General features: G+C 72.3%; 58 protein-coding genes (1 of these 58 cut by a window edge). 25 read left to right on the top strand and 33 right to left on the bottom strand.

The features are described from left to right. On the bottom strand, positions 1-358 hold the 5' end (the start) of the coding sequence (locus ACNAVT_RS06215; protein WP_416293693.1) for an FAD-dependent monooxygenase. Its footprint begins 818 nt before the window's first position; the window shows 358 of its 1,176 coding nt (coding positions 1-358); it begins with the start codon at positions 356-358; the stop codon falls past the left edge of the window. 76 nt (positions 359-434) lie between these two features. Here ACNAVT_RS06215 and ACNAVT_RS06210 point away from each other — a divergent pair, with 76 nt between their 5' ends. After that, positions 435-1,049, top strand: a complete 615-nt coding sequence (locus tag ACNAVT_RS06210) for a TetR/AcrR family transcriptional regulator (protein ID WP_416293692.1) — start codon at positions 435-437, stop codon at positions 1,047-1,049. A 10-nt stretch (positions 1,050-1,059) separates the two neighbouring features. Here the strand turns inward: ACNAVT_RS06210 and ACNAVT_RS06205 are convergent, their stop codons facing one another. After that, positions 1,060-2,133, bottom strand: coding sequence for a DUF4037 domain-containing protein (locus ACNAVT_RS06205; protein WP_416293690.1), 1,074 nt, complete (start codon positions 2,131-2,133; stop codon positions 1,060-1,062). 98 nt (positions 2,134-2,231) lie between these two features. Here ACNAVT_RS06205 and ACNAVT_RS06200 point away from each other — a divergent pair, with 98 nt between their 5' ends. Continuing rightward, a complete protein-coding gene (locus ACNAVT_RS06200; RefSeq protein WP_416293688.1) occupies positions 2,232-2,459 on the top strand; it encodes a hypothetical protein in 228 nt (75 codons plus the stop codon). An 81-nt stretch (positions 2,460-2,540) separates the two neighbouring features. Then, positions 2,541-3,461: a 5'-3' exonuclease gene (locus ACNAVT_RS06195; protein WP_416293686.1), complete on the top strand. Its 921-nt coding sequence runs from the start codon at positions 2,541-2,543 to the stop codon at positions 3,459-3,461. 13 nt (positions 3,462-3,474) lie between these two features. On the opposite strand, the gene ACNAVT_RS06190 is transcribed toward ACNAVT_RS06195, so the two are convergent. Continuing rightward, positions 3,475-6,273, bottom strand: coding sequence for a DEAD/DEAH box helicase (locus ACNAVT_RS06190; protein ID WP_416293685.1), 2,799 nt, complete (start codon positions 6,271-6,273; stop codon positions 3,475-3,477). Positions 6,274-6,359: 86 nt separating this feature from the next. On the opposite strand from ACNAVT_RS06190, the gene ACNAVT_RS06185 reads away from it, so the two are divergent. Next, positions 6,360-7,127, top strand: a complete 768-nt coding sequence (locus tag ACNAVT_RS06185) for an HAD family hydrolase (RefSeq protein WP_416293683.1) — start codon at positions 6,360-6,362, stop codon at positions 7,125-7,127. Between the two features lie 54 nt (positions 7,128-7,181). On the opposite strand, the gene ACNAVT_RS06180 is transcribed toward ACNAVT_RS06185, so the two are convergent. Further along, a complete protein-coding gene (locus tag ACNAVT_RS06180) occupies positions 7,182-8,108 on the bottom strand; it encodes a diacylglycerol kinase (protein ID WP_416293681.1) in 927 nt (308 codons plus the stop codon). Between the two features lie 185 nt (positions 8,109-8,293). Here ACNAVT_RS06180 and ACNAVT_RS06175 point away from each other — a divergent pair, with 185 nt between their 5' ends. Then, positions 8,294-9,082, top strand: coding sequence for an RNA ligase family protein (locus tag ACNAVT_RS06175; protein WP_416293679.1), 789 nt, complete (start codon positions 8,294-8,296; stop codon positions 9,080-9,082). Between the two features lie 141 nt (positions 9,083-9,223). Beyond that, entirely contained in the window at positions 9,224-10,486 is a 1,263-nt protein-coding gene (gene kynU, locus ACNAVT_RS06170) for a kynureninase (protein ID WP_416293678.1), read from the top strand. 25 nt (positions 10,487-10,511) lie between these two features. Here the strand turns inward: kynU and ACNAVT_RS06165 are convergent, their stop codons facing one another. Together ACNAVT_RS06165 and ACNAVT_RS06160 are read right to left on the bottom strand one after the other, a co-directional pair. Next, a complete protein-coding gene (locus tag ACNAVT_RS06165) occupies positions 10,512-11,555 on the bottom strand; it encodes a zinc-dependent alcohol dehydrogenase family protein (protein WP_416293676.1) in 1,044 nt (347 codons plus the stop codon). Between the two features lie 42 nt (positions 11,556-11,597). Next, positions 11,598-12,296, bottom strand: a complete 699-nt coding sequence (locus ACNAVT_RS06160) for a cupredoxin domain-containing protein (RefSeq protein WP_416293674.1) — start codon at positions 12,294-12,296, stop codon at positions 11,598-11,600. Positions 12,297-12,474: 178 nt separating this feature from the next. Here ACNAVT_RS06160 and ACNAVT_RS06155 point away from each other — a divergent pair, with 178 nt between their 5' ends. Next, a complete protein-coding gene (locus tag ACNAVT_RS06155) occupies positions 12,475-13,047 on the top strand; it encodes a GNAT family N-acetyltransferase (protein WP_416293672.1) in 573 nt (190 codons plus the stop codon). 64 nt (positions 13,048-13,111) lie between these two features. Here the strand turns inward: ACNAVT_RS06155 and tatC are convergent, their stop codons facing one another. From tatC to ACNAVT_RS06130, 5 genes are all read right to left on the bottom strand, one after another. After that, entirely contained in the window at positions 13,112-14,065 is a 954-nt protein-coding gene (gene tatC / locus ACNAVT_RS06150; RefSeq protein ID WP_416293671.1) for a twin-arginine translocase subunit TatC, read from the bottom strand. 17 nt (positions 14,066-14,082) lie between these two features. Beyond that, positions 14,083-14,376 carry a Sec-independent protein translocase subunit TatA gene (gene tatA / locus ACNAVT_RS06145; protein ID WP_416293669.1) on the bottom strand — a complete coding sequence of 98 codons (294 nt, stop codon included), beginning with the start codon at positions 14,374-14,376 and terminating at the stop codon, positions 14,083-14,085. A 219-nt stretch (positions 14,377-14,595) separates the two neighbouring features. Beyond that, complete coding sequence (locus tag ACNAVT_RS06140) at positions 14,596-14,844, bottom strand: hypothetical protein (protein ID WP_416293667.1); 249 nt, start codon at positions 14,842-14,844, stop codon at positions 14,596-14,598. A gap of 10 nt (positions 14,845-14,854) precedes the next feature. Beyond that, on the bottom strand, positions 14,855-15,862 hold the full coding sequence (locus tag ACNAVT_RS06135; RefSeq protein WP_416293665.1) for a helix-turn-helix transcriptional regulator: 1,008 nt from the start codon (positions 15,860-15,862) through the stop codon (positions 14,855-14,857). Next, positions 15,859-16,857, bottom strand: coding sequence for a helix-turn-helix transcriptional regulator (locus ACNAVT_RS06130; protein WP_416293663.1), 999 nt, complete (start codon positions 16,855-16,857; stop codon positions 15,859-15,861). The genes ACNAVT_RS06135 and ACNAVT_RS06130 overlap by 4 nt, the downstream gene beginning before the upstream one ends. 148 nt (positions 16,858-17,005) lie before the next feature. Between ACNAVT_RS06130 and ACNAVT_RS06125 the strand changes: the two genes are divergently transcribed. Together ACNAVT_RS06125 and ACNAVT_RS06120 are read left to right on the top strand one after the other, a co-directional pair. Further along, complete coding sequence (locus ACNAVT_RS06125) at positions 17,006-17,986, top strand: cation diffusion facilitator family transporter (RefSeq protein WP_416293661.1); 981 nt, start codon at positions 17,006-17,008, stop codon at positions 17,984-17,986. Positions 17,987-18,069: 83 nt separating this feature from the next. Next, positions 18,070-19,155, top strand: a complete 1,086-nt coding sequence (locus tag ACNAVT_RS06120) for a DUF3866 family protein (RefSeq protein ID WP_416293659.1) — start codon at positions 18,070-18,072, stop codon at positions 19,153-19,155. 78 nt (positions 19,156-19,233) lie between these two features. Here ACNAVT_RS06120 and ACNAVT_RS06115 read toward each other — a convergent pair whose 3' ends face one another. The 8 genes from ACNAVT_RS06115 to arc form a co-directional block, all read right to left on the bottom strand. Further along, a complete protein-coding gene (locus tag ACNAVT_RS06115; RefSeq protein ID WP_416293657.1) occupies positions 19,234-19,428 on the bottom strand; it encodes a hypothetical protein in 195 nt (64 codons plus the stop codon). Between the two features lie 67 nt (positions 19,429-19,495). Further along, complete coding sequence (gene pafA / locus ACNAVT_RS06110; RefSeq protein ID WP_416293656.1) at positions 19,496-20,854, bottom strand: Pup--protein ligase; 1,359 nt, start codon at positions 20,852-20,854, stop codon at positions 19,496-19,498. A gap of 340 nt (positions 20,855-21,194) precedes the next feature. Then, positions 21,195-22,028: a proteasome subunit alpha gene (gene prcA, locus ACNAVT_RS06105; RefSeq protein ID WP_416293654.1), complete on the bottom strand. Its 834-nt coding sequence runs from the start codon at positions 22,026-22,028 to the stop codon at positions 21,195-21,197. Positions 22,029-22,090: 62 nt separating this feature from the next. Next, positions 22,091-22,930 carry a proteasome subunit beta gene (gene prcB / locus ACNAVT_RS06100; RefSeq protein ID WP_416293653.1) on the bottom strand — a complete coding sequence of 280 codons (840 nt, stop codon included), beginning with the start codon at positions 22,928-22,930 and terminating at the stop codon, positions 22,091-22,093. Next, a complete protein-coding gene (locus tag ACNAVT_RS06095) occupies positions 22,849-23,346 on the bottom strand; it encodes an endonuclease VII domain-containing protein (RefSeq protein WP_416293651.1) in 498 nt (165 codons plus the stop codon). The genes prcB and ACNAVT_RS06095 overlap by 82 nt, the downstream gene beginning before the upstream one ends. A gap of 211 nt (positions 23,347-23,557) precedes the next feature. Continuing rightward, entirely contained in the window at positions 23,558-23,764 is a 207-nt protein-coding gene (locus ACNAVT_RS06090) for a ubiquitin-like protein Pup (RefSeq protein ID WP_416293649.1), read from the bottom strand. Between the two features lie 106 nt (positions 23,765-23,870). Continuing rightward, positions 23,871-25,388, bottom strand: a complete 1,518-nt coding sequence (dop, locus tag ACNAVT_RS06085; protein WP_416293647.1) for a depupylase/deamidase Dop — start codon at positions 25,386-25,388, stop codon at positions 23,871-23,873. A gap of 182 nt (positions 25,389-25,570) precedes the next feature. Next, complete coding sequence (arc, locus tag ACNAVT_RS06080; protein WP_416293646.1) at positions 25,571-27,352, bottom strand: proteasome ATPase; 1,782 nt, start codon at positions 27,350-27,352, stop codon at positions 25,571-25,573. Positions 27,353-27,530: 178 nt separating this feature from the next. On the opposite strand from arc, the gene ACNAVT_RS06075 reads away from it, so the two are divergent. Further along, entirely contained in the window at positions 27,531-27,827 is a 297-nt protein-coding gene (locus ACNAVT_RS06075) for a ferredoxin (protein ID WP_416293645.1), read from the top strand. A gap of 55 nt (positions 27,828-27,882) precedes the next feature. Here ACNAVT_RS06075 and ACNAVT_RS06070 read toward each other — a convergent pair whose 3' ends face one another. Genes ACNAVT_RS06070 through ACNAVT_RS06055 form a run of 4 tightly spaced genes read right to left on the bottom strand, consistent with a single transcriptional unit; the run spans position 27,883 to position 30,704 of the window. After that, positions 27,883-28,455, bottom strand: coding sequence for a hypothetical protein (locus ACNAVT_RS06070; protein WP_416293644.1), 573 nt, complete (start codon positions 28,453-28,455; stop codon positions 27,883-27,885). Next, positions 28,452-28,577 carry a hypothetical protein gene (locus ACNAVT_RS06065; protein ID WP_416293642.1) on the bottom strand — a complete coding sequence of 42 codons (126 nt, stop codon included), beginning with the start codon at positions 28,575-28,577 and terminating at the stop codon, positions 28,452-28,454. Before ACNAVT_RS06065 ends, ACNAVT_RS06070 begins: the two co-directional genes overlap by 4 nt. A 46-nt stretch (positions 28,578-28,623) precedes the next feature. Beyond that, on the bottom strand, positions 28,624-29,616 hold the full coding sequence (locus ACNAVT_RS06060; RefSeq protein ID WP_416293640.1) for a tRNA (adenine-N1)-methyltransferase: 993 nt from the start codon (positions 29,614-29,616) through the stop codon (positions 28,624-28,626). Further along, a complete protein-coding gene (locus ACNAVT_RS06055) occupies positions 29,613-30,704 on the bottom strand; it encodes a M50 family metallopeptidase (protein WP_416294180.1) in 1,092 nt (363 codons plus the stop codon). Before ACNAVT_RS06055 ends, ACNAVT_RS06060 begins: the two co-directional genes overlap by 4 nt. Positions 30,705-30,836: 132 nt before the next feature. Here ACNAVT_RS06055 and ACNAVT_RS06050 point away from each other — a divergent pair, with 132 nt between their 5' ends. From ACNAVT_RS06050 to ACNAVT_RS06030, 5 genes are all read left to right on the top strand, one after another. After that, positions 30,837-31,751, top strand: coding sequence for a PD-(D/E)XK nuclease family protein (locus tag ACNAVT_RS06050; protein WP_416293638.1), 915 nt, complete (start codon positions 30,837-30,839; stop codon positions 31,749-31,751). A gap of 76 nt (positions 31,752-31,827) precedes the next feature. After that, positions 31,828-33,021: a sensor histidine kinase gene (locus ACNAVT_RS06045; protein WP_416293636.1), complete on the top strand. Its 1,194-nt coding sequence runs from the start codon at positions 31,828-31,830 to the stop codon at positions 33,019-33,021. 37 nt (positions 33,022-33,058) lie between these two features. Continuing rightward, complete coding sequence (locus ACNAVT_RS06040) at positions 33,059-33,745, top strand: response regulator (RefSeq protein WP_416293634.1); 687 nt, start codon at positions 33,059-33,061, stop codon at positions 33,743-33,745. 275 nt (positions 33,746-34,020) lie between these two features. Continuing rightward, entirely contained in the window at positions 34,021-34,788 is a 768-nt protein-coding gene (locus ACNAVT_RS06035; protein WP_416293632.1) for an ABC transporter ATP-binding protein, read from the top strand. After that, complete coding sequence (locus ACNAVT_RS06030) at positions 34,788-37,340, top strand: ABC transporter permease (protein WP_416293630.1); 2,553 nt, start codon at positions 34,788-34,790, stop codon at positions 37,338-37,340. Before ACNAVT_RS06035 ends, ACNAVT_RS06030 begins: the two co-directional genes overlap by 1 nt. A 69-nt stretch (positions 37,341-37,409) precedes the next feature. Here ACNAVT_RS06030 and ACNAVT_RS06025 read toward each other — a convergent pair whose 3' ends face one another. Both ACNAVT_RS06025 and ACNAVT_RS06020 read right to left on the bottom strand, forming a co-directional pair. Next, complete coding sequence (locus ACNAVT_RS06025) at positions 37,410-38,057, bottom strand: HAD family hydrolase (RefSeq protein WP_416294177.1); 648 nt, start codon at positions 38,055-38,057, stop codon at positions 37,410-37,412. Between the two features lie 109 nt (positions 38,058-38,166). Further along, the gene (locus tag ACNAVT_RS06020) at positions 38,167-38,451 is read right to left on the bottom strand and encodes a hypothetical protein (protein WP_416293628.1); all 285 of its coding nucleotides are present in this window, start codon (positions 38,449-38,451) and stop codon (positions 38,167-38,169) included. Between ACNAVT_RS06020 and ACNAVT_RS06015 the strand changes: the two genes are divergently transcribed. The 4 genes from ACNAVT_RS06015 to ACNAVT_RS06000 all read left to right on the top strand — a co-directional run bounded on the left by ACNAVT_RS06015 (position 38,450) and on the right by ACNAVT_RS06000 (position 41,486). Continuing rightward, positions 38,450-39,331, top strand: a complete 882-nt coding sequence (locus ACNAVT_RS06015) for a class I SAM-dependent methyltransferase (protein WP_416293627.1) — start codon at positions 38,450-38,452, stop codon at positions 39,329-39,331. The two genes, ACNAVT_RS06020 and ACNAVT_RS06015, sit on opposite strands and share 2 nt — an antisense overlap. A gap of 88 nt (positions 39,332-39,419) precedes the next feature. After that, a complete protein-coding gene (locus tag ACNAVT_RS06010) occupies positions 39,420-39,821 on the top strand; it encodes a YciI family protein (RefSeq protein ID WP_416293625.1) in 402 nt (133 codons plus the stop codon). 3 nt (positions 39,822-39,824) lie between these two features. Then, positions 39,825-41,057: an RNA polymerase sigma factor gene (locus tag ACNAVT_RS06005; protein WP_416293623.1), complete on the top strand. Its 1,233-nt coding sequence runs from the start codon at positions 39,825-39,827 to the stop codon at positions 41,055-41,057. A 129-nt stretch (positions 41,058-41,186) separates the two neighbouring features. Next, on the top strand, positions 41,187-41,486 hold the full coding sequence (locus ACNAVT_RS06000) for a DUF2695 domain-containing protein (protein WP_416293621.1): 300 nt from the start codon (positions 41,187-41,189) through the stop codon (positions 41,484-41,486). 39 nt (positions 41,487-41,525) lie between these two features. On the opposite strand, the gene ACNAVT_RS05995 is transcribed toward ACNAVT_RS06000, so the two are convergent. Next, positions 41,526-42,020: a DinB family protein gene (locus ACNAVT_RS05995; RefSeq protein ID WP_416293619.1), complete on the bottom strand. Its 495-nt coding sequence runs from the start codon at positions 42,018-42,020 to the stop codon at positions 41,526-41,528. A gap of 196 nt (positions 42,021-42,216) precedes the next feature. On the opposite strand from ACNAVT_RS05995, the gene ACNAVT_RS05990 reads away from it, so the two are divergent. Next, positions 42,217-43,416, top strand: coding sequence for a low temperature requirement protein A (locus ACNAVT_RS05990; RefSeq protein WP_416293617.1), 1,200 nt, complete (start codon positions 42,217-42,219; stop codon positions 43,414-43,416). 306 nt (positions 43,417-43,722) lie between these two features. Here ACNAVT_RS05990 and ACNAVT_RS05985 read toward each other — a convergent pair whose 3' ends face one another. Further along, the gene (locus ACNAVT_RS05985) at positions 43,723-43,944 is read right to left on the bottom strand and encodes a hypothetical protein (protein ID WP_416293615.1); all 222 of its coding nucleotides are present in this window, start codon (positions 43,942-43,944) and stop codon (positions 43,723-43,725) included. Positions 43,945-44,213: 269 nt separating this feature from the next. Between ACNAVT_RS05985 and ACNAVT_RS05980 the strand changes: the two genes are divergently transcribed. Then, complete coding sequence (locus ACNAVT_RS05980) at positions 44,214-44,867, top strand: HAD family hydrolase (RefSeq protein WP_416293613.1); 654 nt, start codon at positions 44,214-44,216, stop codon at positions 44,865-44,867. A 35-nt stretch (positions 44,868-44,902) separates the two neighbouring features. Then, entirely contained in the window at positions 44,903-45,148 is a 246-nt protein-coding gene (locus ACNAVT_RS05975; RefSeq protein WP_089015480.1) for a VOC family protein, read from the top strand. A gap of 196 nt (positions 45,149-45,344) precedes the next feature. Here the strand turns inward: ACNAVT_RS05975 and ACNAVT_RS05970 are convergent, their stop codons facing one another. Next, a complete protein-coding gene (locus ACNAVT_RS05970) occupies positions 45,345-45,806 on the bottom strand; it encodes a hypothetical protein (RefSeq protein WP_416293611.1) in 462 nt (153 codons plus the stop codon). 441 nt (positions 45,807-46,247) lie between these two features. Here ACNAVT_RS05970 and ACNAVT_RS05965 point away from each other — a divergent pair, with 441 nt between their 5' ends. Beyond that, positions 46,248-47,180 (top strand): tyrosine-type recombinase/integrase, encoded by a 933-nt coding sequence (locus ACNAVT_RS05965; protein WP_416293609.1) that lies wholly within the window; start codon positions 46,248-46,250, stop codon positions 47,178-47,180. A gap of 57 nt (positions 47,181-47,237) precedes the next feature. Here the strand turns inward: ACNAVT_RS05965 and metH are convergent, their stop codons facing one another. Then, complete coding sequence (gene metH, locus ACNAVT_RS05960) at positions 47,238-50,753, bottom strand: methionine synthase (protein ID WP_416293607.1); 3,516 nt, start codon at positions 50,751-50,753, stop codon at positions 47,238-47,240. Between the two features lie 261 nt (positions 50,754-51,014). Between metH and ACNAVT_RS05955 the strand changes: the two genes are divergently transcribed. After that, a complete protein-coding gene (locus tag ACNAVT_RS05955) occupies positions 51,015-51,884 on the top strand; it encodes a PAC2 family protein (protein ID WP_416293605.1) in 870 nt (289 codons plus the stop codon). A 119-nt stretch (positions 51,885-52,003) separates the two neighbouring features. Next, a complete protein-coding gene (locus tag ACNAVT_RS05950; protein ID WP_416293603.1) occupies positions 52,004-52,795 on the top strand; it encodes a GntR family transcriptional regulator in 792 nt (263 codons plus the stop codon). Between the two features lie 36 nt (positions 52,796-52,831). Here ACNAVT_RS05950 and mshC read toward each other — a convergent pair whose 3' ends face one another. The 4 genes from mshC to ACNAVT_RS05930 all read right to left on the bottom strand — a co-directional run bounded on the left by mshC (position 52,832) and on the right by ACNAVT_RS05930 (position 56,407). Continuing rightward, a complete protein-coding gene (gene mshC / locus ACNAVT_RS05945) occupies positions 52,832-54,070 on the bottom strand; it encodes a cysteine--1-D-myo-inosityl 2-amino-2-deoxy-alpha-D-glucopyranoside ligase (protein ID WP_416293601.1) in 1,239 nt (412 codons plus the stop codon). A gap of 67 nt (positions 54,071-54,137) precedes the next feature. After that, positions 54,138-54,956, bottom strand: a complete 819-nt coding sequence (locus ACNAVT_RS05940) for an SCO1664 family protein (protein ID WP_416293600.1) — start codon at positions 54,954-54,956, stop codon at positions 54,138-54,140. Then, on the bottom strand, positions 54,953-55,531 hold the full coding sequence (locus ACNAVT_RS05935; RefSeq protein ID WP_416293599.1) for a DUF3090 domain-containing protein: 579 nt from the start codon (positions 55,529-55,531) through the stop codon (positions 54,953-54,955). The genes ACNAVT_RS05940 and ACNAVT_RS05935 overlap by 4 nt, the downstream gene beginning before the upstream one ends. A 171-nt stretch (positions 55,532-55,702) precedes the next feature. Then, positions 55,703-56,407: a histidine phosphatase family protein gene (locus tag ACNAVT_RS05930; RefSeq protein ID WP_416293597.1), complete on the bottom strand. Its 705-nt coding sequence runs from the start codon at positions 56,405-56,407 to the stop codon at positions 55,703-55,705. Positions 56,408-56,521: the final 114 nt, after the last annotated feature.

Below are 56,521 nucleotides of genomic sequence, written 5' to 3'. Positions count from 1 at the left end.
GGAACTCGACCTCGTCGGCGGCGGCCCGGTGCAGGATCGCGGCCAGGTCGGCGCGGGGGATCTCCAGCTCGGTGCGGCCGGCGGGGCGGTTGCCGCCCATCGGGAACCGGGCGACGGTCGCCCCGGCGGCGTTCACCAACCGCGCGCCGGTCACCGAGGTGGTGGCCGCGCGTAGGCGCTTCAGCAGCCCCATCGCCTCGACCACCGGGAGGGCGGGTCCGCGCACGTCGACCGGCGCGCCGCTGGACCGTTGACCGGCGGCGCGTTCCACGACGGTCGGTCGGAATCCGTGCCGGGCGAGCCACCAGGCGAGCGTGTTGCCCGCGATGCCGCCACCGGAGATGAGCACCGTCCGCATGCGAACGACGCTACTGGCATTCACTGCCACTTTGCAATGACTGCCATTCGGCTTTCAGTGCCGTATCATCGCCGGCATGTCGTCGCTACGTGACCGGAAGCGGGCCCGGACCCGGCAGGCGCTCATCGACGCCGCCGTCGACCTCTTCGAACGGCACGGCTACGACCGCACCAGCGTCGCCGACATCGCCGCGGCCGCCGAGGTCGGCACCCGGACCTTCTTCCGGTACTTCCCTAGCAAGGAGGCGCTGCTCTTCCCCGAGAGCGACGACCGCATCCGGGCTGCCGTCGAGGCGATCGCCGGTCGCGGGCCGGACGAGGGGCCGGCCGAGGTGCTGCTGCGGGCGCTGCGCACCGTGACCGCCGACAGCGAGGAGCTGGGCAGCCGGCTCGCCGCACTGCGGCTGCGCCTGATCCGCGAGGTGCCGGTCGTACGCGGGCGTGCCCTGCAGCTCCAACTCGACGCCCAGCGGGAGATCGCCCAGCACCTGGCCGCCACGTACCCGGAACAGCTCGACCCGGTGACGGCGGGGGCGCTGGTCGGGGCGTTCGTCGGGGCGGTGGCCGGCGCGCTCCAGGTGCTCCTCGACGACCCGGACCAGGCCGCCGACCCGGCGACCGTGCAGGCCGCCCTGCGCCGGGCCACCGAGATCGCCCTCACCGGCTGGACCGCCGCCGCCCCGACCGGATGACGCCTGGCGGTCAGCCGGGCAGGACGGCCGCGGCGACCCGGCGAACCCGCTCGGGGTGGGTGAGCACGTCGACGTTGTCGACGTACTGGTCGACGGACCCGATCGGCCGGCGGCCCCGGAGCGCCGGGTCCTCGACCGCGGCGCACAGCACGGCGACGAACCGGTTCGCGTCCAGGACCAGGAAGGGCCGGTCATGAAACGGCCGGGCGGCCGGGTCGACCGGTGCGGCCAGCCCGGTGTCGTTGGTCCAGGTCGCGACGGTCTCCAGCGCCCGGACCAGCCCCGCCTGCCGCTCCGGCCAGTCGCCGGGCCCGAGGGCGGCGGCCAGCGCGTCCAACACGGGATCCGCCGCCGGCAGCGCGGCGAAGACCGTGCCCAGCCATTTCGCGTACGGGGGCCAGCGGCGGTGCAGCAGCAGACCGAGGCGCATCAGGTCCCGGGCCAGCCCACCGGTCACCACCCGGCTGCCCAACTCGTCGCCGACCTCGGCGCACCGGCCGGCCAGGTGCTCGGCCTGGCCGATACGCTGCCAGCCGGCCGCCAGCACGTACCGCCAGACGTCGTCCGGATACCAGGCCAGCCTAGCGCGGGCGGAGGTCAGTGCCCCGTCGAGCCCGTCGTGGAAGACCGCCCCGCCGGTCAGCTCGGCGAGCCGCTGGGTGGGCACCGAGAGCCAGTCCGCCACCCCCATCCCGGCGCGAGGGTCGCAGCCGAGCCGCCCGCGCAGCCACCCGCCCAGCTCGTCGACGGTCACCCCGTGCCGGTCGCCGTCGGCCCGCACCACGCCGAGGCGGACGTCCGGGCCACCGGCGAACCGGGTCGGCCAGCCGAGGAAGTCTCCCGGCAGCTCCGCGTCCAGGACCGCCCGCACCGGCGCGACGTCGGCGGGATCGGCGAGGAAGAGCTGGCCGCGGGGCCCCCAGTCGTGGTCCGTGGAGCGCGGGGTGTCCAGGCCGAGCAGTTCCGAGCCGCCGTCGAGCAGCCCGGCGGCGTACCGGAGGCGGGGCAGGCGGCGGGCCAGCAACGGGGCGAGGATCTCGTCGTGGAAGCGCCGGCAGAGCGTCAGGCCGGGAACGAACGCCATGTCCTCAGTCTGCCGGCCGCGTGCCGGGCCACCGAGCGGATATCGGTCCACCGGCCGGTCCACGCCGATAGCGTGGAGGGGAGATGCAGGGAGGGCGGGTGGAATCGGACCGCGGTCGGGAACGAGCAGCTACGCGGCGTCGCCGGCTGTTGTGGGCCGGCATCCTCGCCGTGGTCGGGCTGGCGCTGCTCCTGCTCGGCCTCATCGTCGCCCGCGGCACCCTGGCCTGGGTCGAGGTGGCGGTGGCGATCGTCCTCCTCATCGCGAGCTACGCGCTGCAGCGGATGGCCCGCCGGGAGACCCTGTATCGCCACGACGGCGGCTGACGCCGAGCCGGAGGGCATCGACCGGCCACCCGCCAGGCCTCGCTCCCCCACCTCGTCACACCGTTGTGCCAGGCTGTCGGCGTGGCACACCAACCCCCGATCCTGCTGATCGACTCCCCCAGCCTCTACTTCCGCGCCTACTTCGGCATCCCCGAGTCGGCGGCGAAGACCGACGACGGCCAACCGGTCAACGCCGTCCGCGGCTTCCTCGACATGCTCGCCCAGCTGGTTCGCACCCGCCGGCCAGACCGGATGGTCTGCGCGCTCGACCACGACTGGCGGCCGGCGTGGCGGGTGGAGCTGCTGCCGTCGTACAAGGCGCACCGGGTCGCGCCGGCGGGCGGCGAGGTGGTTCCGGACACCCTCTCCCCGCAGGTGCCGATGATCCTGGAGGTCCTCGACGCGCTCGGCATCACCGCGGTCGGTGCCACCGGCTACGAGGCCGACGACGTGCTCGGCACCCTCTCGGTGACCCAGCCCGGCCCGGTGGAGGTGGTCTCCGGCGACCGCGACCTGTTCCAGCTGGTCGACGACGCCCGCCAGGTGCGGCTGCTCTACGTCGGGCGCGGCGTGGCCAAGCTGGAGGACTGCGACGACGCGGCCGTGCGTACCCGCTACGGCGTCCCCGCCAACCGGTACGCCGACTTCGCCGCCCTGCGCGGCGACCCGAGCGACGGGCTGCCCGGCGTGCCCGGCGTGGGCGAGAAGACGGCCGCCCGGCTCATCGACCGGTACGACGGGCTGCCCGGCATCCTCGCCGCGCTGGACGACAAGACCTCCGGCTTCGCCCCCGGGCTGCGGACCAAGCTGGAGGCAGCCCGGGACTACCTGGCGGTCGCGCCGAAGGTGGTGCAGGTCGCCACCGACGTACCGCTGCCGGAGCTGGCCACGGCGTTGCCGACCGCGCCCGCGGACCCGGACCGGCTGCTGGAGCTGGCGCAGCGGTGGAACCTCGCCGGCTCGTGCCGACGCCTGGTGGACGCGCTCGCCGCCGGTTCCTGACCGGCGGTGACGATCAGCCGGCGGCGTGGTAGGCCAGCACGCCGCGGTTGACCGCGGCGATGGCCTGCCGCGCGGTGCCGCGCAGCTCGGCGGAGGCGCCGCCGGAGTCGGCGACCTGGCCGAGCAGGTCGACCACCTGCCGGGCCCAGCGGACGAAGTCCCCGGCGGGCATCTCCCCGTCGATCTGGTGGCCGCTGGCGAGCACCTTGGCGAGCGCCTCGCCCCGCGCCCAGCGGTAGATCGGCCAGGCGAAGCCGAGGTCCGGCTCCCGGGTGACGGCGAGACCCCGGGCGGCCTCGTCCGCCTCGATGTCGCTCCACAGCTTGAACGTCTCGTCGACCGCGTCGGCCACTGCTCCGCGCGGCAGGGACGCCCGCTCGTCGACGTCCCGGCGCGCCTCGAAGACCACCACGGACACGGCGGCGGCCAGCTCGGCCGGCGACAGACCGTCCCAGATCTTGCGGCGCAGGCACTCGGCGACCAGCAGGTCGGCCTCGGTCCAGATCCGGCCGAGCATCCGCCCGGCGTCGGTGACCTCACCCTCCGTGGAGAGGTAACCCCGCGCGGTCAGCAGCGCCACGATCCGGTCGAAGGTGCGGGCGAGGGAGCCCGTCCGGCCGGCCACCCGCTGGCGCAGCTCCTCGGTGTCGCGTTCCAGGCGGCGGCGCCGCTCCGCCCAGCGGGCGTGCTCCTCCCGGTCGGAGCAGGCATGGCAGGGATGTCGACGCAGCTCCGCGCGGAGCTGGCTGAGCCGGTGGTCCTCGCCGGCGGCCTGCCGGGACCGCCCGCCGCGGCGGCCGTGCCGGTCCAGCCCGGTGCCGCTGATCTCGGCGGCCAGATCACGCCGAGCGGCCGGCGAGCGATGGTTGAAGTGCTTGGGCACCCGGATCCGGGCGAGCACCTCGGCCGGCGTGGTGAAGTCGCCCGGGCTGACCCGGCCGGCCCACCGGTCCTGGGTGAGCACCAGCGGGCGCGGCTCGCCGAAGCCGCCGGTGGCCGGGTCGAGCACCACCGCCAGGCCGGCCCGGCGGCCGGACGGCACCCGGATCACGTCACCGACCCGCAGCCGCTCCAGCGAGGCGACGGCGGCGGCCTTGCGCTGGGTCTGCCCCTGCCGGGCGATGGCGCGTTCCCGGTCCGCGATGGCCACCCGCAGGGCGAAGTACTCGTCGAAGTCGCCGTGGTGGCAGGCCGCCTCCGCGCCGTACGCCTCGATGGTCTCGGTGTTGCGCTGCACCTGCCGGGCCAGGCCGACCACCGACCGGTCCGCCTGGAACTGCGCGAACGAGGACTCCAGCAGCGCCCGGGCCGGCTCGGCGCCGACCGTGCCGACCAGGTTGACGGCCATGTTGTAGGACGGCCGGAAGCTGGACCGCAGCGGATAGGTCCGCGTGGAGGCGAGGCCGGCGACGTGCCGGGGGTCGGTCTCCGGCGACCAGACCACGACCGCGTGCCCCTCCACGTCGATGCCCCGGCGGCCGGCCCGCCCGGTGAGCTGGGTGTATTCCCCGGGGGTGAGGTCGACGTGCGCCTCGCCGTTGAACTTGACCAGGCGTTCGAGCACGACGCAGCGGGCCGGCATGTTGATGCCCAGGGCCAGGGTCTCGGTGGCGAAGACCGCCTTGACCAGGCCGCGGACGAACAACTCCTCGACGACCTCCTTGAACGCGGGCAGCATGCCGGCGTGGTGGGCGGCGAGGCCGCGCTCCAGGCCGTCGAGCCACTCCCAGTAGCCGAGCACGGAGAGGTCCTCGCCGGGAATGGCGGTGACCCGCGACTCGACCACCCGACGGATCTCGGCGCGTTCCTCCGGGGAGGTCAGCCGCAGCCCGGCGGCGAGGCACTGCTGCACGGCCGCGTCGCAGCCGGCCCGGCTGAAGATGAACAGGATCGCCGGGAGCAGTCCCTCCCGGTCGAGCCGGTCGACGATGTCGGGGCGCATCGGGCCGCGCCAGCGGGGGCCGCGGCGCCCGCCGCCGGGGCCGGCGCTGCGCCCCTCCCCCAGCTCGAGCCGGCGCATCGTGTCCCGGGTGTAGCGCAGCAGCTCCGGGTGCACATCGTGCTTGCGGGCCGCGTCGGCGTCGTGGAACAGGTCGAACATCCGCCGGCCGACCAGCATGTGCTGCCACAGCGGCACGGGCCGGTGCTCGCTGACCACCACAGCGGTCTCGCCACGCACGGTGACCAGCCAGTCGGCGAACTCCTCCGCGTTGGAGACGGTGGCCGACAGGGAGACCAGGGTGACCGAGGCGGGCAGGTGGATGATCACCTCTTCCCAGACCCCGCCCCGGAACCGGTCGGCGAGGTAGTGCACCTCGTCCATCACCACGTAGGCCAGGCCCTCGAGGGTCGCCGAGCCGGCGTAGAGCATGTTGCGCAGCACCTCGGTGGTCATCACCACCACCGGCGCGTCGCCGTTGATCGCGTTGTCGCCGGTGAGCAGGCCGACCTGCTCGGCGCCGTAGCGGTCGACCAGGTCGTGGTACTTCTGGTTCGACAGCGCCTTGATCGGCGTGGTGTAGAAGCACTTGCGCCGGGTGGCCGGCCCCGGGCCACCGTCGGCCGCCGTCGGCTTCCCGGGCGTGCCCCGCAGCGCCAGGTGTACGGCGAACTCGCCGACCACGGTCTTGCCGGCCCCGGTCGGGGCGCAGACCAGGACGCCGCTGCCCCGTTCCAGGGCCTCGCACGCCTCGCGCTGGAAGTCGTCGAGGTCGAACCCGAGGTCGCGGGCGAATTCGTCCAGGGCCGGGAAGGCGGAGGCCTGCGCGGCCCGGCGGCGCGCCGCGGCGTACCGCTCGGCGGGGCTCGACATGCCTTCAAGATTAATCGGTCCGTCCGACGACCACCGGCCAAGGCCATCCGGCAACCGGGCCGGAGCGGGTCGGTAGGGTGCACGACGTGCCGGATCATGCCGAACCGTCCCACGCCTCGAGCGGCGCCGACGACGTCGTCCGCCCGAGCCCGTCCCGTCGTCCCGTGGAGGCCGTGCTCTTCGACTTCCACGGCACCCTCGCCCAGGTCGAGGAGCCCCGCGAGTGGGTGCTCGCCGCCGCGACGGCGTGCGGGGTGGAGCTGGACCGGGTTCGCGCCACCGCACTGGCCGACCGGCTGCTCACCGCGGGCCGGGCGGGCGGGCCGCTGCCGGCCCGCGTACCGCCCCGACTCGCCGAGCTGTGGGCCGACCGCGATCTCTACCCGCACGCCCACCGGGGCGCGTACACGGGGCTGGCGGAGACGGTCGACACGGGCATCGACGGGTTCGCCGACGCGCTCTACGAGCGGGTGCTGATCCCCGACGGTTGGGTGCCGTACCCGGACACCGAGGCGGTGCTCAAGGCGCTGCGCCAGGCAGGGCTGAAGCTGGCGGTGGTCAGCAACATCGGCTTCGACATCCGGCCGCTCTTCGCCGCCTGGGGGCTCGACGAGCTGATCGACGCGTACGCCCTGTCGTACGAGGTCGGCCGGTGCAAGCCGGACCCGGGGATCTTCCTGCGCGCCTGCGGGATGCTCGGCGTCGACCCGGAACAGGCGCTGATGGTGGGTGACACGCCCGCCGACGCGGGTGCCGTCGGGGCCGGCTGCGCGGTGCTGGTGCTGCCCTGCGCCGACGCCGGCCGCCCCAACGGTCTGGGCGCGGTGCTCGACCTCGCCGTCCCACCCGCCTGACCGCGCCGCCGGCGATCGCTCGGCGGCCGGCCGGGACCGTTCACCGGCGCGCTGTCAGCGCAGCAGCCGCACCGCCGCCGGCACGGCGGTGATCCGCACCGGCAGATCGGACGCCCGCTCACCGTCGGCGTAGGTGGTGATGCCGGCGGCGTCCAACTCCACGGTCCGGGCCCGGTAGGTGCGCACGAGCGGGTGCGCGACGTGCGTGCCCTGGTAGATCCGGGGCTTGACCCGCATCAGGGTACGCCGGTCGAAGCGTCCGCCCACCACCACGTCCAGCAGCCCGTCGGTGGGGTCTGCGTCCGGGCAGATCCGCATGCCACCGCCGTAGCTGGCGCAGTTGCCGACCGCGACGAGGACGGCATCGACCTCCTGCTCCTCGCCGTCGAGACGCAGCCGGTAGCTGCGCGGCCGCAGCCGGGCCAGCTCGACCAGGATGGCCAGGTCGTAGCGGCGGGGGCCGCGCGGCCAGCGCATCCGGTTGGCCCGCTCGTTGACGATCGCGTCGAAGCCGGCCGCCAGCACCGCCCCGTACCAACGGTCGGTGCCGCCGGCGGTGGTCAGCCGGGCCAGGTCGACGGGACGGGTCCGGCCCGCCCGCAACGCGTCGGCGATCACCTCGACGGCCGCGAGCGGGTCGGCCGGGAAACCGGTGTCGACCGCGAAGTCGTTGCCGGTGCCGGCGGGGATCGGGCCGAACGGCACGGCCGTACCGGCGACGGCCTGCAACGCACGGTGGATCGTGCCGTCCCCGCCGACCGCGACCAGCGCGCCGGCACCGTCGGCGACCGCCGCGTGGCAGGCCGCCTCCGCCTCCTCCGGGGTGCCCGCCGCGAGCAGCCGGACCGGCCGGCCGGCATCCTCCAGCCGGTCCAGCAGCCGGGGCAGCAGGCCACGGTGCCGTCCCCGGCCGGCGGTCGGGTTGGCGAGCACGGCGACGGGGCCGGGCGGGACAAGGTCGTGCGCGGTCACGGCGAGCACCGTACGGCACGACCGACGCCGCTCACCAGGGGAGACGGACCGCGGCTCGGATCGGCGACGTGCGGGGCTCCACCGCGCCGGATGACGGCGGAACCACGCCGGCGGAAATCGACGACGCCCACGGTCCCACCGGGATACGCTCCGCCCCGCCGCCGCACCGGCGGTGACACGGGGAGGACCACGTCATGACCGACTTCGACATCCGCGCCGCCGACCTACGGGCGGTCAACTCGCTCACCAAATACCCGTCGATCCCGACCTACCACGCGCTCGACCCCCGCGACGGCGGGCTGCGTGGGGAGGTCGTGCCGTTTACCGGCACGGTCACCCTCACCGAGAAGGTCGACGGCACGAACAGCCGGATCATCCTCACGCCGGACGGCGAGTACCTGATCGGCAGCCGCGAGGAGCTGCTGTACGCCCGCGGCGACCTGATCGGCAACCCGGCGCTGGGCATCGTGGACGCGCTGCGCGACCTGGCCGAACGCCTGCGGGCCGAGGCCGTCCCCGGCGACCGGATCACCGTCTGGTACCTGGAGGTGTACGGCGGCAAGGTGACCGCCGGATCGAAGCACTACACCGCCGAACGTCAGGTCGGCCACCGTCTCTTCGACGTCGCCGAGCTGGACGGGTACGCCGACCTGCTGGACCTGCCCGTCGGGCGGATCGCCGACTGGCGCGACGGCGGCGGCCAGCGCTGGCTGGACGAGGAGGCGCTGACGGACCGGGCGGCCCGGCACGGCCTGGCCACCGTGCCCCGGCTCGCCGGGGTGGACGCCGGCGAGCTCCCGCGGGACCTGGACAAGACGTATGCGGTCCTGACCGATCTCCTGCCGCACACCCTGGTCGCGCTGGACGGCCCGCCCGGGCGCGCGGAGGGTCTGGTGCTGCGGACCGCCGACCGGTCGGTGATCGCCAAGGCCCGCTTCCAGGACTACGAGCGGGCGCGGCGCCGGCGCAGCGGCGGGCGGTGACGGGGCAGCGCCGGGCAACGCCCAGCGCGGTGTCCGCACCGATGCCCAGCCCGTGAGAGGCATCGACGGCGCCCGGCGCCGCCTTCGGACCGCCTCCTACCCTGGCCCCGGCCCGGCCGGCGACGAGGTGAGGAGTGACGCGTGTCTGAGGAGTTCCCCCGCTACCGGTTCAAGGAGCTGGACGCGGCCGATGCGCTCGCCGGCCTGCGCGACCGCTTCGTCGTCGGCGACGAGGACCTGATCTACCTCGACGGCAACTCGCTCGGCCGGCTGCCGGCGGCCACCCCGGACCACCTCGCCCGGCTGGTCCGCGAGGGCTGGGGCGGGCAGCTCGTCCAGGGCTGGCCGAGCTGGATCGAGTGGGCGCGGCGGATCGGCGACCGGCTGGCCGCGCACGCCCTGGGCGCCCGCCCCGGTGAGGTGGTGGTCTCCGACTCGACCTCGGTGAACCTGTACAAGCTGGCCGCAGCCGCGCTGGACGCGGCCGGGGGCCGGCGCACCGTCCTCGTCGACGCCGAGGACTTCCCCACCGACCGGTACATCCTCCAGGGCCTCGCCGAGGCACGCGGGCTCACGCTGCGGATGCTCCCCACCGACCTCGACGAAGGGCTGGACCTGGCGACGCTGCGGGCGGCCCTCGACGAGGACGTCGCCCTGGTGGTGCTCTCGGCGGTCTCCTACCGCTGCGGGGCCCTGCTCGACATGGCCGCGGTGAACGACGCCGTCCGGCAGGTCGGGGCACACGTGCTGTGGGACCTGTCGCACGCCGCCGGGTCGGTGCCGGTCGAGCTGACCGCCACCGGCGCGGACCTGGCCGTCGGCTGCACCTACAAGTACCTCAACGGTGGACCCGGCGCGCCGGCCTTCCTCTACGTCCGGCGGGAGCTGCAGGAGCGACTGCGCCAGCCGATCTGGGGCTGGTTCGGCCAGCGGGACCAGTTCCGGATGGGCCCCGCGTACGACCCGGTGCCCGACCTGGACCGGTTCCAGGTGGGCACCCCGCCGATCCTCGGCATGGCCGCCCTCGACCCGGCCCTCGACGTGCTCGCCGAGGCGGGCATCGACCGGGTCCGCGACAAGGGTCGCCGCCTCGGGGAAGCGATCGTGACCCTCGCCGATGCCTGGCTCACCCCGTACGGCTTCAGCCTGGCCTCGCCCCGCGACCCGGACCGGCGGGGCGGCCACGTCTCGCTGCACCACCCGGAGGCGCTGCGGATCTCCCGATCGCTGGCCGCCGAGGGCCGGGTGGTCGGTGACTACCGCGCCCCGGACCGGCTGCGCCTCGGACCGGCCCCGCTCTACACCCGCTTCGTCGACGTCTGGGACGCCATGGATCGGCTCCGCGACATCGTCGCGCGGCGGTCGTACGAGCGGTTGTCCGGCGATCCGTCCCGGGTCACCTGAGACCGGCCCGGACCGGCGGCGGATCTCAGAACGTGATGCGGACCTTGAGGGCGGTACGCTCGTCCATCGCCCGGTAGCCGTCGGGCACCCCGTCGAGGGTCACCGAGCGGTCGAAGACCGGGGACGGGTCGATGGTGCCGGCCAGGACGTCCGCGAGCAGCTCCGGAATGTACGCCCGGGCCGGCGCGACGCCGCCGCCCAGGGCCACGTTACGGTCGAACATCTGGCCGAGGTCGACCCCGGCGCTGCCGCCGTGCGGGACGCCGACATAGCCGACCGCGCCGCCGTCCCGGGCGATCGAGATCGCGGTCCGCATCGACTCGGCGGTGCCCACCGCCTCCAGCACGGCGTGCGCGCCCTGCCCCTTGGTCAGCTCCCGGACCGCGGCCACCGCCGCCTCGCCCCGCTCGGCGACGACGTCGGTGGCGCCGAAGGAGCGGGCGATGTCGGTGCGGGCGGTGTGCCGGCCCAGCGCGATGATCTGCTCGGCGCCGAGCCGCTTCGCGGCCAGCACCCCGCACAGGCCGACCGCGCCGTCACCGACGACCGCCACGGTGGTCCCCGGGCGGACCCGGGCGGCGAGGGCGGCGTGGTGGCCGGTGGACATCACGTCGGACAGGGCCAGCATCGCGGTGAGCAGCCGCTCGTCGCCGGCCGCCTCGGCGGGCAGCTTGACCAGGGTGCCGTCGGCGTACGGGACGCGGACGACCTCGCCCTGGCCGCCGTCGGAGCCGGGCGAGCCCCAGAAGCCGCCGTGCGGGCAGGAGGTGTGCCGCCCTTCCCGGCAGAAGTCGCAGACCCCGTCGGACCAGACGAACGGCGCCACCACGAGGTCGCCCACCCGCACCGAGCCGACCTCGGCGCCGACCGCCTCCACCACACCGAGGAACTCGTGCCCGATCCGCTGCCCCGGTTGCCGTGCGGCCACCCCCCGGTACGCCCACAGGTCGCTGCCGCAGATGCAGGCGAGCACGACGCGGACCACGGCGTCGGTGGGGGTACGGACGCTTGCGTCCGGCACCTCCTCGACCCGGATGTCGTTCGGACCGTAGATCACGGTGGCGCGCATGTGGGGTGTCCTCCGGGAGGTGGGTGGCGGGCGACCGACCGATCAGCCGACGGTGAGTTTCTTGGTCACCTTGGTGCCGTCCTGGCCCTCGATGGTCAGCGTCCAGTCCCCCTCGCCGCCGAGCGGAACGATCTTCTGGGCCTCGCCGTTCGGGTCCGCCGTGATCTCGGCGACCGTCTTCCCGGACGGGTCGCCGATCTTCAACGTCCGGGCCCCGGACGTCTTGTTCGTCAGCTTGAACTCGATCTTGTCACCGGGTTCGGCCAACAGTCCGTCCGCGCCCTTGATCCCCGCCTCGGTCACCTCGATCTCGACCTCTCGGTCGTACGCCGGTTCGGTGTCCGCGGTGGCCCCGCTCCCGTCGTCGGAGACGGTGATCCGGGTCCGGACGCCGTCGCCCTTCTGGCCGGGCTTGCAGGCGATCTCGTACCGGCCGCCGGAGAGGGTGGCCCGCAGGTTGCGGCTGAGCCCCGGTCCGACGTTCTCCACCTCGGCGACCACCTTGGTGAACGCGTCGCCCTCCTGGCCGTAGATGTACACCTCGGTGGTCTGCTGCCCGCGGTTGGTCACCGTGAAGGTGATCGGGCCCGGGGCGAAGCTGGTCGTGGCCACCTCGCAGGTGGTGTCGGTGGCGGTGAGCGCCACCTCGCCACCGGTCGGAGCGGCCTCCTCGTCACCGCAGGCGGTGAGGGCGGCGGCGCAGGCCGCGGCGGCCACGACAAGGGCGGTACGGATCTTCATCGACTCTCCGGAGCAAGCGCGGGCAGCAGGCTGACCAGGACCAGTGCCGTGAGCGCCTCCGGGGGGACGCCGGATGCCCACGGCAGAGCCAGGTGAGTCTAAGCGGGCCGTCGAGCCGGCCGGCACGACAGGGGCGGTCGGCCCGAATGGACGGGGCCGGCGCCCTTAAGATCGCCGGGTGTTCCAGCCGACGTATCCGATTCGCACCGCGCGACTCACCTTGCGCCCGGTCACGCTGGACGATCTCGACGACGTGTACGCGTACCAACGCCGGCCCGACGTCGTCCGCTGGATGCTCGGCGCCGGGCCGCGTACCCGCGAGCAGTCGCGGGCGTCGGTGGTCGCGATGGCGGGGGAGGACGCGCTGCGCGCGGAGGGCGACTGCCTGACGCTGGCCGTGGCCACCGACGCCGGGGTGATCGGGACCGTGGAGTTGGTCTGGCACAGCCAGCTCGACCGCACGGCCGAACTCGGTTTCGTCTTCCACCCCGACCATGGGGGCCGCGGGCTGGTCACGGAAGCCGCCACCGCTCTGCTGAACTGGGGGTTCGGCGAGGTGGGGCTGCACCGGATCTACGCTCGGTGTCACGGCCGGAATGAGGCGTCGGCCCGTCTGATGGCTCGGCTCGGTATGCGCCAGGAGGCGCACCACGTCGAGAGCTACCTGTTCCGGGACGAATGGGCCGACCAGCTCGTCTTCGCCATCCTGGCCCACGAGTGGCGGTCACGCGCCGCGACTGCTGGGGGCTGAGGTCCCTACGCGGAACGCCGCCCCTGGTGGGGCGGCGTTCCGGTTGTCTGCTGTGCGGACCCGGTCAGGTCATGTCGTCGTAGCGGCGTTCGATCGGCGCCGGTGCCTCGATCGGTTCGGGTGCCCCGATCGGGCTTGCCGACTCGACCCGCCCCGAGGCCCCCACCGGCTCGGCGGACAGGTCCAACGGCGACACCTCGTCGTCGGGGATGCCCGCGTACATCTCACGGCCCCGCCCGCGCCGCTTGTCGTTGAGGAAGGCCACGCCGACCGCGACGAAGTAGAGCAGCGAGAGCGCGCTGGCCAGCAGCGTCATGCCGAACGGGCCCGGGTCGGGCGTGGCGATGGCGGCGAACGCGAACGACACGAAGATCACCACGCGCCACCAGCTCAGCAGCCGCCGGGCGCTGGCCACCCCGGTGAAGTTGAGCATGAGCAGGATCAGCGGGAACTCGAACGCCACCCCGAACAGCAGGATCATGTTGGTGACGAACGCGATGTACGCGGTGACCTCGAACTGGTTGGACAGACCGCCCACCCCGGCGTCCATCAGGAACCCGAGGCCCTTGTCCACCACGAAGTAGGCCAGCACCCCTCCGGCGGCGAACAGCGGTGCGGCGATCGCCACGAAGACGTACGCCCACTTGCGCTCACTCCGGTGCAGACCCGGGGCGATGAACGCCCAGAGCTGGTAGAGCCAGATCGGCCCGCCGATGATCAAGCCGAGCCAGAGGGCCAGCTTCAGCTTCATGAGGAAGGCGGTCGTCGGTGCCAGGGCCAGCAGGTTCTGGCAGTGGCCCAGTGCGTCGGTGGTGCCGGGCAGCCGGCAGTACGGCCGCTTCAGCAAAAAGAAGACCGGGTCGGCCAGCCAGAAGCCGGCGATCAGGCCGCCGAGGATACCCAACGACGCCCGGAACAGCCGATTACGCAGCTCACGGATGTGCTCGATGAGCGTCATCGAGCCGTCGGAGGCCCGCTCGAAGTCGCTCGGGCCGCGCTTCTTCAACGCGAAGGCCACGGTGGTGGGCCCGCCGGTCAGTTGTCGCGGACGCGCTGCACCGGGTCGACCGGCTGCTGCGGCTGCGGGGCGTACTGCTGCTGCGGAGGCTGCTGCTGGGCCGTGTTCGGCGGGAGCGGCTGGTAGCCGGCCTGCGCGTCGGCCTTCTCGGCCAGGTCACGGTCGTCGTCGTGCAGGCTCTTGGTCTCGGCCTTGATGATCCGCAGCGAGCGGCCCAGCGAACGGGCCGCGTCGGGGAGCCGCTTCGCGCCGAAGAGCAGGATCAGCACGACCACGAGTACGGCGATGTGCCACGGCTTGAGGGCGCCCATGGGAAAGCTCCAGTCGCTCAAAGTTCGGTCCGGGGTGGTCGCAGCCCATCGTACGTGGGTCGAAGGGGGTTGCCACCCGACCGGGTCCGCCGGTGCGGGCCCGGTCGGGTGAAGTTTCGACCAAGCCGAAGTGTCCCGTCAACCACCTACGGTGGCGCGATTCTGCGCGCAACAGCCCAGGAACGCGCAGCTAGCGCATGCCGGACCGACCCCCGTCGATCATTTTCCGCGCCTGACCTTGATCAACGCCAGCCGTTCCTCCGTGACGGCCGCCCGCTCCTGCAACGCCCCGGCCCGCTGCTGGAGCACCTCGGCGGCGGACTTCAGCGCCTCCGCCTCGGCCTGGCGACGCTGCAGGGCCACCGCCGCCCGGCTCAGCCTGGGCAGTCGCGCCAGCACCGGCCGGACCGCCAGGGCCAGCACGACGAGCGCGAACAGCACGACCCCGAGCACGATCCACGTCACCACGGCGGTCAGCCTACTGGGTGGTACCGGCCACCGCCGGGTCGGCGCGCCCCACCGGCATCGCGTACGCGTCGAGCGCGGCGACCGCCTGGGCGCGGACCTGCTCGGCCAGCTCGGCCGGGGCGACCACGGTGGCCTCCGGGCCCAGTCCGAGCACGAACCGGCGGGCCCACCCGAGGTCGGTCACCCGCAGCGACACCAGCCACTGCTCGCCGTCGGCCTCCACCCGCTCGCACGGGTAGTACTCGGTGATCCACCGCTCGCCCCGGCCGATCCGCAGGGTGATCAGCGGCAAATCGGGCGACGGGCGGAACACCCCGTCGGTGAGGTCGTGCGGACGGGCCTGCGGCGGCACCGCCGCCGGCTCTTCCAACTCGGTGACCGCGTCGATCCGGTCGGCCCGGAACAGCCGGACCGCCTCGGCGCGGCGGCACCAGGCCTCCACGTACGCCCGGGCGCCCACCATCAGGATCCGCAACGGGTCGATGGTCCGCTCGGTGGTCTCGTCCCGGGCGGCGGTGTAGTAGGTGATCCGCAGCGCCCGGCCGCGCTCCACGGCTGCCCGCAGCTCGCGTACGCGGGCGGTGTCGCCGGGCAGCCGCACCTCCACCGGGGCTCCGGCCAGGTCCCCGGCCGCGCCCTCGATCTTGGCGAGGGCCCGTTCCACGGCCTCCCGGTTGGCCACCCCGGGCGTCTCGGCGAGCATCCGAAGCGCCACCACCAGGGCGAGCGCCTCGTCCGGGGTGAGCCGCAACGGCCGGTCGATCCCGGCGTCGTAGGTGATGGTCACCCGGTCGCCGTCGAACGCCATGTCGATCAGGTCGCCCGGGCCGTAGCCGGGCAGGCCGCACACCCAGAGCAGCTCCAGATCCTCGCGGAGCTGCCGCTCGGTCACTCCCAGGTCCCCGGCCGCCTCGGCGATCTCGATGCCGGGGCGGGCGAGCAGGTAGGGCACCAGGTTGAGCAGCCGGGCGAGCCGGTCCGCCGAGGCGCGGCCACCTCGGGCCGCCGGGCGAGTCACCGGGCACCTCCGGCCACCGCGAGCTCGTCGTGCCGGGCGGCGATCTCCTTCAACCGCTGGATGACCGCCTCCCGCACCTCCGGTGGCTCCAGCACCCGCACGTCCGGGCCGTAACCGACGATCTGGCCGGCCAGGTAGTCCGCGTCGGCGTACGGCAGGACCAGGCGGTCGCCCTCCGACCCGGAGGTGCTCTCCACCGCCCAGCGGCGCAGCCCGGCGGCCCGCCCCGGGGCGACCAGCACGGTGGCCCGACCGGTCCGCTCCACCGGCCCGGACGAGCGGGCGACGTGGCTAATCAGGTCCACCCCGACGGGCGGCTCGTACGCCCCGGGCTGGCCGGTCACCCGTACCGCGCCCACCACGCGGGAGAGCCGGAAGCAGCGGGCTGCCTCCCGGTCCAGGTCGTGACCGACCACGTACCAGCGGCCGCGCCAGCAGACCACGCCCCACGGCTGCAGCCGGCGGCGGGTCGGGGCGTCCCGGTCCGGCACCCGGTAGTCGAAATTGACCTCTCGGCGGTCGCGGGCAGCGGCGGTCAGCGGTGCGAACGCCGGGTCGACCGTCACCATCGGCTCCAGGCCCAGGGTGGCCTGAGGGTCGACGTCGATGCCGGCGGCGCGCAGCTTCGCCAGCCCCGACGAGGCGGCGGCGGCCAGGCCGGCGTGCTGCCACAGCCGCGCCGCGATGCCGACGGCGGCGGCCTCGTCGGGTTCGAGGGGAATGTCGGGCAGCGCGTACTCGCGCGGGGCGATCCGGTAGCCGGGCTCGGCGTCGAAGACGCTGGCCGTCCCCGTCTCCAACGGCACCCCGAGCTCCCGCAGCTCGGCCTTGTCCCGCTCGAACTTGCGCTGGAACGCCTCGTGGTCCTTGGCGTCGTCCGGATCGTGCTCGTAGCCGGGCACGGTCGCGGCGATCTGCGCGGCGGTGAGGAACCGTCGCGTGGACAGCAGACAGATCACCAGGTTGACCAGGCGTTCGGTACGGCTCCGCGACACGAGTGAACGCTAGCAGCCCTCGCGCCGTGGGCGTGCACCCGCGCGGGCGTGCCGCGGCGCAGGCCCGCCGGAGGCGGTCCGTGCTCCCGGCGTCCCCGGGTGGTTCCGCTTCCCGGCGGACCGCCGGCACCAGCCATAGGGTGAGCGCATGGCGGAAGCCGAAGTCAAGACCGAGAGCGTCGGCACCGTCGTGGTGGCCGGCACGGCGAACCTCGCCATCGCGGCCGCCAAAGCCGTCGCCGGCCTGCTCTCCGGCTCGGCGGCGATGCTCTCCGAGGCCGTTCACTCGGTCGCCGACACCACCACCGAGGTGCTGCTCTACCTGGCGCTGCGCCGCGGGGCCCGCCCCGCCGACACCCGGCACCCGTTCGGGTACGGCAAGGAGAGCTACGTCTGGGCATTCCTCGCCGCGCTGTTCACGTTCGTGGTGGGCGCCGGCTTCGCCATCACCCACGGCGTGACCACCATCCTCGTGCACCAGCCCACCGGCAACTACCTGGTGTCGTACGTCGTGCTGGTGGTCTCCTTCGCGATCGAGTCGGTCTCCCTGAGCCGGGCGGTCCGGCAGATCCGCCGGGAGTCGCGCCGCTGGCGGGCCACCCCACGCCGCTACCTCCGCCTGACCGCCGACACCACCGTCAAGGCGGTCTTCATGGAGGACACCGCCGCCCTCATCGGTCTGCTCATCGCCGGCGTCGGGCTCGGGCTGTCCGAGCTCACCGGCGACGAGCTCTACGACGGGATCGCCTCGATCCTCATCGGCATACTGCTGCTGGCGGTCGCCACCATCCTGGCCCGGAGCAACGTCTCGCTGCTGGTCGGCCGGGCCGTCTCCGAGCGGGTCCACCGGCAGATCGAACACGAACTGGCCGCGCTGCCGACGGTGGACCGGGTCGACACCCTGATGACGATGCTGCTCGGCCCGGACGACATCCTGGTCGCCGCCAAGGTCGACTTCCACAACGACGCCACCGGCGCCGACATCGAGGCCGCCGCCGACGAGGCCGAGCGCCGGCTGACCGAACGCTTCCCGGAGATCGGGTACGTCTTCCTCGACCCGACCCGCTCGATGCCCGGCACCGACCGCGCCCAGCGCACTCAGCACGAGAACGAGCAGGCGCCCGACTGACCGGCCGCCCCCGACCAGCTGTGACCCGCGCGTCGGCGACCCGGCCGCGCCCCGCGCCGCCGACGGCCGATACCGTGCCCGGCATGGTGCGATGGCGGTCCGGGACGGTGGCGGCGGTGCGGCGGCGGTGGGCCGGCGCGACGGAACTCGACGTCGACCTGTCCGACGGCACCCGAATGCGCGCGCTGGCCTACCCGGCGCTGGTCGGTGATCCGGAGCCCGGCGACCGGGTGCTGCTCAACGCCGGCGCCCTGCTGATGGGCCTCGGCACCGGCGGGTACGCCCTGGTCGTCGCCCTGCCCGACCGGCTCCCCGCCGACCCGCCGCAGGCCGCCGACAGCCGCGCCGCCGGTCACCTGGTCAAGGCCCGCTACACCCCGCTGCAGCCGATCATGCTGGGCGTCGACGAGGTGGCCTCCCCGCACCACGCGCTGCTGGCCGCCGCGGAAAGCCTCGACGGGATGCCCGTGATCACCGCCGACCTGCACTCCGCCCTGCCGGCGATCCTCGCCGGGGTGCACGCCGACGCCCCCGACGCCCGGGTGGCGTACCTGCTCACCGACGGCGGGGCGCTGCCGGCCTGGTTCTCCCGCACCCTCGCCGGGCTCGCCGACCACCTCGTGGGCACGGTCAGCGTCGGCCAGGCGTTCGGCGGCGACCTGGAGGCGAGCACCCTGCACAGCGGCCTGCTCGCCGCCCGGCACGTGCTGGGCGCCGATGTCGCGATCGTCGCCCAGGGGCCGGGCAACCTCGGCACCGGCACCCGCTGGGGCTTCTCGGGTGTGGCGGTCGGCGAGGCGGTCAACGCGGTCGCCGCCCTCGGCGGACGGGCCGTCGGCTCGCTGCGCATCTCCGCCGCCGACCCGCGCCCCCGGCACCGCGGCGTCTCCCACCACAGCCTCACCGCGTACGGGCGGGTGGCGCTGGCCGCCGCGGAGCTGGTCGTACCGGACGGCCTGGACCCGGCGCTGGCCGCCGACGTCGCCACGGGCCTGGCCCCCCTCGAGGCCCGACACCGGATCGTCACCGTGGCCAGCGACGGGCTGGACGCGGCGCTGCGGGCCAGCCCGGTGGGGCTGTCGACGATGGGCCGCGGCCTCGACGCCGACCACGCCTACTTCCTCGCCGCGGCCGCCGCCGGCCGCCACGCGGCCGGACTGCTCGGCTGAGCCGGGCACCAGGCCCGGCACCGCCGCTCAGGCGCTGAGCTGCGCCCAGGTGCTGATCGGCCCCGGGTGCCGGTCGGCTCAGCCGGCGAAAAAGATCAACGCGAGCCAGGCGCCGATGATGACGATCAGGGCAGCCGCCAGCACCCAGGTCGGCACCGTGAACTCGCCGCGGCGGTTCCGCTCGATCTCGGCGCGGATCTTCTCCCGGCGCCGGTCGATCCAGTTGAGCTTCTCGGTGCCGCTGTCGCGGTCGGAGGGTTCGGAAGTGTTCATCGCGACGCAAGCGTACCGGTGAGGCGGGCGGCCGGTGCCCGCAGCACCGGCCGCCCGCGCCCGCTGCTCACATGCTGGCGATCAGCCGCTCCACCCGCTCGTCGTACGCCCGGAACGGGTCCTTGCACAGCACGGTCCGCTGCGCCTGGTCGTTCAGCTTCAGGTGCACCCAGTCGACCGTGAAGTCCCGCCGCTTCTCCTGCGCGTGCCGGATGAACTCCCCCCGCAGCCGCGCCCGGGTGGTCTGCGGCGGGGTCTCCTTCGCCTCGAAGATCTCCGGGTCGGTGGCCACCCGGTCCACCTCGCCGCGTCGCTCCAGCAGCCCGTACAGGCCCCGTCCGCGTCGCAGGTCGTGGTACGCCAGATCCATCTGGGCCACCCGCGGGTGCGACAGCGGCAGGTCGTGCTTGCGCTGGTACCGCTCGATCAGGCGCAGCTTGGTCACCCAGTCGATCTCCCGGGCCACCGGGTCCAGGTCACCGGTCTCCACCGCGCGCAGCACCCGGGCCCACAGGTCCACCACCCGCTTCGCGGTCTGGTCCCCGCCCCGGCGCTCCACGAACTCCGTCGCCCGCGCCAGGTACTCCTGCTGGATCTCCAGCGCGGAGATCTCCTTGCCGGAGGCCAACCGCACCTTGCGCCGGCCAGTGATGTCGTGCGACACCTCGCGGATCGCCCGGATCGGGTTCTCCAGCGTCAGGTCCCGCATCACCACCCCGGCCTCGATCATCCGCAGCACGATGTCGGCGCTCCCGACCTTCAGCAGCGTGGTGACCTCGTTCATGTTCGAGTCGCCGACGATCACGTGCAGCCGGCGGTACCGCTCCGCGTCCGCGTGCGGCTCGTCCCGGGTGTTGATGATCGGCCGGCTCCGGGTGGTCGCCGAGGAGACACCCTCCCAGATGTGCTCGGCCCGTTGCGACAGGCAGTAGACCGCCCCGCGCGGCGTCTGCAGCACCTTCCCCGCGCCGCAGATCAGCTGCCGGGTGACCAGGAACGGGATCAGCACGTCGGCGAGCCGGCCGAACTCCCCGTGCCGGGACACCAGGTAGTTCTCGTGGCAGCCGTACGAGTTGCCGGCCGAGTCGGTGTTGTTCTTGAACAGGTAGATCTCGCCCGCGATGCCCTCGTCGTGCAGGCGCTTCTCCGCGTCGACGAGCAGCCCCTCCAGGATCCGCTCGCCCGCCCGGTCGTGGGCCACCAGGTCGGTCACCGAGTCGCACTCCGGCGTCGCGTACTCCGGGTGCGAGCCCACGTCCAGATAGAGGCGGGCCCCGTTGCGCAGGAACACGTTGCTCGACCGGCCCCACGACACCACCCGCCGGAACAGGTACCGCGCGACCTCGTCGGGGGACAGCCGGCGCTGCCCGCGATAGGTGCAGGTGACGCCGTACTCGGTCTCAATGCCGAAGATTCGCCGCTCCATGATGTGACATTAGCCGCCCGAACCCACAGATGGGCAGCGCTCAACCCAGCCGTCTCGGTGGCTCCCGTCGCGGGCCGTCCGGGCATCCCACCGCCCGCACATCCCGCACCCGGTACGGTCGGCCACCGTGCCCGGCCACGACGTCGTCGTGCACTTCGCCGCCGAGTCCCACGTGGACCGCTGGCGGCAACGTCCGGGAATGGCTGCACGTCGACGACCACCGCCACGGCATCGCCCTCGCCCCGGCGCACGGCCGCGCCTGCGGCGTCCACCACCTCGGCGGCACCGAACTGACCAACCGGAAGCCGCTCAAGCCGTGCCGCTGACGCTGCCCGTTACGTCACTCCCCCGACTGCTCCTCCTGCTGGCCCTCCAGGTCCGCCGAGCCGGCCGACGTGATCGGCTTCTTCGCCTGCTCGGTGGGCACCGGCGGAGTCTGCGCCTTGCCCGGCGCCGGCGCGGTGTCCGCGGTCGCGTCCCCCTCCAGCAGCGCGGTCAGCGCCGCCCCGGTCACCCGCCGGAACGTCCGCCCGACCCGGCGCCGGTCCAGGACCGCCACCTCCAACTGGTTGGCGGCGATGGTACGGGCCGCCCCGCCCTCCCCGCCGACGCTGCCCAGCGCCTTGACCGCGGCCCGGATCGCCTCCGACAGCGACATGTCCGGCCGGTGCTCGTTCTTCAGCACCCCGGTGATCGCCTCGGCCTGCCCGCCCATCGCCATCCGGCCCGGCTCGTCGTTGACCGATCCGTCGTAGGTCACCCGGTAGAGCGAGTCGTCGTCCGGCGTCGCGCCCACCTCCGCCACACAGATCTCCACCTCGAACGGCTTCGACTGCTCGGTGAAGATCGCGCCCAGCGTCTGTGCGTACGCGTTCGCCAGGGCCAGGCCGGTCACGTCCCGCCGGTCGTAGCTCAGGCCGTTGAAGTCGGCCATCCGCACCCCGGCGCGGCGCAGGTTCTCGAACTCGTTGTACCGGCCCACCGCGGCGAAGCCGATCCGGTCGTAGATCTCGCTGACCTTGTGCAGGGTGCTGGACAGGTTCTCCGCGACGAAGAGCACCCCGCCCTCGTAGCTCAGGACCACCGCGCTGCGGCCCCGGGCGATGCCCTTGCGGGCCAGCTCGGAGCGGTCGCGCATGATCTGCTCGGGCGAGGCGTAGAACTGCATGGCCACGGCGGCGGTTCTCCTTCGGGCGCGGTGCTGCGGGACTGCTGACGGGTGAGGTGGGAGCGGCGTCAGCCGCCCGGGTTCTCCATCCGGCCGGCCACGACGCTCTCCGCGATCGCCGCCGTCTCGGCCTCGGTGAGCCGGTGGGTGCCCTCCGCCGTCGCGGTCATCACCACCGGGTAGATCCGGCGGGTGAGGTCCGGGCCGCCGGTGGCGGTGTCGTCGTCGGCCGCGTCGTAGAGCGCCTCGACGGCCAGCCGCGCAGCGTCGTCGATCGACAGGCCCGCGCGGAACCGCTTCTTCAGCGCGGACTTGGCGAACAGCGAGCCGGAACCGATCGCGTCGTAGCCGGTCTCCTCGTACGGGCCGCCGGTAACGTCGAAGCTGAAGATCCGGCCGGCCCGCGCCGGGTCGCCGGCGGCCAGGTCGAAGCCGGCGAAGAGCGGGATCACCGCGAGACCCTGCATGGCCGCGCCCAGGTTTCCCCGGATCATCGACGCCAGCCGGTTGGCCTTGCCGTCGAGCGAGAGCATCGCGCCCTCGATCTTCTCGTAGTGCTCCAGCTCCACCTGGAACAGTCGCATCAGCTCGATGCCGATGCCCGCGGTGCCCGCGATGCCGACCAGCGAGTACGCGTCGGCCGGGTGCACCTTCTCGATGTCCCGCTGGGCGATCAGGTTGCCCATCGTGGCGCGCCGGTCGCCGGCCATCACCACGCCACCGGCGGCCGAGATGGCCACGATGGTCGTCGCGTGCGGCGCCATGTCGGCGGCCATGCCGGGCGGCAGCGGCCGACGGCCGGGCAGCATCTCGGGGGCCACCTTGCTCAGGAACGCTGTGAAGGAGGACGTCCCCGCGTTGGTGAACACATCTGGTAGACGCCCGGATGGATCAAAACCCGCTGCCACGTGGTTCCTCTCAGGTACGTGATCGCCCTGGCCAGCCTCGCGGGACTGTCACGGAACTGGCCAAGAGCACCGTTGCAGTTGAAGCAGAGTATCCCGCGCACCCATCCGGTGCGATGATCGTGGTCCAGATGTTGGGGGTCAGGGGTCCCACAGATCGCGCACACCCCACCTTGCTCAGCGAGGAGTTCCTGAAACTCTTTCTCCCCTACGCCATACCGCTGCCGCAGGTGGTACTCGCGGCTACCGCCGTACAGGCGCAGCTTGGTCTCCTTGCCCTTCTCGTTGTGGCACGGTTTGCAGTATCGGCCGTAGCCGCCGTGGCCCGACCGGTTACGCGGGAAGTCGTCGAGCACTTTGGTCTCACCGCATGCCGGACAGTGGCGGTGGCCGTCCGGCACGACCGGCAGCTTGCGCACCTCGCGCCCGTGCTCTCCTTCGGGTCGCTTGGCATTGCTCGCCTTGGAACGACGGTTGAAGCACGATCTGCAATAGCTGCCGCGGCCTTCGAGCCGCCGGCTGTTGGCACAGAACTCGTCAAGTGGCTTCCACTCATTGCGGTCTCGGCAACGGCGGAGTCCATCTCGATCATCGAGGGCTCGAGGCGTGCCCGACTTGCCCCACTATGCCCTATTCGCCCCCTTTTTGCACATAGCCCCTGACAAATTCCTCTGCGTTTTCCTCGAGGACGGAGTCGATCTCGTCGAGCAGGTCGTCGACGTCCTCGGTGATCTCGGCGTGCCGCTCGGCAACCTCGGGGTTGGCCTGGGCGGTGACCTCCTCGATCTCTTCGTGCGACTTGCCGGACTGGGTCTGGCCGCCTTCTTGGGTCGCCATGGTTGCCTCCTCCACGATCGCCTGCGATCAACTTACCTCGCGTGAGCGACGAAAAGCCCGTCGCGCGCCGGGTTCCAGCACGGGACGGGCTTTCCGGCGAGGCGGCTCAGCCGCCGGTCAGCGTCTCCAGCAGATCCTTGGCGCTCTCGCACCGGTCGAAGAGCTCCCCGACGTGCTTGCGGGTGCCCCGCTCGGGTTCCATCATCGGCACCCGGACCAGCGACTCCCGGCCCACGTCGAAGATGACCGAGTCCCAGCTCGCGGCGACGACCTCCGAGGCGTACTGGGCCAGGCAGCGACCGCGGAAGTAGGCCCGGGTGTCCTCCGGCGGCTCGGTCATCGCGGTGCGGGTCACCTCGTCGTCGAGCAGGGTCTTCATCGAGCCGCGGGAGACCAGGCGGTGGTAGAGGCCCTTCTCCGGCCGGACGTCGGAGTACTGGAGGTCGACCAACTGCAGCTTGTGGGAGCCCCAGCCGAGCTTCTCCCGCTCCCGGTAGCCCTCCAGCAGCCTAAGCTTGGCGACCCAGTCCAGCTCGTCGGCGCAGAGGAACGCGTCCCGGCCGAGCCGGTCCAGCACGCTCTCCCAGCGGGCCAGGACGTCCGCGGTCTGCTCGTCGACGTCGGCGCCGTAGCGGTCGTCCACGAAGGATCGCGCCCGCTCCAGGTACGCCCACTGCACGTCCAGGGCGGTCAGCTTCCGGCCGTCCCGCAGCCGCATGAGGTGCTTGAGCCCCGGGTCGTGGCTGACCGCGCGCAGCTCGCTGACCGGGTCGGCGATGCCGAGGTCGGACCCGAGCGCCTTCTCCTCGATCATGGTGAGGATCAGCGCGGTGGTGCCGAGCTTGAGATACGTGGAGATCTCCGACAGGTTGGCGTCCCCGATGATGACGTGCAGCCGGCGGTACTTGTCGGCGTCCGCGTGCGGCTCGTCGCGGGTGTTGATGATCGGCCGCTTGAGGGTGGTCTCCAGCCCCACCTCGACCTCGAAGAAGTCGGCGCGCTGGGAGATCTGGAAGCCGCTCTGGCCGCCGTCCTGGCCGATGCCGACCCGGCCGGCGCCGCAGACCACCTGACGGGTGACGAAAAACGGCGTCAGGAACGCCACGATGTCGGCGAACGGGGTCTGCCGCCGCATCAGGTAGTTCTCGTGGGCGCCGTAGCTGGCGCCCTTGTTGTCGGTGTTGTTCTTGTACAGGTGGATGGGGTGGGTGCCCGGGATGGTGGCGGCCCGCCGGGCCGCTTCGGCCATCACCCGCTCCCCCGCCTTGTCCCAGCGCACCAGGTCGAGGGGGTTGGTCACCTCGGGGGTGGAGTATTCGGGGTGGGCGTGGTCGACGTAGAGCCGGGCCCCGTTGGTGAGTATGACGTTGGCCAGCCCGAGATCCTCGTCGGCGAGCGCCTCGGCCGGGTCGTACGCCGCCCCGGAGTAGGTGAAGCCCCGGGCGTCGCGCAGTGGCGACTCCTCCTCGTAGTCCCAGCGGGCCCGGCCGCCCCGGTTGAGTTCCGGGCGCGCCCCGTAGGCGTTGACCACCTGTGAGGAGGTGACCATCGGGTTGGCCCCGGCCTGGCCGGGCACGGAGATGCCGTACTCGACCTCGGTGCCCATGATCCGTCTGACGCTCATCGACCTGCCCGCTCCCGCTCGCCGTCCCGGTCCCCTCGTCACGTCGAGCGTAGTCGTCGTCACGCGCGAAGGGGGCGCGGCGGCCTCGGGGCGTACGGTGTGGCGAATCGCGCCGGGTTCGGGCGCGGGCACGACGGAGGCCCGCGGCGGGGTGCGCCGCGGGCCTCCGTCGTGCCGTCGGACTACAGGTACTGGCCGGTGTTGCTGGCGGTCTCTATCGACCTGCCGGCCTCCGCGCCCTTGCCGCCGGAGACGAGCGTACGGATGTAGACGATCCGCTCGCCCTTCTTGCCGGAGATGCGCGCCCAGTCATCCGGGTTGGTGGTGTTGGGCAGATCCTCGTTCTCGCGGAACTCGTCGACGCAGGCGTCGAGGAGGTGCTGCAGCCGCAGCCCCTTGCGCCCGGAGGTGAGGAACTCCTTGATGGCCATCTTCTTGCCCCGGTCGACGATGTTCTGGATCATCGCGCCGGAGTTGAAGTCCTTGAAGTAGAGGACTTCCTTGTCGCCGTTGGCGTAGGTGACCTCGAGGAAGCGGTTCTCCTCGGTCTCCGAGTACATCCGCAGCACGACCGCGTCGATCATCGCCGCCACGGTGGCATGGGAGTCGCCGCCGTGCTCGGCCAGGTCGTCCGCGTGCAACGGAAGGCCGGAGAGGATGTACTTCGAGAAGATGTCCTTGGCCGCCTCGGCGTCCGGCCGCTCGATCTTGATCTTCACGTCGAGCCGGCCGGGGCGCAGGATCGCCGGGTCGATCATGTCCTCCCGGTTGGAGGCGCCGATGACGATGACGTTCTCCAGGCCCTCGACGCCGTCGATCTCGCTGAGCAGCTGCGGGACGATGGTGTTCTCCACGTCCGAGGAGACGCCGGAGCCGCGGGTGCGGAAGACGGAGTCCATCTCGTCGAAGAACACGATCACCGGGGTGCCCTCGCCGGCCTTCTCCCGCGCCCGCTGGAAGATCAGCCGGATGTGCCGCTCGGTCTCGCCGACGTACTTGTTGAGCAGCTCCGGGCCCTTGATGTTGAGGAAGAAGCTGGTGTGCTTCTCCTCCCCGCGCCGCTCGGCGATCTTCTTGGCCAGCGAGTTGGCGACCGCCTTGGCGATCAGCGTCTTGCCGCAGCCGGGCGGGCCGTAGAGCAGGATGCCCTTCGGCGGCCGGAGCTGGTGCTCGCGGAACAGGTCGGCGTGCAGGAAGGGCAGCTCGACCGCGTCGCGGATCTGCTCGATCTGCGCCTGGAGGCCACCGATGTCCCCGTAGTCGACATCGGGCACCTCCTCCAGGACGAGCTCCTCGACCTCGCTCTTCGGGATCCGCTCGTACGCGTACGCCGAGCGGGGCTCGATCATGAGCGAGTCGCCGGCCCGGATCGGGGTGCCGATCAGGGTCTCGGCGAGGTGCACGATCCGCTCCTCGTCGGAGTGGGAGACCACCAGCGCCCGGTCGCCCGGGACGCCGCCGGGCCCGGCGAGCACCTCCTTGAGCATGACGACCTCGCCGACCCGCTCGTAGCCGAGCGCGTCGACGATGTTGAGCGCGTCGTTGAGCAGAACCTCCTGGCCGCGCCGCAGCTCGTCGGCGTCCAGCGAGGGCGAGACGGCGACGCGGAGCTTGCGCCCGCCGGTGAACACGTCCACCGTGCCGTCGTCGTGCTTGGCCAGGAAGACGCCGTAGCCACTCGGCGGCTGGGCGAGACGGTCGATCTCCTCCTTGAGCGTCACGATCTGCGCGCGAGCCTCCTTGAGGGTGCTCACGAGCCGTTCGTTGTTCTCGGTCAGCCGCGCCAACTGGGCCTGGGTGGCCGCCAGCCGCTCCTCGAGCTGCCGGACGTGTCGGGGGCTTTCGGTCAACTTGCGCCGCACCAGGGCGAGTTCCTCTTGCAGGAACGCGACCTGCGTGGAGAGATCGTGGGCCTCCTTCTCCCACCGTGCGGCGCGCGAGTCCGCGTCGTCGCTGCGTGCCACGTCCCACCTCCCCGGGGGGCTTGAACGTTCTGAGCTAACACTAGCCGCTGTGAGCCCGATTCGGTCCTACGCAACGCGCCCGTCACCGAAGCTTGATCGCCATGGGCTGGTCGTCGGGCGGGTACCGGCGTTCGGGTACCGTCGGACCGTGGTACGGGAGAACATGGGGGGTGCACCGGTGGCGGAGGTCGCGACGGACCAGCTTCAGGTCTGGGTGGATCAGGATCTCTGCACGGGCGACGGGCTGTGCGTGCAGTACGCGCCCGAGGTCTTCGAGTTCGACGTCGACGGCCTGGCGTACGTCAAGGGCCCGGACGGAGAGCTGCGGCTGGCTCCGGGCGCCCGGGTCGACGTGCCGGAGCACCTGCGGCTCGAGGTGATCGACTCGGCGAAGGAGTGCCCGGGCGAGTGCATCCACGTGGTACGCGGCAGCGACGGCGTCGAGGTGGCCGGGCCCGCCGCCGAGGAGGACTGACCCTCCGACGGACGGACGGTGCGGGCCGGGGACCGTGGTCCCCGGCCCGCGCCCGTTACAGCAGGGGGCGGCCGACGACCGAGGCGACCAGCCGGGCGAACTCCTCGAGCCGGGCGATCTGCCCGGCGCCGCCGTCGTCGAGGGTCTTGCCGAAGCGCAGCGCGTCGTGCCGGGGCGCGCCGACCATCTCCTCGGCGGGCGGCGCCTCGTCCAGCGAGGTGAGCAGCAGGTAGACGTCGATGCTGTCGACCCGGACCTCACCGGTGTCGGAGCGGGTGAGCCGCCGCCGGCAGCCGACCTCGGTGACGGTGGAGACCGGCACCACCCGCAGCGAGGAGGTCATCGCGCCGGGCGGCCCCTCCCCCGGCGGGACGTCCTCGCCGTGCCAGAGGATCAGGCGGCTGCCGTCGCAGACCACGACCTCCTGCCACACCCCGTTGACCTCGTTGACGAAGCGTTCCAGGGTGAAGCCGAGCACGGAGGCGCCGCGCAGCACCCCGCCGAGGGCGTCCAGGGCGATGTCGGGGTCGCGCAGGTAGGCCCGGGCGGCCGACTCCAGGTCGGCGTAGGGTGACCAGTCCGGGAAGACGGCGGGCAGGTCGCCGTTGCCGTAGCCGGGGCTGCTCATGCCGCCGCCATCCGGCACGCCCGCAGGTGCCGGTCCCGCCCGTCGGGACGGGCGCCGCGTCCGCCGCGCCGCCCGATCCGCTCGCTCATGCCACCCGTCTCCGCCCGTTCGGTGTCGTTCACGCCGAAACGCCTGATCCGCCCGCTCATACCCGGCCTTGCCGTCGGGTCACGGCCGGTCCCGCTCCTCCGCCGGCCCGGTCGGGTCGGCGGAGGACGCCGCCTGCCGGGCCGCCTCCGCCTCGCGCAGCGCCTGCCGACGCTGGACGTACGCCTCGGTGCCCTTGCTGGGCTTGCGGCGCCGCGGCGGGGCGGTGACCCCCGGGGCGAGCTTGCGCGCGGAGACCAGGAAGGCGGTGTGCGCGATCATGCGGTGGTCGGGGCGCACGGCGAGCCCTTCGGCGTGCCAGTCCCGGACCAGTGACTCCCAGGCGCGCGGCTCGGTCCAGCCGCCGCGCTCGCGCAACGCCTCGACCAGCTCCGACAGCTGGGGGGTGGTGGCCACGTAGCCGATGAAGACGCCGCCGGGGACGAGCGCCCGCTCGACCATGTCGAGGGTCTCCCACGGGGTGAGCATGTCCAGAATGATCCGGTCGAAGCCGGTCTCCTGGCACTGGGCAACGTCGCCGACGTGCAGCCGCCAGGCGGGGTGCGGGCCGTTGAAGAACGCCTCGACGTTGCGCCGGGCGATCTGGGCGAAGTCCTCGCGCAGCTCGTACGAGTGCAGCTCGCCCTCGGTGCCGACGGCGCGCAGCAGCGAGCAGGAGAGCGCGCCGGAGCCGGCGCCGGCCTCGAGGACCTTCGCGCCGGGGAAGATGTCGCCCATCGCGACGATCTGCGCCGAGTCCTTCGGGTAGATCACCTGGGCGCCGCGCGGCATGGAGAGGACGTAGTCCGACAGCAGCGGCCGTAGGGCCAGGAACGCCGTGCCGCCGCCGGCGGTGGTGACCACACTGCCGTCGGGCAGGCCGATCAGCGTGTCGTGCTTGAGGATCCCCCGGTGGGTGTGGAACTCCTTGCCGGGCTCCAGCGTCACGGTGTGCATCCGGCCCTTGGGGTCGGTCAGCTGCACCCGGTCGCCGGGGCGGAACGGCCCCCGGTGCACAGGGGGCAGCGCCGGGGCGGTGGGGTCGGCCGGGACGGCGGAGGAATGTGCGGTCACGAGTTCGTCTTCCGTTTGGGTTCCAGGAGCTGAGCCAGATCCGCGATGTGCAGAACGCCGACGACATCTTCGCCTGCCGTCACGACGTACTGTGCGCCCGGGTGGGTGCGCACGGTTTCCATCACGCGTTCGCCGTCCGCGTCGACCGGCAGGGCGGGCAGGGCATCCAGGCCGCGGGAGACCGCGTCGACCGCGAGCCACGGCCGCCGTTGCGGGGGTACGGCGTCGGCGCGGGCCGGGTCGACCACGGCGACCGGCCGGCCGGCGGCGTCGACCACGGCGAGCGCGGCGTCCGGATCGGCGGCCTCGGCGCGGCGGCGCTGCGCCTCCGCGAGCGGGGTGCCGCTGGGTACGGGGAACACCGGGCGGGCGAGCCGGGCGAGGTCGACCAGCGGGAGGCGCCGGCTGATCCGGGCCATCCGGATGGACTGGCCGGCGCCCCGCCAGAGGGTGACCGCGACCAGCAGGACCAGCGGCAGGGCCACCGGGTCCACCGCCCGGCGCAGGGTGAGCAGGATCACCAGGGCCAGGGTGGCGACGGCGACCGCCCGGCCGATCCAACCGGCGACCTCGGTGCCGCGGTGCCGGTCCCCGGTGATCGCCCAGACGGCGGCGCGCAGCGCCCGGCCGCCGTCGAGCGGCAGCCCCGGCAGGCTGTTGAAAACGGCGACCACGACGTTGCTCACCGCGAGCTGGAAGGCGAGCTGGTGGGCGAGGGTGCCGTCGGGCAGGGCCAGGGTGGCGGCGACGGCGGCGACGCCGAGCACCGCGGACACGGCCGGGCCGGCGAGGGAGACCAGTAGGTCGACCCGGGGGCTGGGGGCGTCCCGGTCCATCTCGGTGTAGCCGCCGAGCAGCTCCAGGGTGATCCCGCGTACGCCGATGCCGAACCGGCGGGCGGTCAGGGCGTGCCCCAGCTCGTGCAGCAGCACCGAGCCGAGCAGGGAGACCACGAAGCCGAGGCCGACCAGGTAGCCGCCGAGGTGCCCGAGGTCGAGCTGACGGCGGGCGAGGGCGGCGTACAGGACGGTGACGACCAGGGCGAGCAGCAGCATCGAGGCGTCGACGCGCAGCGGGACCCCGCACACCCGACCGACGGTCAGCCCGGGCCGGCGCGGTGGCCGGGACCTCTGTTCCACCGGGTCGATGCTACGCGGCGCGGATCATGTCCCGGCGCGCTGCCGAGAGCCCTGTCACACCGGTGCCCTAACCTTCCGGACATGACGGCGGAACCGGTGATCGACACGCAGGACCCGACGGTGGCGGCGGTGGTGCCGCCCACGGTGCGGGCGTCGCTGTCGCCGTCGCGGGCGGCGGACTTCAAGACCTGCCCGCTGCTCTACCGGTTCCGCAGCATCGACCGGCTGCCCGAGCGGCCCACGGTGGAGCAGGCCCGGGGCACGCTGGTGCACGCGGTGCTGGAGCGGCTGTTCGACCTGCCGGCCGGGGCGCGCACCCCGCAGTCCGCCGGCGACCTGGTCGCCCCGCAGTGGGACCGGCTGGTCACCGAGCAGCCGGAGCTGGCGACGCTGTTCGCCGAAGACGACACCGCGGGGGTGGCCGAGTTCCTCCGCTCGGCGGCCGGGCTGCTGGAGGGCTACTTCGCGGTGGAGGACCCGCGCCGGCTGGAGCCGGCCGAGCGGGAGGCGCTGATCTCGGCGGTGGTCGACGAGGAGCTGCTGATCCGGGGCTACCTGGACCGCCTCGACGTGGCCCCGGACGGCGCGCTGCGGGTGGTGGACTACAAGACCGGCGGTGCGCCGCGGGAGGCGTTCGAGGCGCGGGCGCTGTTCCAGCTGAAGTTCTACGCCCTGGTGCTGTGGCGTACCCGTGGCGTGGTGCCCCGGGTGCTGCGGCTGCTCTACCTCAAGGACGCCGAGGTGTGCGACTACTCTCCGGACGCGGAGGAGCTGCTGCGGTTCGAGCGCACGGTGGTCGCGCTCTGGCAGGCCATCGAGCAGGCCACCGAGCGGCGGGATTTCCGTCCCCGGCCGAGCCGGCTCTGCGACTGGTGCAGCCATCAGGCGATCTGCCCCAGCTTCGGGGGCACCCCGCCGCCGTTCCCGACCGCCGGCGACGGGGATCCACTGACCGACGCCCGGTCCCGGCCGGCGGCGCCGGGAGCGGACGAGTGATCCTCCTCCTCACGGAGGAGGCCGGGTTCGGCTTCGGCGACGAGGGGTCGCGCCGGGCGGCGGCTAGCGTCGGGGCATGACCAACCGGTTGCGGGCGTGGGCCCACGGTCGGCCGCTGGCCGTCGACGCGTGCGCGGCGGTCGCCCTGGTCGCGGTGGCGACGGCGTTCCTGGTGCTGATGCCGCCGGCGCTGCGGCCCGCGCAGCTCTGGGCGACGCTGGGCTGGAGCGTGCTGGGTGCCGCCCCGGTGGTGCTGCGCCGGGTCGCCCCGTGGCCGGCGGTGGGCGCGGCGGTGGCCACCCTGGCGGTGCCGGTGCTGCTCGATCACGCGCCCGCCACCCAGGGCATGACGTTCATCGTGCTCACCTACACGATGGCCGCGCACCGGCCCGTGCGGCCGGCCGTGCTCGCGGCGTTGCTGCTGTGGGTGCCGGTGGCGCTGGCCAACCTGGTCGCGCCGCTGCAGAACGTGCTGGACATGGGTCCGGGGTACCTGGTGCTCAACAACCTGCTCACCGGCTCGGTGGCGTACGCGGTGGGGCGGGCGGTGCACGGCCGCCGCCAGTCGACCCGGATGCTGCGCGAACGGGCCCGGTTCGCCGAGGCGACGCAGCGGTCCCTCGCCGAGCAGGCCGTCGCCGACGAGCGGCGCCGGATCGCCCGGGAGCTGCACGACGTGGTCGCCCACCACGTCAGCGTGATGGGGGTGCTGGCCACCGGGGCCCGCCGGGTGCTGCGCCGGGACCCGGACGCCGCCGACGAGGCGATGGCCACGGTCGAGGAGACCGGCCGGGCCACCCTGCGTGAGCTGCGCCGGCTGCTGGACGTGCTGCGTACCGACGCCGAACCGGCCGCCGAGCTGGCCCCGCAGCCGGGCCTGACCGGCATCGAGGCGCTGGTGGAGCAGGTCCGGGAGGCGGGCCTGCCGGTGACGCTGCGGGTCGACGGCGCGCCCGGGCCGATGGAGGAGGGGGTGGCCCTCACCGTCTACCGGATCGTGCAGGAGGCGCTGACCAACGCCCTCAAGCACGCCGGGGCGGCCACCGCGCTGGTCCGGCTCACCGTCACCGACGACTTCCTGGCGGTGGAGGTGACCGACACCGGCCGCGGCCCGGGGCCGGCGGCCGACCGGATCGGGCACGGCCTGGTCGGCATGCGGGAACGGGTCGCCCTCTACGGTGGAATCCTGCGGACCGGTCCACGGACCGGCGGCGGCTTCCGGGTGTACGCCCGGCTCCCGCTCGAGTCCGCCGGGGCCGTCCCGGCGTGACCGATCCCGGCCCGGCCGGCACGACGAGAGAAGACGGATGACCGACAGCACGGCGACCCCACGACCGGTGCGGATCCTACTCGCCGACGACCAGCCGCTGCTGCGCACCGGCTTCCGGATGGTGCTCGGCACCGAGGACGACCTGGACATCGTGGCCGAGGCCGGGGACGGGTTGGAGGCGGTGGAGCTGTCCCGGCGGCTGCTGCCGGACGTGGTGCTGATGGACATCCGGATGCCGCGGATGGACGGGGTGGCGGCGACCCGGGCGATCGTCGACGCGCGACTGCCGGTGCGGGTGCTCATCCTCACCACCTTCGACCTGGACGAGTACGTGGTCGGGGCGCTGCGGGCCGGGGCGAGTGGCTTCCTGGCCAAGGACGTGCCGGCCGAGGACCTGGTCACGGCGATCCGTACGGTGGCCGCCGGGGAGGCGGTGGTGGCGCCGCGGATCCTGCGGCGGCTGCTGGACCGCTTCGCCGACGTGCTCCCCGACCCGGCGGCCACCCCGCCCAAGGCGTTGAGCGCGCTGACCGAGCGGGAGCGGGAGGTGCTGGTGCAGGTGGCGCGCGGGTTGTCCAACGCGGAGATCGCCCGGGCGCTGTCGGTCAGCGAGACCACCATCAAGACCCACGTCGGGCATGTGCTGACCAAGTTGGGGCTGCGGGACCGGGTGCAGGCGGTGGTGCTGGCCTACGAGACCGGGCTGGTGCGCCCGGGCACCTGAACCACGGGCGGGGTGGCCACGGTCACGTACCGTGACCATCGGCGGTGCGGCAGGGTTGACCATGACGTGACGTGTGGTTCTAGCGTCGGCGCCGCGGCGGCGGCCGGTCAGGGGTGACCCTGAGTCGATCTCGGGGGCGACCCCCACCGTGATTTCCGGCGCGGGTTCCGCCCGAGGTCGGACGGATCCGCCCTCGGCGGCACCGAGGATGGGAACTGCCGCATCGGCCAGCGGGGGCGGTGCGGATCGGCAGGCATACGGAAGAGGTAGATGACGTGACCGCGACGACAGGCCAGCAGGCGCAGGCCGCGGCCCGGGCGAACGACGTGTGGAAGGTGTACGGCAGCGGTGAGGCACAGGTCACCGCGCTGCGGGGGGTGACCGCCGAGTTCGAACGGGGCCGGTTCACCGCGATCATGGGCCCGTCCGGCTCGGGCAAGTCGACGCTGATGCACTGCCTGGCCGGCCTGGACACGGTGAGCCGGGGCACGGTCATGATCGGCGACACCATGGTGACCGGGCTCGGCGACGCCGGCCTGACGACGCTGCGCCGGGACAAGGTGGGCTTCATCTTCCAGCAGTTCAACCTGCTGCCCACGCTCACCGCCCAGGAGAACATCCTGCTGCCCATGTCGATCGCCGGCCGCAAGCCGGACCCGGCCTGGTACGACACGGTGATCACCACGGTCGGCCTCCGGGACCGGCTGGGGCACCGGCCGGCGCAGCTCTCCGGCGGCCAGCAGCAGCGGGTGGCGTGCGCCCGTGCCCTGGTCGCCCGCCCCGAGGTGATCTTCGCGGACGAGCCGACCGGCAACCTGGACTCCCGCTCGGGTGCGGAGGTGCTCAACTTCCTGCGTAACTCGGTCCGCGAGCACGGCCAGACCATCGTGATGGTGACCCACGACCCGACCGCCGCCGCGTACGCCGACCGGGTGGTCTTCCTCGCCGACGGGCAGATCGTCTCCGAGCTGATCGAGCCGACCGCCGACACGGTGCTGGACACCATGAAGAAGCTGGACGCCCCGGCCGAGGTGGCGAACTGATGTTCCGGGCAACCCTGAAGAGCCTGCTGGCCCGGAAGCTGCGCCTCGTGCTGTCCGGCCTGGCGGTCGTGCTGGGCGTCATGTTCGTCTCCGGCGCGTTCGTGCTGACCGACACCCTCGGCCGCACCTTCGACGCGATCTTCGCCGACGCGTACGCGGGGGTGGACGTCAACGTCTCGGCCAAGCCGAAGATCGCCGTGTCGGAGATGGAGGGCGAGCAGACGTCGCCGCCGTTCCCGGCGTCGACGGTGGACAAGGTCCGTGCGGTGCCCGGGGCGGCCGACGCCATCGGCGTCGTCGCCGTCGACGGGGCCCGGCTGATCGGCAGCAACGGCAAGGCGGTCGCCTCGTTCGGCCCGCCCCAGCTGGGCGAGAACTGGACCGGCGAGTCCGAGCAGCTGCAACTGCGCAACGGCCACGAGCCGCGGGCGGACGACGAGATCGTCATCAACCAGGGCCTCGCGACCGCCGGCAAGGTGAAGCTCGGCGACCGGGTCGGGGTGCTCACGCCCCTGGAGCCGAAGCAGGAGTTCACCATCGTCGGGATCTTCGGCTACGACGGCGGCCGTGACTCGATCGGCGGCGCCAACGAGATCATGTTCACCACCCCGACGGCGCAGCGCCTGATGCTGGGCGAGCCGAACACCTTCAACGGTGTGACGGTCAAGGCCGCCAGCGGGGTCACCGACGAGTCGCTACGCGACGCGGTGGCCACTGCGGTGGGCGACGGATACGTGGTCAAGACCGGTGAGCAGCTCTCCACCGAGGCCGCGCAGGGCTTCAAGACGGCGCTGTCCTTCTTCAACCGGATCCTGCTCGGCTTCGCGGCGGTGGCGCTGCTGGTCGGCACGTTCCTGATCCTCAACACCTTCTCGATCATCGTCGCGCAGCGGACCCGGGAGCTGGCCCTGATGCGGGCCGTCGGGGCGAGCCGCCGGCAGATCATCGGCTCGGTGGTGCTGGAGGCCATCGCGGTGGGCCTGGTCGCCTCGGTGTTCGGCCTGGCCGCCGGCATCGGCATCGGCGCGCTGCTGGCGTGGGCGTTCGGCAGCCTGGCCGGGGGCCTCACCCTGGCCGGGATCGGCGTACCGGCGGCGGCGGTGATCGGCGCGTTCTCGGTCGGCCTGGTGATCACCGTGGTGGCGGCGCTGCTGCCGGCACTGCGCGCATCCCGGATCCCGCCGATCGCGGCGATGCAGGACGTGGCCACCCCCGACCGGCCGCTGACCCGGATCACGGTGGCCGGCGCGCTGGTCACCGCGGTCGGCGCCGCGCTGCTCTTCCTGGGGCTCAACGGCAACGCCGGGGACAACACCCTGGCCACCATCCTGGGCGGCGTGCTCTTCGCCTTCATCGGCGTGGCGCTGCTGACCCCGTTGATCAGCCGCCCGGTGGTCTCCCTGCTGGGGGCGATCTTCGCCTGGTCGGTACCGGGCAAGCTGGGACGGCTCAACTCCGGCCGCAACCCCCGCCGTACGGCGATCACCGCGGCCGCGCTGATGGTCGGCATCGCCCTGGTCACCGGCGTGACGGTGATCCTGGACTCGGCGAAGGGGAGCATCACCGCGCTGGCGAAGGACACCATCAAGGCCGAGCTGGTGATCGCCGGGACGCAGAGCGGCCCGCGACCGCCGAGCTTCGACCCGGCGGTGTTGGAGAAGGCCGCAGCGTTGCCCGGCGTGCAGCTGGTCGACGGCGAGTACGGCGACATGGCCCTGGTCAACGGGGAACGGACCTGGGTGTCGGCGTCCAGCAACGTGGCCGCGCTGGAGCGGATCTTCGGCGCGAAGGTCAGCTCCGGTGACATCAGCCGGCTCACCCCGGAACAGATGCTGGTCAGCTCGGACACGGCGAAGTCACGCAACCTGTCCGTCGGCTCCCAGGTGACGGTGCAGCTGTCCCGCGGTGAGGCCCACACCTACACGGTCAGCGGCATCTACCAGAGTTCGCAGCTGACCAACCCGATGATGCTGCCCCCGGAGGCGGCCCGCGACTTCGCCATCCCGCAGCCGATCCAGGGCTTCGTGCAGCTCGCCCCGGGTGCCCGGGTGGCGGACGTCCAGCCGCAGGTGGAGCGGCTGCTCGCGGACTCCCCCGAGGTGTCGGTGGCCGACCGGGACGCGTTCATCAAGCAGCAGGCCAGCTCGCTCGACGGGCTGCTCACGATGATCCAGATCCTGCTGGCGCTGGCCATCGTGATCGCGGTGCTCGGCATCGTGAACACGCTGGCGCTGTCGGTGCTGGAACGCACCCGGGAGCTGGGCCTGCTGCGGGCGATCGGGCTGCGCCGGGCGCAGACCATGCGCATGATCACCGTCGAGGCGGTGGTGATCTCGGTGTTCGGCGCGCTGCTGGGTGTCGTCGTCGGCAGTGGCCTCGGCGCCGCCGTGGTCCGGGCGCTCAAGGACGAGGGGATCAGCGATCTGATCCTGCCCTGGGGCCAGATGGGGGTCATGCTCGGCCTGGCCGCGATCGTCGGGGTGGTCGCCGCGGTCCTGCCGGCGATCCGCGCCGCCCGGATCAACGTGCTGGGCGCCATCGCCCACGAGTGAGCCGACCGGAGGGCACCCTGCCGTGTGGACGGCAGGGTGCCCTCCGCCATGTCGGGACGGGCGCCGGGATCAGGCCGAGGCGTCGACGAGCAGCGCCGCGAGCAGTTCCAGGTCCGCCGCGGTCAGGCTCTCCAACTGGTGTACGCCGTCCGTCGGCGGCAGCGGAACCTCGGCCGGCACAGCCAGCACGGCCGCCCCGGCGGCCAGCGCGCTGGCCACCCCGGTCGCCGAGTCCTCGATCGCCACGCACCGCGCGATCGGCACGTCGAGCAGCCGGGCGGCGGTCAGGTACGGCTCCGGGTGCGGCTTTGCGGAGCCCACCTCGTCCCCGCACACCACCGCGTCGAAGCTGTCCCGCCCGAGGGTGTCGAGCGCGACCTCGACCAGCGGCCGGCCGCTGGAGGTGACCAGGGCGGTCGGGATTTTCGCCGCGCGGACCGCCCCCAGCAGCGCCAGCGCGCCCGGCCGCCAACGCAGTCCGGTGCGGAACAGGTCCAGGATCCGCGCGTTGATCCACTCGGCGCTGGCCTGGGGATCGCGTCCCGGTTGGCCGAGGTCGTCGTGCAGGATCCGCATCGAGGCGGCCATGCTGGTGCCGATCATCGCCTTGCGGGCGGTCTCGGACAGGACGCCGCCGTAGACCGCCGCGAGCTCCTGCAACGCGACGTCCCACAGCTTCTCGCTGTCGACCAGGGTGCCGTCCATGTCGAAGAGCACGGCGGCGGGATGCTTGCTGCTCAGCGGGGCCTCCTTCACGCGGTGGGCGTACCCGCCGATCCTCCCAGCCGAACCCGGGCCACCGCCCGCCCCATCCGGTGCGGGTGACCTACGGCATCAGCCCGGCCCACAGGCGTCCAACGGGTTCCCGCAGCCCCGGATGACCGGTGGGCGGCACCGGCTCAGCCGGTAAGCCGTGGCCGCCGCGGTTCCATCCGTCGCTCTGCGCGTGGTCCCGCTCGGCCGCCCGCCGGTAGCTCTCCGACCGCGCCGCCCGCACCACGGCCCGATCGTCGTCGGAGCTGAGCCGGTGGCGGTCCCGCCAGCCGACGTACCCGAACAGTGCCGCGAGGAGCACGGCAGCCACCGCCAGCACCACCAGGAACGCCATCATGACCGTCAGGGTAGGGCCGTTGCGCTCCCCGCGCGGGGCGGCGGACGCGGCTACGCTGCCCGTCATGATCGGCATCGACTTCGATGAGCACGAACGATCCCGCTGGGCGGGGCGCGCCACGGCGTACGAGCGCAGCTTCGGCCGGCTCTGCGCGTACCCCGCCGAGGCGCTGCTGGACGCGGCGGCGGTAGGGGCCGGGCGGCGGGTGATCGACGTCGGCACCGGGCCGGGCACGGTCGCGGCGGCGGCCCTGGCCCGCGGCGCCGAGGTGGTGGCGGTCGACGCGGAGGCGAGCATGCGCGACGCGGCCCGGCGGAACGCGCCGGGCGCGCAGGTCCGGGAGGGAGTGCTGCCGCACCTGCCGTTCCCGGCCGGCGGCTTCGACGCGGCGGTGGCCAATTTCGTGCTCAACCACGTGGGTGACCCGGCCGCCGGACTGGCCGAGCTGTGCCGGGTGGTACGCCCCGGCGGCCGGGTGGCGGTCACCGTCTGGCCCGTCCCGCAGCCGCCGCTGCAGCGGCTCTGGGGCGAAGCGGTCGCCGCCGCCGGGGTCGCGGCGCCGGCGGACCTGCCCCGGCTGGCGCCGGAGCGCGACTTCCCGCGCACCGAGGCGGGCCTGTCCGGGCTGCTGGCCGCCGCCGGGCTGGCCGACGTCCGGTGCGCCACCCTGGGCTGGGCGCACCGCACGGATCCGGAGAGCTGGTGGGCGGGCCCGGCCCACGGCGTCGCCACGATCGGCCTGCTGCTGGAGCGGCAGCCCGCCGCCGCGCGGGAACGCGTCCGGCAGGAGTACGACCGGCTCAGTGCCCGCTACCGGGACACCGACGGGAACCTCGCCCTGCCCACCGCCGCGCTGCTCGCCTCCGGTCGGGTGCGCTGACCGCCCCCAGGCTGGTGTCCGGGGCGGCGTCCCGGCTCCGACGTCCCAGGTGAGCGGCGCGACGGGTGCCGTTCCGAGAGGAGAGATCGTGAAGTATCTGATCATGCTCTACGGCAGCCAGCAGGACTACGACACGCTGTCCGGGCGGCCGGGCGACCGGCCGCCGATGAGCCCCGAGCAGATCGCGGCGATGCACGCCCACATGGAGTCGGTCCACAAGGAGCTGGCCGAGTCCGGGGAGCTGGTGGACGCCCAGGGCCTGACCGCGCCGGTGCACGCCCGCCGGGTCCGGCTGCGCGGCGGTGCCCCCGTGGTCACCGACGGCCCGTACGCGGAGACGCAGGAGGTGCTGGCCGGCTACACCATGGTCGAGTGCGCCAGCTTCGACCGGGCCACGGAGATCGCCGCCCGGTTCGTCAACCCGGAGGGCGAAGGCGAGTACGTCGACGTGCGCCCGATCCTGGACGGTTTCGCGGAGTTGCAGGCCTGACCGGTGGCCGACGGAGGTGTCGAGGACCTGCTGCGTTCGCTGGCGCCGCAGGTCCTCGGCGCGCTCGTACGTCGGTACGGGCACTTCGACACCGCCGAGGACGCCACCCAGGAGGCCCTGCTCGCCGCCGCCCGCCAGTGGCCCGACGCCGGGCTGCCCGAGGACCCGAAGGCGTGGCTGATCACCGTCGCGTCCCGCCGGCTGACCGACCTGCTCCGCGGCGAACAGGCCCGGCGCCGGCGGGAGGACGCCGTCGCCCGCCAACTCCCGCCGGACCGTTGGCTGGCGCCGCCGGCCGACAGCGGACCGGACGAGGCCGACGACACGCTGATCCTGTTGTTCCTCTGCTGCCACCCGTCGCTGCCCCCGGCCGGGCAGATCGCACTCACCCTGCGCGCCGTCGGCGGGTTGAGCACCGCCGAGGTGGCCCGGGCGTTCCTGGTGCCGGAGGCCACCATGACCCGGCGGATCAGCCGGGCCAAGCAGCGCATCCGCGACAGCGGACTGCCGTTCGCGCTGCCTGCCGGCCCGGACCGGGCCGACCGGCTCGACGCGGTGCTGCACGTGCTCTACCTGGTCTTCAACGAGGGGTACGCGAGCACCGTCGGGGAGCGGCTGCACCGCGCGGACCTCAGCGCCGAGGCGATCCGGCTGGCCCGGCTGCTGCACCGGCTCACCGACGACCCGGAGGCGACGGGGCTGCTGGCGTTGATGCTGCTCACCGACGCGCGTACCCCGGCCCGGACCGGGCCGGACGGATCGCTGGTGCCGATGGCCGAGCAGGACCGGCGGCGCTGGCGGGGCGAGCAGATCGTCGAGGGGACCCGGCTCGTCGGCGCCGTCCTGCCCCGGGGCGCGGTGGGTCCCTACCAGCTCCAGGCGGCCATCGCCGCCCTGCACGACGAGGCACCCAGCGTCGAGGCCACCGACTGGCCGCAGATCGTCGCCCTGTACGAGGTGCTGCTGGCCATCTCCGACAACCCGGTGGTACGACTCAACCATGCGGTGGCGGTGGCCATGGCCCGCGGCCCCCGGGTCGGGCTGGAGCTGCTCGACGCCCTCGCCGCCGACCGTCGGGTCGCCGAGGATCCCCGCCGGTACGCCGCCCGCGCGCATCTGCTGGAGCTGGCCGGGGAGGCGGAGGCGGCGCGGCAGGCGTACCTGGTGGCGGCCCACCGGTCGATGAACCTGGCCCAACAGCGCTACCTGCACGGGCGCGCCGCCCGGCTGGGCTGACCTCGACGGCCATCAGCCGCCCGGCCACCGGTCGGCGCATTGCCAGGTCAAGACGGATTCACCTGGCCCGGCCCTGGCCGGCATTGGCCAGTGCCCCGCGGATGGCCGACGTCATGGCAAGATGCCCCGATGGCTTCACCAGCCGAGAGGGCACGCCGCAGGCAACTCCGCGACGCCTACAAGAACGCCGACCGAGCCGCTCGATCCGCACTGCTACCCATCAACAGGTCCCAGCTGGCGGCGCTCGTGGAGTTCGTCGACGCCCAGGTCCTGGCCGATGGGTGCGACCACACCCCTCGGCATGGCCAGCGGTGGGCCTACGAGCAAGGCATCAGCTGGGAAGCACTCGGCGAGGGACTACGCCAGTTGGGTGGCTGGTGTGACTGCGAGGTCGTCATGAACTGCCATCCAGAGGAAGTCTTCCGCTAAGCACCAGTGAGAACGTCGGTGGGCGAACCCGCGGATCTCTTACCGGCCGGTGGCACCGTCGATGAGCTCTCGCAGGATGTCGGCGTGACCGGCATGCCGGATGGTCTCGCTCGTCATGTGGGCGAGCACCCAGCGAAGCGTACGAGGCGAGTCACCGACGGGCTGCGCGGTGAGGACGTCAGGGCCAGCGGCTGCGATGATGTGGGCATCGCTCTCGGCGATCGCAGCCCGGTAGCCGGCGATGATCTGATCTGGGGACCGGTCCGGCTCGACCACCATGTCGAAGTCAACGTCGGCGTAGCGTGGGTCGCCGGCGAACGTGTAGCTGAACCAGTACCGTTCGGCGTCGGTCAGGTGCTGGACCAGGCCCAGCAGTGTGGTGTCGGAGACGACCAGGCGGCGCCGCAGCTGCTCCTCGTTCAAGCCGGCGACCTTCTTCAGTACGCATGATCGAGCGAAGGACAAGAAGGCGAGGGCGGTGTCGAGCTCGCCACCGTCGTTGCGCGGCACGGCTTCGCGTTGGGACTCAACCATGATCCAACCGTACGTACCGGTCATGCCCTCCACAGTTCCGACCGTCTGGTGATGTCACTCGCCGTCCCCGTGGTCTTCATCGTGATCACACGGTTTGTGTTCGATTCGGCGGGTTCGTCCCGATTGAGACACCCGCTGATGGGCGGCGTGGCAGTGTCGGCAAAACGGCGTCGGCAAGCGGGCTGGGAGGGCAGCAATGCGGGACAACCTGGTCCGCAAACGCGGAAGCCCGCAGCAGGCGACGTTCCTGGAGTTGTTCTTCGACCTGGCATTCGTCTTCGTAATCGAGCGGATCGCCGTGCGAGTGACCGAACGGTTGGCCCGTCCCGGCTTCACCGAGGGGTGGATGGCTCTCCCCGCTGTGGGCAAGACGCTGTTGTTGCTGATGCCGTTGACCTGGGTGTGGACCCTCGGCGCGTGGACGACGGCCCGGTTCGACTCGCGCCGGCTGCCGGTGCAGGCCGTGGTCATCATGTCGATGTTCGGTGTGCTGATCATGTCGGCCGCGCTGCCCACCGCGTTCCACGGCGGCAGCCTGGCCTTCGCGGGCGCGTACGCCGTGATCCAGGTCGGCCGGTCGATCGTCTTCATCGTCATCCTGCGTGGCCATGAACGCCAACAGATCTACACCCGCGAACTCGTGTGGTTCACCCTGACGGGTCTCCTGTGGATCACCGGGGCGCTCATCAACGGCCGGGTCCAAGTCGTGCTGTGGGTCGCCGCCGCGGCCGGGGACTACCTTGCGGCCCGCCTCGGGTGGCCCCTGCCGAAGCGCGGCCCGCGACGCGCCACCGTCTGGGCGGAAGCCGGCGGGCACCTGGCCGACCGGTACCGCCAGTTCCTCCTGATCGCCCTCGGCGAATCGGTCCTGGCCCTCGCCGCCGCCTACACCATGGGTTTGTATAACGTCGAGTCGACGGTGGCATTCGTGATCGGCTTCGCCACCACCGTGCTGCTGTGGCGGATCTACTTCTACCGGGCCGGGCAGATCCTCGCCGAAGCCATCGCCGCGTCGAAGAACCCCACCCACCTCGGCCGGGTAGCCGCCTTCACCCACTGGATCATGATCCTCGGCATCATCATCACCGCCGTCGGCTACGAACTGACCATCTCCCACCCGCTCGGCCACACCATGCTGGCCTGGGTGGTCTTCATCCTCGGCGGCCCCGCCCTGTACGTCGCCGGACGCGCCCACTTCGAATACGTGGTCTTCGCCCGGGTCTCCCGACCCCGGATCATCGGAGTCATCGTCCTCGTCCTCGCAGCGCCGCTGATGCACCTCCTACCACCGGTGCTGGTCTCCCTCACCGCGGCACTGGTCCTGACCGGGATCGCCGCAACCGACGCCGCACGAGCTCGGGGGAAACCACTCGAAGCCCCATCCCCGCCCAGCTGAGCGCAGGTCCTGACGGCATGGTCACGGTTCAGCGGCCGTCAGAAGTGGCTGAAGTGCAGGTCAGAGCACTTGCCCCGGCTACTTGGCGTTGCAATGTGGAAGGCACTTTGCATACCGACGCCAACCGGACCGAACGGCCGCTGACCTGCGCAGGGATCTGCCGTCGATCGTCATCGTTGGTCGCCGTTGGTCCACCTCAGACGGCCCACAGACGGCATGATCTTGACATCCCTTAGCATGGCTGACGGCGATGTAGCGGAGTTCCGCTTCAACGTCTGAGCGACGTTATGGAGTGAGGGTGCGCGATCAGAGATACTGCTGGAGCCAGTCAGGAATGCTCGGATCGTCAACCCCCCACGACTCCACGACCGTCTCGTCCTCCTGCCAGGTGTTTTCATCACCATCGAAGAACTTCTGCCTGTGGCACTTGTACTTGACGACGGTGTCACCTTCGAGCCGGTACTCGTTCCAGTAGTAGTTCTGCTTCCCGTGGCCGTTCCACTCCCGGGTTGTGTAGATCGTCGTCATGGAGGCCGAGTGTAGCTAAGGCGGCAGTGGGACGCCGCTGCACCTTGGCCACGATGTTGGATAACCACGGTGCGCCGGTAGCCGTAGTGATGCCCTCGGCGTTGGGAGCGTCGGCCGTGCCGCGCAGCGTGAGCGTGCCGCGCAAGGGCTGGCAGCTTCAGGGAGAAATGCCTCCCGCGGCCACCTCGACCCCCGCTAAGTTCGTAGAGCCATCATGGCCCACGTCAATCGTCCCGCTGATCTAGGGTGCCCTGGTGCCTTCGAGACCCGTGACAACCGTCCTGTTCGATTTCGCTTGGACCCTGTTCGCCCGCGACCCCAACCGCTGGGTCGGCAGCGCGGCGGCCTTAGTCGGCCGGGAGGTGGCCGTCGGTGAGGCGCAGCGCATCGCCTCGGATTTCGCTGAGTTGTTGCGGACGACGGCTACGGACCCTGCTCACATCGCCAGGGACTTGGACCCACAGGTGTGGGACCGGGCGATTCTGGCTGTCCTGCAGCAAATCCGTGGGGTGGACCTGCCGTTTGCGCGAGCGCTGCACGAAACCCACGCCGAAGCACTCGAGCCGTACGCGGACACGTCATCCACCCTCGCCGCACTGAGTGCCCGCGATATTCGCCTTGGCGTGGTCAGCAACATCGGCTGGGACATTCGCAAATGCTTTGCGAGGCACGGGCTTGACCGCTACATCGATGCATTCGTTCTTTCCTACGAGGTCGGCTTCGTCAAACCCGATGTACGGATCTGGCGCACCGCACTCGACGCCCTGGCGGCACAGCCAGATCGAACGCTGATGGTCGGTGACCATCCCAGCGGCGACGGCGGTTCCGTGACCGCCGGGGTACCGGCCCTGGTACTGCCGATGGCGAGTTCGCCAGCCCAGCTTCGCGGATTCGATCACGTGCTGACGTTGGCCGGAATTTGAAGCTGGTTCGGTTCTTGGTTTGTCGAGGTTGCCCTATGCACTTCGGGAAAGATGTCCGATTCTTCCAGTATGAAGTCGAATCGAAGATCACAAAGAACCGAGTCCACCTCGACGTGAAGGCCGGCGGCCCGCCACCGGACGCCGAGCGCCGGGCACGGATCGAGGCGGTCGGGAACCGGCTGATGGCTGCTGGTGGGTCCATCTACCGGCGGGTTGACAATGAGGAGGGCTTCTGGCTCGTCATGCAGGACCCGGAGGGCAACGAGTTCTGCGTTAACTGATCCGAAAGCCACACCACGAACGATCACCGCATGGCACGGACATCCTCACACCGCGTCCGAAGCTGGCGGCCGCGAAACTCGTCCCCCACCAAGTTCGTAGAGCCTCGATGAGCTGCGCGAGCAGCAACAGAGAGCGCCTGAGCGGCGCATCAAGGCCGGTGGACGTCCGCTATTGCTCGTGCGCGTCGTCAGCCAGCTAGTCACCCACCAAATCGATCTGCTTAAGGCCAAACTCTCCTCGGACCGCGCCGAGATACTGGTCGGAGGCCCACTCGACTTGTTCCCACTTGCCTTTGCCGAAGGCGTACTCGTGCAGGGCCTTTAGCGCTGCCTCTGCCGTGCAGGCTGTCTCCGGGTCACACACAATGCGGAGGCGCTGGTATGCGTCCCAAACCGGAACGAGCCAATCTTCGGGTGGCTCGGGCTCGTGTGGGTCATCCTTCGCTGTCGAAGTGACCCTGTACTTGGCCTCAAACACGTCAAGAAACCTGAGGTGTGCCTCAAACCGCAGACCCCGGGCCCAGACTTCGCGCTCGTGCTCGCGGGCTCGGGTCTCGCGGTCCCTGGCGCGGCGCTCTGTCCACCATGCACCCAACAATCCGCCCCCAAGCGTCAGCAGACCACCGAGCGCGGTCGTAAGGAACCCGAACCAATCCACGTCGCCAGGTTGCCATAAGGCGTGTCACGCCGCTTTCCTGAACGACGGGCCTCAGCAAGAATCAGCGTGTGGCTTGGGAGCGGGGTGGCGCGGCGGCAACGGCCGTGGTGGGTATCGCTGGTCTCTGCGCCACGGTATGGACCAATCACCAAGGCCGTCAGCATGCGGAGCGATTGGCGCAGGACGCCAGGCAGACCACGTTGGCGCTTGCTCGGGAAGCCCGCAGCCAGGACCGGCTGGAAGCCGCCTACCGCCGGCTCCTGGCCGTAGCCACTGAGACGACCTCGTTCGTGACGACCGCAGACATCATCTATTCCCGCGATGGGAAGCCGCCCGACCTTGACGAGGTCGCAGACGAGGTCTCCGTGCTACTGATGGTCTACGCCAGCGCAGAGATGCGAGACGGTTTTCGTGAGCGCCTACGCCCTTCTCGGGTGACCCATGGATTTGGGAAGACCGATTGCGAGTGGCCGCACTCCCCGGCTCCACGTCTACCCCGCCTTCCAGGCGCTCACCGCCATCCAACCCGCCACCATCCGCGCGTGGGCACACCAGCTACAAACGAAGGGCCTGGCAGCCAGCTACCGCCGAGTCCTGTTCAACGATGTCTCCATGATCTTCAACGCGGCGGTCGATGACCGGAAGGTCGTCAGCAACCCGTTCGCGGTCAAGACGATCCGGCCACCGAAGTACCAAGCGCCCAAGGTGGTCCCCTGGCCCAACGACCTCCGCGCCCGCTTCCGTGCCGCCGTCGCCGACCGGTACCGGGTCACCGTCGACCTGGGCGCCGGCTGCGGCCTTCGGCAGGGTGAGATCTTCGGCGTCAGCCCCGACGACATCGACCCGGCCCGGCCGGTCTTGCACGTGACTCGTCAGGTCAAGCTCGTCCGAGGACGCCTGATCTTCGCGCCACCCAGAGGTGGCAAGGTTCGGGACGTTCCGCTACCGGAGTCGGTGTCGCGCCGGCTCGCCGAGCACGCCAAGCAGTATCCGCCGGTCGACGTCACCCTTCCCTGGGGCACCTCGACCGGCGAGCCGCGGACCGTATCGCTCTACCTGACGACCCCGGCCGGTACGGCGCTGAGCCGGACGGGCTTCAATTCGGGCGTCTGGAAGCCCGCAATCCGCGCCACGGGCGTCCCCGACAACCGACACAACGGCATGCACGTGCTCCGGCACACCTACGCCTCGGTCCTGCTCGACGCCGGCGAAAGCGTCAAGGCCCTCTCGGCGTACCTCGGCCACTCCGATCCCGGCTTCACCCTCCGGATCTACACGCACCTGCTGCCAGCCAGCGAGGACCGCACCCGCCGCGCGATCGACCACGCCTTCGCGGACGATCCGCAGACCCCCGACGGCCTGGAAACGGCATGATCATGGAAATCGAAGCCGTTCCAGGTGCTCCGCCGCAGGTCAGAGCGCCTGCGGTGATCACTTGGCGTTGAAGTAGTTCGCCTCCGGGTGGTGCACCACGATCGCGTCCGTCGCCTGCTCGGGCACCAGCTGGAACTCCTCCGACAGCTGCACCCCGATCCGCTCGGCGCCGAGCAGCTCCACGATCTTCGCCCGGTCCTCCAGATCGGGGCAGGCCGGGTAGCCGAAGGCGTATCGGCAGCCGCGGTAGTCGTTGCGCAGCAGGCCGGCCAGGTCCGCCGGGTCGTCGCCGGCCACGGTACGCCCGCCCGGCAGGGTCAGCTCGGACCGGATCCGCCGGTGCCAGTACTCGGCCAGGGCCTCGGTGAGCTGCACCGACAACCCGTGCACCTCCAGGTAGTCGCGGTACTCGTTGCCGGCGAACATCTTCGCCGTGTACTCGCTGATCGGCTGGCCGACGGTGACCAGCTGCAACGCCACCACGTCCAGCTCGTCTCCCCTGGGCCGGAAGAAGTCGGCCAGGCAGAGCCGCCGCTCCTGCCGCTGGCGCGGGAAGGAGAACCGGGCCCGCTCGGCGTGCCCGTTCTCGTCCAGCACCACCAGGTCGTTGCCCTCGGCGTACGCCGGGAAGTAGCCGTACACCACGGCCGCCTCCAGGATCTGGTCGGCGATGAGCCGGTCCAGCCAGTACCGCAACCGCGGCCGGCCCTCGGTCTCCACCAGTTCCTCGTACGACGGGCCCTTGCCGCCGCGGGCGCCGCGCAGCCCCCACTGGCCGAGGAAGGTGGCCCGCTCGTCGAGCAGCGCCGCGTAGTCGGCCAGCGGCACCCCCTTGACCACCCGGGTGCCGAAGAACGGCGGCGTGGGCACCGCCACGTCGGTGGCCACATCGGAGCGGACCGACGCGTCGTCCAGCTCCGGCAGCGCCTCGCGCACCATCGCCCGCTGCCGCTCCCGCCGCTCCCGCCGGGCGGCGAGGGCGGCCTCCCGCTCCGGGTCGATCACCGGGGCTCCGCCGCGCTTGGCCGCCATCACCCGGTCCATCAGGGACAGCCCCTCGAACGCGTCCCGGGCGTAGTGCACCTGCCCGGGGAACATCGACCGCAGGTCGTCCTCGACGTACGCCCGGGTGAGCGCCGCCCCGCCGAGCAGGACCGGCCACCGCTCCGCGACCCCGCGCGTGGCCATCTCGGCGAGGTTCTCCTTCATGATGACCGTGCTCTTGACCAGCAGCCCGGACATGCCGATCGCGTCGGCCCGGTGCTCCTCGGCCGCGTCGAGGATCGCGTTGATCGGCTGCTTGATGCCGATGTTGACGACCTCGTAGCCGTTGTTGGACAGGATGATGTCGACCAGGTTCTTGCCGATGTCGTGCACGTCGCCCTTGACCGTGGCGAGCACGATGCGGCCCTTGCCACCGTCGTCGGTCTTCTCCATGTGCGGCTCCAGGTATGCCACCGCGGTCTTCATCACCTCGGCGGACTGGAGCACGAACGGCAGCTGCATCTGGCCGGAGCCGAACAGCTCACCGACCACCTTCATGCCGTCCAGCAGCAGGTCGTTGATGATGGACAGGGCCGGGCGCCCCTCGGCCATCGCCGTGTCCAGGTCGGCCTCCAGGCCGTTGCGCTCCCCGTCGATGATCCGCCGCTTGAGCCGCTCGTCCAACGGCAGCGCGGCCAGTTCCTCGGCCCGGGTGGCCCGCGCCGACGCCGCGTCGACGCCCTCGAAGATCTCGATGAACCGCTGCACCGGGTCGTACCCCTCGCGGCGGCGGTCGTAGACCAGGTCGAGGGCGATCTCGCGCTGCTCGTCGGGGATCTTGGACATCGGCAGGATCTTGCTGGCGTGCACGATCGCCGAGGTCAGCCCGGCCTGCGCACACTCGTGCAGGAAGACCGAGTTGAGCACCTGCCGGGCGGCCGGGTTCAGTCCGAACGAGACGTTGGAGACCCCGAGGGTGAAGTTCACCCCCGGATAACGGGCCGCGATCTCCCGGATCGCCTCGATGGTCTCCACGCCGTCACGGCGGGTCTCCTCCTGGCCGGTGGCGATCGGGAAGGTCAGCGCGTCGATGAGGATGTCCTCCCGGCGCAGCCCCCACCGGCCGGTCAGGTCCTCGATCAGCCGGACCGCGACGCGTACCTTCCAGTCCCTGGTGCGGGCCTGGCCCTCCTCGTCGATGAGCAGGGCGACCACGGCGGCGCCGTGCTCCCTGACCACCGGCATCACCCGGGCGTAGCGGGAGTCCGGGCCGTCGCCGTCCTCGAAGTTCACCGAGTTGACCACGCAGCGCCCGCCGAGCATCTCCAACCCGGCCTCGACCACCGCCGGCTCGGTGGAGTCCAGCATGATCGGCAGGGTGGAGGCGGTGGCGAACCGGCCGGCCAGCTCCCGCATGTCGCGGGTGCCGTCGCGGCCGACGTAGTCGACGCAGAGGTCCAGCAGGTGCGAGCCGTCCCGGGCCTGGCCACGGGCGATCTCCACGCAGGCCTGCCAGTCGGCGGCGAGCATCGCCTCCCGGAACGCCTTGGAACCGTTGGCGTTGGTCCGCTCCCCCACCATGAGGACGCTGGCGTCCTGGGCGAACGGCACGTGGTGGTAGATCGACGAGACGCCCGCCTCCGGCCGCGGCTCCCGGGCCACCGGCCGCACCCCGCGCAAGCGCTCGACCAGCACCCGGATGTGCTCCGGGGTGCTGCCGCAGCAGCCACCCACCAGGGAGACCCCGTAATCGACGACGAACTGCTCCAGCGCGTCGGCCATCTCGACCGGCGTCAGCGGGAAGTACGCCCCCTCCGCGGTCAGCACGGGCAGCCCGGCGTTGGGCATCACCGAGATCGGGATCCGCGAGTGCTTGGACAGGTAGCGCAGGTGCTCGCCCATCTCGGCCGGGCCGGTCGAGCAGTTGAGCCCGATCAGGTCCACCCCGAGCGGCTCGATCGCGGTCAGCGCCGCCCCGATCTCGCTGCCCAGCAGCATGGTGCCGGTGGTCTCGACGGCGACGTGACAGATGATCGGCACCTGCCGGCCGAGCTCGGCCATCGCCCGCTTGGACCCGATCACCGCCGCCTTGACCTGGAGCAGGTCCTGGCAGGTCTCCACGATCAGCGCGTCCGACCCGCCGACGATCAGCCCGGCCGCGTTCTCCCGGTACGCGTCCCGCAGCGTGGCGTACGCGGCGTGGCCGAGGGTGGGCAGCTTGGTGCCGGGGCCGATCGAGCCGAGCACGTAGCGGGGCTGCTCCGGCGTCGCGTACGCGTCGGCGGCCTCCCGGGCCAGGCGGGCACCCGCCTCGGACAGCTCCCGGATCCGTCCGGCGATGCCGTACTCGGCGAGGTTCGGCAGGTTGGCGCCGAAGGTGTTCGTCTCGACGCAGTCCGCCCCCGCCGCCAGGTAGGCGTCGTGTACGCCGCGGACGATGTCCGGCCGGGTGACGTTGAGGATCTCGTTGCAGCCCTCAAGGCCGTCGAAGTCGTCCAGGGTCAGGTCGGCCGCCTGGAGCATCGTCCCCATCGCCCCGTCGGCGATGAGGATCCGTTCCGCCAGCACATCGAGCAACGAAGTCAGCACAGAGCCAGGTTAGTGCGGCAACGCGGCACCGGGTCAACGCAACCGCGCCTTCCCACATACTGTCAGCTGGATCACCACGTACCTTTCGTCCCGTTAGGCCCGGGTGGTCGTCGCGGCAGACCGGCGCGGCCGACGGGCCGCGTCCGATGCCGGCACGTAGGCTGGCGGACGTGACGGACATCAGGGACGCGGCCGGGCCCGGCGGGCGGACGCCCGGGCGGCGACCCGCCCCGCTCCCGACGAGCAGGGTGAGGTGACGGCGTGACCGAGTTCGACGGGCTGCCCGTGCTGCGGTCTCCGGTCGCCATCGCGGCCTTCGAGGGATGGAACGACGCGGCGGACGCCTCGACCGCGGCGGTGGAGCACCTGGAGCAGGTCTGGCAGGCCCGGCAGGTGGCCGAGCTGGATCCGGAGGACTTCTACGACTTCCAGGTGAGCCGGCCGACCATCACCATGGCCGACGGCGAGACACGGCGGGTGGAGTGGCCGACCACGCGCTTCATGGTGGCCAGTCCGGGAGGCACCGAACGGGACGTGGTGCTGATCCGCGGCATCGAGCCGAGCATGCGCTGGCGCACCTTCTGCGAGCAGGTGCTCGAGATCTGCCACAGCCTGGAGGTCGAGCGGGTGGTGCTGCTCGGCGCGCTGCTGGCCGACGTGCCGTACACCCGGCCGCTGCCGATCAGCGGCAGCGCGTCGGACGCCGACGCCGCCAAGCGCTACCAGCTCACCCCCACCCGCTACGACGGGCCGACCGGCATCGTCGGGGTGCTGCACGACGCCTGCACCCGGGCAGAGGTCGACGCGGTCTCGTTCTGGGTGCACGTGCCGCACTACGCCAACAACCCGCCCTGCCCCAAAGCCACCCTCGCGCTGCTGCACCGGGTCGAGGAGGTGCTCGACCTGCCGGTGCCGATGGCCGACCTGGCCGAGGAGGCCGCCGAGTGGGAGCGGCGGGTGCGCAGCGCCGCCGAGCAGGACGCCGAGCTGGGCGAGTACGTCCGCGAGTTGGAGGAGCGGGTCGGCGACGCCGGCATCACCCCGCTGACCGGGGACGAGATCGCCCAGGAGTTCGAGAAGTACCTGCGCCGACGCGGCGGATCCGCGGGCCCGACCGCCGGCTCCTGGTAACCGTTACCGCTCCGGGCCTCGGGACGTCTCGCCGTCCCGAGGCCCATTTTCGTGTCGTGGGTGGCGAGGTCACTCCCGCTACGGCATCCTAGGAACCTAGCTGTCACGAGGAGGCGGGTATGCAGATCAACCCCGGCGCGGCCGAGTTCCCGCACCGGCAGATCGCCACGCAGCTCAAGACCCAGATCCGCCGTGGCGACTGGGGGCCGGGCGAGCGGCTGCCGTCCATCCCGGCCATCGCGGAGATGTTCGGCGTCGCGAAACAGACCGTGCAACGCGCCGTCGACCAGCTTCGGGTCGAGGGCATCCTGATCACCAAGCCCGGCTCCGGCACGTACGTCCGGGGCACCCGGCGCCGGCTCAACCGGCTCTCCCGTGGCCGGTACGGCGGCTTCCGCGGCTACCACACCGACCTTGCCGCCCGCTATCGCCAGCAGCTCGTCTCCGTCGGGCGCGCCCCCGCCCCGCCCGAGGTCGCCGACGCGTTCGGCGTGCCCGACGGCACCGAGCTGCTCTGCCGACGGCACCTGGTCCGCACCGACGAGTCACCGGTCGAGGTGGGCGCGTCCTGGTTCCTGCCCGCCGACAGCACCGGCACCTCCCTCGAACGGGCCGAGGCGTTCGGCCGCCCGCTCTACCAGGAGGCCGAGGAGGCGACCGGGCGCCGGTACATCACCGCGACCGACACGATCAGCGCCCGCCAGCCCAGCCGGGAGGAGGCGGAGATCCTCCAGATCCGGCCGGACACCCCGGTGCTGCACCTGCTGCACGTCGCGTACGACGAGCGACGCAAGCCGATCGAAGTCGCCCAGGCCACCTGGCCCGGTCCGATGACCACCCTCACCGAGGAGTACAAGATCCCCGCCCCGGCCGCCGAGCCGGACCCCGACCCCGGCCTCGTCCTCGGCTGACTGTCCGACCCGCGCGCCACCCGCGCGCCGGTTCGGTCAGAGGCGGATGCCGAGGAGGGCGTCCACGGTGTCGGCGAAGAGCTTCGGGGCTTCGGCGTCGTCGGCGACGCCGGCCAGGGCCTGCGCGGCCCAGGCGTCCGCCACCGCCAGTGCGCCGGGGGTGTCGAGGTCGTCGGCGAGGCGGGCGCGTACCCCGGCCAGCAGCTCGGCTCCGGACGGCCCGGCCGGCACGGCGGCGGCCCGGCGCCAGCGGGCGAGCCGCTCGTGCGCCGCGGCGAGCAACTCGTCGGTCCAGGAGCGGTCGGCGCGGTAGTGCCCGCTCATCAGGGCCAGCCGGACCGCCATCGGGTCCACCTGGTCGGCCCGCAGCCGGGAGACGAAGACCAGGTTGCCCTTGGACTTCGACATCTTCTCGCCGTCCAGGCCGATCATGCCGGCGTGCACGTAGTGGTCGGCGAACGGCGCCTGGCCGGTCAGCCGCTCGGCGTGCGCCGCCGAGCACTCGTGATGCGGGAAGACCAGGTCGTTGCCGCCGCCCTGCACGTCGATCCGGTCGCCGAGCAGGCCCAGCGCGATCACCGCACACTCGATGTGCCAGCCGGGGCGGCCCGCCCCCAGCTCGCCGCCCGGCCAGGACGGCTCGCCCTCCCGGGCGCCGCGCCACAGCAGCGGGTCGAGCGGGTCACGCTTGCCCGCCCGGTCCGGGTCGCCACCGCGCTCCGGGAAGATCTCCAGCATCTGCTGCCGGGACAGGTTGGACTCGTAGCCGAACTCCGGGGCGGTGCTGATGTCGAAGTAGATGTCGCCGGTGCCGTCGTCGAGCCGGTACGCCGCGCCGTCCTTGAGCAGCACGAGCACCTTCTCGGCGATGTCCGGGATCGACTCGATCGCGCCGACGTAGTGCGCCGGCGGGATCATGCGCAGCGCCTCCATGTCCTCCCGGAACAGGGCGGTCTCCCGCATGGCCAGGACCTTCCAGTCCTCGCCGTCCCGGGCGGCCCGCTCCAGCAGCGGGTCGTCGATGTCGGTCACGTTCTGCACGTACCGCACGGTCAGGCCGGCATCGCGCCACATCCGCTGGACCAGGTCAAAGGTGATCATGGTGGCGGCGTGCCCGAGGTGCGTGGCGTCGTACGGGGTGATGCCGCAGACGTACATGGAGGCGGCCCCGTCGGGCTGGCTGGGGTGGACACCTTGCCGCGCCGAGTCGTACAAGCTCAGTGGCTGGCCGCTGCCCGGCAGCCGTGGCACCTCGTGTCCCGCCCAAGACTCCATGACCGCCAGCCTAACGATCCGTCAGCCGCTCGGGTGCCGAGCCTCGGGTGATCAACGTGACAGCCACTCACATGGGCGGCCAGGGCATCGCCGGCCAGTCCTGCGGGGGCAGCGGGAACCGGCCGGTGTCCCGCAGCCGATCCACCCGGGCCGCCACCTCGGCGACCTCGCCGATGGTGAGATAGGCGGACAGCTCGTCACCGAGCGGGCCGGCGAGCTGCCCGGCCAGCCCGTCCAGCATCTCCACCGCGTCCGACGGAAGCTGTCGGCCGGCCCAGCCCCACAGCACCGTACGCAGCTTCTCCTCGACGTGGAAGCACACGCCGTGGTCCACCCCGTAGATCCGGTCGTCCGGACCCACGATCACGTGACCGCCCTTGCGGTCCGCATTGTTGATCACCGCGTCGAGGACGGCCAGGCGGGCCAGGCGCGGGTCGTCGGCGTGCGCGAGGGAGTACGCGGTCCCGTCGTCGTCGCGGGCCGCGGCCACCGGGAACCAGCGCGGCGGTAGGGCGTCGGCCGGCACGAACCCGACCAGGGGCTCGGCGTCCTCCGGCTCGTCGATCCAGAGCTGGCAGGAGCCCGGCCCGAACGGCCCGTCCCGGAGCACGGTCGGCGGCACCAGGTCCCAGCCGCTGGCCCGGGAGAGCAGGTACGCGGACACCTCCCGGCCGGCGAGCGTCCCGTCCGGGAAGTCCCAGAGCGGCCGCTCGCCACGGACCGGCTTGTAGACGCAGTGGGCACTCCGCCCATCCAGGGTGAGGATCCCGCGCAGGGTCGTGTTGGAGGCGTCGACCAGCCGCCCCTCCAGGGTGAGCTCACCGTCGATGAGCAGCCGCAGCGCGGCGGCACCGTCCTGTCGGGGCTGGAGTTCCGACGAGGTCACCGGTGATAGCCGTTGTGCCGCGGGCAGAGGTGGCCGGCCGGGTCCAGCGGCTGGCCGCAGAGCGGGCAGGGCGGACGGCCGGCGTTGACCACCCGGCGGGCCCGCTCGATGAACGCGCGGGTCTCCTCGGGGGTCAGCCGAACCCGGAGCCGGTCGAGGTCGTCGTCCGGCTCGTCCGGCTCCTCGTCCTCCTCGTCGTCGGCGTCGCCCAGCGCGACCTCGACCTCCGTCTCGCCGGCGGCGATCGCCTCGATCACCACCGTGGCGCTGTCCACGTCGAAGGCCAGGCCCAGCGTGCCGACCCGGAACTCCTCGTCGACCGGGGTGTCCAACGGGTCGTTGTCGCCGGCCGCGGTGGGCGCCTCGGGCAGCTGGACGCCGAACCGGCGCTGCGCCTCGGTGAGCAGCTCCTCCAGCTTCTCGGCGAGCAGGGACACCTGGACCTTCTCCAGCGCGACGCTGACCAGCCGGCCACCGCCGCGCGCCTGGAGGAAGAACGTACGCTCCCCCGGCGGGCCGACGGTTCCGGCGACGAACCGCTCCGGCGGCTCGAAGGCGTGCACCTGGTGGGTCATACCCACGACCCTATCCGGAGCGCGGAACCGTCGCGCAGCGCACCGACGCTGAATCCGCCCAGGGCGAAACACCGGGGCCCACGGGGACCGTTCCCGGGCGTGGCGGGCCGGGTCACCGGTTCACCTCAGTTCGCGACTGCGGGGCTCGCAGGAGCGACTCACTCCTCGCGCTCACCGGGACGCCCCCGCACCGCCGCCCACGGCCGCGTCCGAATCCCTCGTACGCGCCGCCCGCCGGCGCCGCTTGCCCGCCGGCGGCATCAGACCCGCCAGGTCGCCGCCGGTGTCGTTCAGCCGGATCAGGAACGGCCGCAGCGGCGTGTAGCGGATCGCCGTCACCGACGCCGGGTCCGCGACGATCCGCTGGAAGAGATCCAGGTGTACGCCGAGCGCGTCCGCCACGATGGCCTTGATCACATCGCCGTGGCTGCACGCCAGCCAGATCGCCTCCGGCCCGTGCTCGGCGGTGACCCGGGCGTCCCAGGAGCGCACCGCCGCGATCGCCCGCGCCGACATCGCCGCCATCGCCTCCCCCTGCGGAAATACGGCGGCGCTCGGGTGCTGCTGGACCACCGGCCAGAGCGGCTCCTTGGCCAGCTTCTTCAGCGGTTGGCCCTCCCAGCTGCCGTACCCGCACTCGATCAACCCCTCGTCCACCACCGGCTGGGCCTGCGGCAGCGCCAACTCCAGGGTCTGCCGGCAGCGGATCAGCGGGCTGGTCACCACCACCGCCAGGGGCAACCCCTTCAGCCGCTCGCCGACGGCCGTGGCCTGAGCGCGGCCGGTCTCGTCCAGCTCGACCGGTTGCCGGCCGGCCAGGCCGCCGTCGGCGTTCGCGGTGGTCCGGCCATGTCGCAGAAGCAGGAGGGTTGCCACGCTGACAACCCTAGGGTGTCGGACCCAACGGTGGTCGCTGTCGGGGTGTGGCTGGCGGCCGTCGTTGGTTGCGGTGGGGGTGTGGGCCACGTCTGGGGTACGTCGCGTGAGCGT

Origin of the sequence: Micromonospora sp. SL4-19 (assembly GCF_047921475.1) — a bacterium.
In the GTDB taxonomy this organism is placed as follows: domain Bacteria; phylum Actinomycetota; class Actinomycetes; order Mycobacteriales; family Micromonosporaceae; genus Micromonospora.
Note: the sequence above shows the minus strand (reverse complement) of the source record. Positions and strands in the feature narration are given on the sequence as shown.

Coding starts and splice junctions, on each gene's coding strand:
- ACNAVT_RS06210 (WP_416293692.1), top strand. CDS start 435: ATGTCGTCGCTACGTGACCGGAAGCGGGCCCGGACCCGGCAGGCGCTC.
- ACNAVT_RS06205 (WP_416293690.1), bottom strand. CDS start 2,133: ATGGCGTTCGTTCCCGGCCTGACGCTCTGCCGGCGCTTCCACGACGAG.
- ACNAVT_RS06190 (WP_416293685.1), bottom strand. CDS start 6,273: ATGTCGAGCCCCGCCGAGCGGTACGCCGCGGCGCGCCGCCGGGCCGCG.
- ACNAVT_RS06175 (WP_416293679.1), top strand. CDS start 8,294: ATGACCGACTTCGACATCCGCGCCGCCGACCTACGGGCGGTCAACTCG.
- ACNAVT_RS06165 (WP_416293676.1), bottom strand. CDS start 11,555: ATGCGCGCCACCGTGATCTACGGTCCGAACGACATCCGGGTCGAGGAG.
- ACNAVT_RS06160 (WP_416293674.1), bottom strand. CDS start 12,296: ATGAAGATCCGTACCGCCCTTGTCGTGGCCGCCGCGGCCTGCGCCGCC.
- tatA (WP_416293669.1), bottom strand. CDS start 14,376: ATGGGCGCCCTCAAGCCGTGGCACATCGCCGTACTCGTGGTCGTGCTG.
- ACNAVT_RS06125 (WP_416293661.1), top strand. CDS start 17,006: ATGGCGGAAGCCGAAGTCAAGACCGAGAGCGTCGGCACCGTCGTGGTG.
- ACNAVT_RS06120 (WP_416293659.1), top strand. CDS start 18,070: ATGGTGCGATGGCGGTCCGGGACGGTGGCGGCGGTGCGGCGGCGGTGG.
- ACNAVT_RS06115 (WP_416293657.1), bottom strand. CDS start 19,428: ATGAACACTTCCGAACCCTCCGACCGCGACAGCGGCACCGAGAAGCTC.
- pafA (WP_416293656.1), bottom strand. CDS start 20,854: ATGGAGCGGCGAATCTTCGGCATTGAGACCGAGTACGGCGTCACCTGC.
- ACNAVT_RS06090 (WP_416293649.1), bottom strand. CDS start 23,764: ATGGCGACCCAAGAAGGCGGCCAGACCCAGTCCGGCAAGTCGCACGAA.
- dop (WP_416293647.1), bottom strand. CDS start 25,388: ATGAGCGTCAGACGGATCATGGGCACCGAGGTCGAGTACGGCATCTCC.
- ACNAVT_RS06070 (WP_416293644.1), bottom strand. CDS start 28,455: ATGAGCAGCCCCGGCTACGGCAACGGCGACCTGCCCGCCGTCTTCCCG.
- ACNAVT_RS06050 (WP_416293638.1), top strand. CDS start 30,837: ATGACGGCGGAACCGGTGATCGACACGCAGGACCCGACGGTGGCGGCG.
- ACNAVT_RS06045 (WP_416293636.1), top strand. CDS start 31,828: ATGACCAACCGGTTGCGGGCGTGGGCCCACGGTCGGCCGCTGGCCGTC.
- ACNAVT_RS06040 (WP_416293634.1), top strand. CDS start 33,059: ATGACCGACAGCACGGCGACCCCACGACCGGTGCGGATCCTACTCGCC.
- ACNAVT_RS06030 (WP_416293630.1), top strand. CDS start 34,788: ATGTTCCGGGCAACCCTGAAGAGCCTGCTGGCCCGGAAGCTGCGCCTC.
- ACNAVT_RS06015 (WP_416293627.1), top strand. CDS start 38,450: ATGACCGTCAGGGTAGGGCCGTTGCGCTCCCCGCGCGGGGCGGCGGAC.
- ACNAVT_RS06020 (WP_416293628.1), bottom strand. CDS start 38,451: ATGATGGCGTTCCTGGTGGTGCTGGCGGTGGCTGCCGTGCTCCTCGCG.
- ACNAVT_RS06000 (WP_416293621.1), top strand. CDS start 41,187: ATGGCTTCACCAGCCGAGAGGGCACGCCGCAGGCAACTCCGCGACGCC.
- ACNAVT_RS05995 (WP_416293619.1), bottom strand. CDS start 42,020: ATGGTTGAGTCCCAACGCGAAGCCGTGCCGCGCAACGACGGTGGCGAG.
- ACNAVT_RS05990 (WP_416293617.1), top strand. CDS start 42,217: ATGCGGGACAACCTGGTCCGCAAACGCGGAAGCCCGCAGCAGGCGACG.
- ACNAVT_RS05985 (WP_416293615.1), bottom strand. CDS start 43,944: ATGACGACGATCTACACAACCCGGGAGTGGAACGGCCACGGGAAGCAG.
- ACNAVT_RS05975 (WP_089015480.1), top strand. CDS start 44,903: ATGCACTTCGGGAAAGATGTCCGATTCTTCCAGTATGAAGTCGAATCG.
- ACNAVT_RS05965 (WP_416293609.1), top strand. CDS start 46,248: ATGGATTTGGGAAGACCGATTGCGAGTGGCCGCACTCCCCGGCTCCAC.
- ACNAVT_RS05950 (WP_416293603.1), top strand. CDS start 52,004: ATGCAGATCAACCCCGGCGCGGCCGAGTTCCCGCACCGGCAGATCGCC.
- mshC (WP_416293601.1), bottom strand. CDS start 54,070: ATGGAGTCTTGGGCGGGACACGAGGTGCCACGGCTGCCGGGCAGCGGC.
- ACNAVT_RS05935 (WP_416293599.1), bottom strand. CDS start 55,531: ATGACCCACCAGGTGCACGCCTTCGAGCCGCCGGAGCGGTTCGTCGCC.